This is a genomic window from Bradyrhizobium sp. (assembly GCF_052389815.1).
Taxonomy (GTDB): Bacteria; Pseudomonadota; Alphaproteobacteria; order Rhizobiales; family Xanthobacteraceae; genus Bradyrhizobium.
In genome coordinates, this window is the sequence record NZ_JBQTHN010000021.1 from 1 (window position 1) to 44,847 (window position 44,847).

Genomic DNA, 44,847 nt, shown 5'->3' on the forward strand with positions numbered 1-44,847 from the left:
AGCGGCGCACCAGGAAGATCGACATGCCGGCGAGCGCAATCACCATGCTGGAGCCCGCGATGGTGACGCTGGAGGCGAGCACCTGGCTGCGGTCGGCATTGACGATGCGCATCGCCAGCAGCCGCTCCTCCTCCGCCCGCATGGCGGCACCCACCTCGCGAATGGTGAGGCTGGTGCCGCCGGCGGCGGCTTCGCTCACCAGCGCGGCGGCGGCCGGCAGGTCGTTCTGCCTGACGAAATTCATCTCGCGAGCGAACTGATCGAGCCGCGTTTCGATCGCCGCGTTCAGCTTCCTCAGATTGTCGGCCTGCACCGGATTGTCACCGATCAATTGCACGAGCTTGGCGGCGTAGGGCGCGATGCTGGCGACCGCGGCGTCGTGCTCCCGCCGGAACTCCGGGCCCCGCGTCAGCAGGAAGCCGCGCGCCGAGCTTTCGGCGCGGCGAACCTCCAACAGCAGCGCGTTGATCTGGTTCTGGGCCTCGATCGTGTGGGTCACGCGACTGGAATCGTCTCGCGCCTTGTTGACCAGCAGGACCGAGGCGATGCTGATGGCAACCAGCACGAGGAATCCGGCCGTCAGAAGCAGAATCTGTCCGATTGCGCGCCGGCGCGACGCATCAGGCATGGCGAGATGCACAGGCAAGGGAGGTCGTTGCCCCTGAATGAAAAGTCCCCGACCGGAAACGCGCCAGCCCGGTTCCGGTTCCATCGACCGGGAACTTTTAATCGAGGCGTTCAGCCGACCGGCGGCTCGCCGGCCAGATAATGCTCGAGCCAGTGGATGTGGTAATCGCCGTCGATGATCGACTTCTCGCGCACCAGGGCGCGGAACAGCGGCAGCGTGGTCTCGATACCGTCGACCACCATCTCGTCGAGCGCGCGGCGCAGCCGCATCAGGCATTCCTGCCGGGTCTTGCCGTGCACGATCAGCTTGCCGACGAGCGAATCGTAATAGGGCGGTATCACGTAGCCCTGATAGACGGCCGAATCGATCCGCACGCCCAGGCCCCCCGGTGGGTGGAACTGGTTGATGCGGCCCGGCGAGGGGCGGAAGGTCTGCGGGTTCTCCGCATTGATGCGGCATTCGATGGCGTGGCCGATGATGGCCACCTCGTCTTGCCTGACCGGCAGGTCGCCGCCGGCGGCAATGCGGATCTGCTCCAGCACGAGGTCGATGTCGGTGATGCTCTCAGTGACGGGATGCTCGACCTGGATGCGGGTGTTCATCTCGATGAAATAGAACTCGCCGTCCTCGTACAGGAATTCGATGGTGCCGACGCCGAGATACTTCATGTCCTGCATCGCCTTGGCGCAGGTCTCGCCGATTTTTGCGCGCGCAGCAGCAGAGAGCACCGGCGAGGGGCCTTCCTCCCAGACCTTCTGGTGGCGGCGCTGCAGCGAGCAGTCGCGCTCGCCGAGATGGATAGCGCCGCCGCGGCCGTCGCCGAGGATCTGGATTTCGATGTGCCGCGGCCTGGTCAGGTATTTTTCGAGATAGACCGAGGCGTCGCCGAACGCCGACCTGGCCTCGTTGGCGGCGGTGGTGATCGCCAGCGCCAGATCCTCCGCGGTGTGCGCCACCTTCATGCCGCGCCCGCCGCCGCCGGCCGCCGCCTTCACCAGCACGGGAAAGCCGATCTCTTTGGCGATCGCCATCGCGTCTTCTTCGGCGGTGACGGCGCCATCGGAGCCGGGCACCACGGGAATGCCGAGGCGTTTGGCGGTCTTCTTGGCCTCGATCTTGTCGCCCATCAGGCGGATGTGCTCGGCCTTTGGACCGATGAAGTCGAGATTGTGCTCGGCGAGGATTTCGGCGAAGCGGGCGTTCTCCGAAAGAAAGCCGTAGCCGGGATGCACGGCTTCGGCGCCGGTGATCTCGCAGGCCGCCAGCAGCGCCGGGACGTTGAGATAGCTGTCCTTCGACGGGGGCGGGCCGATGCAAACGCTCTCGTCGGCGAGGCGCACATGCATGGCGTCGGCGTCGGCCGTGGAATGCACCGCGACCGTGGAGATGCCGAGCTCCTTGCAGGCCCGCAAGACGCGAAGCGCGATCTCGCCGCGATTGGCTATGAGAATTTTATCGAACATGGCGCCTCAAAGGGCGAGTGGCGAGTAGCGAATGGCGAATGGGGAAGAGGCGGTCCATTCGCTATTCGCCATTCGCCATTCGCTCATTCAATGATCATCAGCGGCTCGCCGAACTCGACCGGCTGGCCGTCCTCGACGAGAATCTGCGTCACCGTGCCGGCGCGCGGCGACGGAATCTGGTTCATCGTCTTCATGGCTTCGATGATGAGCAGCGTCTGTCCGGCCGTCACGCGGGTGCCGACCTCGACGAACGGCTTTGCGCCGGGCTCCGGCGCCCAATAGGCGGTGCCGACCATCGGCGAGGGGACCGCGCCCGGGTGCTTGGCGGGATCGGCAGCTGCGGATGCGGTAGCCGCCGCAGCGACCGCCACGGGAGTTGGCGCGGCAGCCGGCATGTAGGCCGACGGCATCGCTGCGGCGACGCTGATATTGCGCGCAACCCGCACGCGAAGCCCGGCGCGCTCGATCTCGATCTCGGTGAGGCTGGTCTCATCCAGCAGCAGCGCGAGCTCGCGGATGAGCGCGCTGTCGTCGTTCTTGGAGGATTTGTCGGCAGGCTGGCGCGCCATGATCTTGATCCGAAACTTTCTGTCTGGTGACGGCGGGGTGCGTCAAATCTTGGAAGTCAGTTGGCTCTCTTGGCGCCGATCCTGGCGGCAAGACCGGATATCGCGAGCCGGTAGCCTTCGATGCCGAAGCCGGTCAGGCTGGCAAAGGCGGCCATGGCGGTGAAGGAATGATGCCGGAAACTCTCGCGGGCATGAACGTTGGTGATGTGAACCTCGACCGTCGGAATGTTTGTGCCCTTGATTGCGTCGTGGAGTGCAATCGAGGTGTGCGAATAGGCGGCGGCGTTGATGACGAGGCCGGCGGCTTTCTTCGCATGGGCTTCGTGGATGATGTCGACGAGCTCGCCCTCGTGGTTGGACTGCCGGCAATCGGCCTTCAGTCCGAACTGCGCGGCGGTCTCGACGCAGAGCCTTTCGACGTCGGCCAGCGTGAAGTTGCCATACTTCTCGGGCTCGCGGATTCCCAGCAGGTTGAGGTTGGGACCGTTGAGCACGTAAATGGTTTCGGCAGAGGCCTCGGCCATGAAATTCCCGGCAAGGTGGCTGTGTAGGTGGGGCGCGTTATAGGTAACAACGCGGCCAAGGGGAAGCCTTTAGGCCCCTGGGATGGCATCCCGGCCACTTCATCCACTTGCCGAAAAACCCGGCAAAAGCTGTGGAAATCCTTCAATTAACCAATGCCCGAGGATGGTTCCGGCGGCGCCCCCGGTCATGCAAAAGGGGCGGGCATTGCTGCCCGCCCCCGATGCCGTCCGCTTTCGTTGGTCAGCCCTCGATGATGTAGACGATCTCATGCGTCTTCGGGCGCACGATCACGTAGCGTCCCTTGATCAGCACCACCTGATAGCCGCGCCACTCCGGATAGATTTCCACGATACGCGGCGGAAGCGGATGGAAGCGGATCGTGGCCGGCAGGCGGGTGCCAACCACGACGTTGACGTTCACATTGGCGCCGACATCCTGGAATTTCTCCGACTTGATGGCGGTCGTGATCTGGCTGCGCTTCTCGGGCGGAGGCGCTGCGGGCGCCATGCCTGTGGTGGTCTGCGAGCCGGTTTGCGCGCCCTGAGGACGGTTGCTATCCGTCGTGCCTTCCTTCTGTTGCATCCGGTTGGTGTCGGTCGCGCCTTTCTGGCCCGGGTCCTTCATCCGGTCCTCGCGGCCCATCGTTGCGCCGCCCTTGTCCTCGCGGCCCTTCGTGGCTGCGCCGCCCTTGTCGGGCGCCTGGCCGACCGTCCCGCCTTTCTCGCGGCCCTCGCCCTTCATGCCGCCCTTCATGTCCTCACGGCGTTGGGCCTTCATGTCCTTGCTGCCCTTGTCGGGAGCCTGACCGACCGTGCCGCCCTTGTCGGACTGGCCGGACTTGGACTTCATGCCGGAATCGTCACGCTGCTGGGTAGCCGCGCCGCCACCGGACGAAGGCGCCTGCTGGTAGCTGGAACCTGCGCCACCCTCGCTCTTCATGCCGCCACCGGCGCCCTGCGCATTGGCAAATCCGGTGCCGGCGATCAGCGCCGCGGCTGCGACGGAAATCAGAAAACGGTTAGTCATACGTCTCTCTCCTCCACACTTCATTGCCCGGGCCGACAACGAAGCGCGCAAGTCGATGTTCCGGAGCGAATGCGGTTCCTGCCGATTTTCTTTGGTGAACGCGCAATGAACCGCAATGCCCGGAAAGCGGCGCAAAGAAAAAGGGCGCAAAAGAAAAAGGCCGGCGAGCGCCGGCCTTCGAACGAACTGCGGACGATCTCGTCGTGCGCCTCAGCAGGTGGCCTTACCACAGCGGGCGTTGCTGATCTTCTCGCGCAGGGCAGCGACGCCGACCGCACCGATCACGATCTGCTTGCCGATCACGTAGCTGGGCGTGCCGTTCATGCCGAGCGAGTCGGCGATCCTGAGATTCTCTTCCAGCGTGGCGCGCACCTCGGGGCTGGAGATATCCTTTTCCAGCCTGCCCATGTCGAGCCCGGCGTCCTTGGCGGCGGCCATCGCGCGCGCCTTGTCGGCCTGGCCGCGGCCGTTGAGCAGCTTCTGGTGGAAGTCGAGATACTTCTTGCCGGTCGGATCCTGCATGCGCACGGCGACCGCGACCTGCGCGGCCTCGATCGAGCCCTGGCCCAGCACCGGGAATTCCTTCAGCACGACCTTGAGCTTCGGATCGCTCTTCATCAGCTCCATCATGTCGTTCATGGCGCGCTTGCAGAAGCCGCAATTGTAATCGAAGAACTCCACGAAAGTGACGTCGCCGTCCTTGTTGCCGACGGTGACGCCGCGCGGCGAGTTGAAGATGGTGTCGGCGTTCTTGGCGATGGTGGCCTGCTGCTTCTCGCTCTCGGCCGCGGCCTGGCGCTTGGTCAATTCGGCCATCGCCTCTTCCAGCACCTCGGGGTGCGCGATCAGGTATTCGCGGACGATCTTCTCGATCTCGCCGCGCTGGGCGCCGGAAATCTGCGCGGATGCTGCCTGCGGCGCAGCGAAAAGCGCGAGGGCGAGCAGGGCGGGGGCGAGCAGGCGGAACGAAGGCATTTGCTATTCCTTTTCGAGCAATCGGCGAGGGGATATTGCCGGAAAATCCCCGCCACCCAATAACGTACTAACCCAGGCGAAGTTTACGGCTAGTTGTTTCTTTGCCCCGGAAGCGGCTTGGCGCTCACAATGTCGTCAGCCTTGACCCAGCCCGGAGTGCCGACGGCGAACCGCGTCTTGGCGCGCGAGGCCAGTTCGCGCGCGGTCTTGCGGTCGCCGCGCAGAAAAGCGGCCTGGGCGGAGGCGAGATCGGCCTGTGCGTAATCCCCCTTGCGGCCATAGGCCATGGCGAGCTGGGAATAGCCGAGCGGCGCCTCGGTCTCCCGCGATACCGCCGCACGCAGGATCGTGATCGCCTCGTCCGTGTAGGCGTTGTTGTTGGAGGCGACCAGCGCCTGTCCGAGCAGCATCGCGATCAGCGGAGCGTTGTGGGAGAGCTGCACTGCCTTGCGCAGCGGTGCGATCGCCTCCGCAGGCCGGCCGCCCTCCAGCAACGCCTGGCCGCGCAGCTCGTAGAAGTAAGGGTTGTTCGGATGCTCCTGGATCAGGGCGTCGATCTGGCCGACCGCCGAGCGCAGATCGCCGTGACGGTAGGTCACGATGGCGCGGGCATAACGCGACGGCAGGCCGTTGTTGGATGCAAGATAGCGGCGAGAGACTGTATCCGGCCGCTCCATGAAAGCGGAGATCTTGGCGCGCACCATGTCGTGGCGCAGCTGCAGCGCCGGATCGTCCTTCTTGTCCCAATAGGGGCTGGAGCGCGCCAGTCCCTCGAGCGCCGCAACGCGTTCGGCCGGCATCGGGTGCGACTGCAGATAGGGATCGGCGCCGCGCGCGGCGAACAGGCCTTCGCTGGTGAAGCGCTTGAACGTCTCGTACATGCCGCGCGGCGACTGGCCGGTCGCGGTGAGGTATTTCACGCCGGCGCGGTCGGCGTTTTCCTCGTGCTGGCGCTGGTAGGAGAGCAGGCTGCGCCGGATCATTTCCTGCGGCGCCTGCATGGCGGCGGCGCCCGCTTGCGACATTCCGCTGCCCGGACCGGAGCGGGCGCCGGCAACCATTGCGCCGGCGCCGAGCAGCATGGCGATGATCATCTGGGTCTGCGCGTTGGCGAGCTGCTCGCGGAGCTTGGCGAGATGGCCGCCGGCGAGGTGGCCGGTCTCGTGCGCCAGCACGCCGATGATCTGGTTCGGCGTCTCGGACTGCGTGATCGCGCCGGAGTTGACGAAGATGCGGCGACCGTCGGCAACGAAAGCGTTGAAGCTTGCGTTGTTGATGATCACCATCTGGATGTTCTGCTTCTCCAGACCCGCGGTGCGCAGGATGGGGCGGGTATAGTCGCGCAAGAGCTGCTCGGTCTCGGTGTCCTGGATCAGCGGGATACCGCCCTGTGCCGTGGCGGCCGTCGGCGCAGCCGCGGTCGCCAAAGCGGCGGCGAACGCGATGGCCCTGGCGGTCCGGCTATGGGGCGCGATGGCTGGCATGGAACGGTTGACAGTGATTGGCGGCAGCCTCTAGAGGCGATATGTCCTTAAGTACCGCCGAATAAGGCCAGTTCGGGGCACCGACACCCCACTTTCGGCATATGCCGGGGTCAGATAGCAGATAACCATGCTCGATGCGACACTTAGAGAGCGCGCTGGACGCCTGTTGAAGGCGTCGGGACGCAGCGAAGTTCCGCCCTTCATGGTGATGGACGTGATGGCGGCGGCGGCGCGGATCGAGGCCGCGGGCGGCCATGTCATCCACATGGAAGTCGGCCAGCCGGCGGCGCCCGCGCCGAAGACGGCGATTGCGGCCGCGCATGCCGCGCTGGAGCAGGCGCGGATCGATTACACGTCCGCGCTCGGCATCCCCTCGCTGCGCGCGCGTATTGCGCGGCACTATCGCGAGACCTATGGCTGCGACGTCGATCCCGAGCGAATCGTGGTGACGACCGGCTCTTCCGGCGGATTCATCCTGGCGTTCCTTGTGATGTTCGAGCCCGGCGACCGCGTCGCGGTGACGGTTCCCGGCTATCCGCCCTATCGCCACATCCTCACGGCGCTCGGCTGCGAGCCGGTGCTGATCGAGACCACCAGCGAGACGCGCCATGCGCTGACGGGCGAGGCGCTGCTTGCCGCCCACCGCAAGACGCCGCTGAAGGGCGTGCTGGTCGCCAGCCCGGCCAATCCGACCGGCACCATGATGTCGCGTGAGGCGCTGACCAGCCTGATGCAGGCCGCGGGCAGCGCCGGCATCCGCTTCATCTCCGACGAGATCTATCACGGGCTCGACTATGCCTTTCCCGCGGTGACGGCGGCAGCGCTCCCGGGCGATGCGCTCGTCATCAATTCCTTCTCGAAATATTTCTGCATGACCGGCTGGCGCGTCGGCTGGATGGTGGCGCCGGAGGTGCTGGTGCGCCCCATCGAGCGGCTGCAGCAAAATCTCTCGATCTCGGTGCCGACGCTGTCGCAGATCGCAGCGGAAGCCGCCTTCGACGGCCGCGAGGAGATGGATGCGATCAAGCACGGCTATGAAGAGAACCGCCGCATCCTGATCGAAGGCCTGCCGCGCGCGGGCCTGACCAAGTTCCTGCCGGCAGACGGGGCATTTTACCTCTATGCCGACGTATCCGACTTCACCGCCGACAGTTTCGAGTTCGCCAAGGCCATGCTGGAGAAGGCCGGCGTCGCAACAACGCCCGGAGTCGATTTCGATCCCGTCCACGGCCGCTCCTTCATCCGCTTCTCCTATGCGCGTTCTGCCGAGGACATGCGGGAGGCGGTGAGGCGGATCGCGCGCTGGCTTGGCCGGTAAGATCGCCGGACGGAGGATCGCACGCTCGATCCATGAACGAAAATCGCCCGGTCTTGCCGGGCGATTTCCTGTTGTCCTCGCTTGCCTGGCCTATCCGCCGCCGAAGCGGCGTGACCACCAGCCGGCCTTGCGCGGCTGGTCGCTTTCGGGCGGGGCAGCTTCCTCGGGAGCCGGTGCCGGCTGGCTGACGGCAGCCGGGGCGGCAGGTGCGGCGTCCGGCGCGGGGGCGGATACGAAGCTGACCTTTTCGCGCACCGTCGAGCGGCGCCGTGTCGATTTCTCATCGGCGGCGGTTTCATCCGGCGCTGGAGCGACTGGTTCAGGCGGCTGCGGCGGCTCTGCCGGCTCGGCCTGGAATGTCTGCGCAACGGGCTCGGGTTGCTGTGCAATCGAGGGCGCGGTTTCGGGGCCACCATCGAAATCGGCGACCGCCGTGGCCGCCTCCAGGGCGGAGGGCGGCGCGAGCTCGTCGCTGATCGAGCCGGCGAGGCCATCCTCGCGTCCGCCGCTGCGACGGCGGCGACCGCCACGGCGTCCGCGGCGGCGCGGCCGCCGATCGCCGTCCTGACCTTGCTCGGCGCCGGCGACGGCCGGCTGCTCGTCGGAATCTTCTTCGTCGGAGAAGGCATCGCCGGTGACGCCGCCTTCGGTCGCTTCGGCCATGGCGGCCTGCACCGTTTCGGCATCGTCGCGCGGCTGAGCGCCTTCACGCGCCTCGCTCTCGCGACCGCCGCGGCCACGCCGGCGGCGGCGGCGCTTGCGCCGCTGGCCGTCGCCTTCGCCGTCCTCGGCCGTCCGCTGTTCGTCGGCAAGGCCCTCGGTCTCGTCGGTCTCGATCTCCGATTCCGTCTCGATGTCGAAGCCGTCGTCCTCGTCCTCGGCTTCCTCTTCCCGCACCGGGCCGCCTGCCGCCTGCGCCGCCAGCAGTGCCTTGGCCGCCTCCAGCGTATGCACCTGTTCGGCGCGATCGATGATGAAGGACTGCTGGCCGCTGACCGTGGGGTCGGCGACGACGGCAAGCGAAACCTTGAAGCTGTTCTCGAGGTCGCGCAGGTGGCCGCGCTTGTGGTTGAGGACGTAGAGCGCGACGTCGGTACGGGTGCGCACCGTCAGATTATGGGTGGCGCCCTTCATCAGGATTTCTTCGATGCCGCGCAGCAGCTGCAGCGCCACCGAGGAGACGGAGCGGACGTGACCGGTGCCGCCGCATTGCGCGCAGGGCTCGGTCGAGGATTCCAGCACGCTGGCGCGGATGCGCTGACGGGACATTTCCAACAGGCCGAAATGCGAGATACGGCCGACCTGGATGCGCGCGCGGTCCTGCCGCAGGCAGTCGGAGAGCTTGCGCTCCACCGCGCGGTTGTTGCGCTTCTCGTCCATGTCGATGAAGTCGATGACGATCAGGCCGGCGAGGTCGCGCAGCCTGAGCTGCCGCGCGACTTCCTCGGCGGCTTCCAGGTTGGTCTTCAGCGCGGTATCCTCGATGTGATGCTCGCGCGTCGAGCGGCCGGAGTTGACGTCGATCGAGACCAGCGCCTCGGTCTGGTTGATGACGATGTAGCCGCCGGAGCGCAGCTGCACGGTCGGTGAGAACATCGCATCGAGCTGGCTCTCGACGCCCATTCGCGAGAACAGCGGCTGGCCGTCGCGATACTGCTTCACCGACTTCACGTTGGACGGCATCAGCATCTTCATGAAGTCGCGCGCTTCGCGGTAGCCGCCTTCGCCGGCCACCATGATGTCGTCGATCTCTTTGTTGTAGAGGTCGCGCAGCGAACGCTTGATCAGCGAGCCTTCCTCGTAGACGAGGGTGGGGGCCTGCGACTTCAGCGTCATGTCGCGCACGGTTTCCCACATGCGGATCAGGTATTCGAAGTCGCGCTTGATCTCCGGCTTGGTGCGGGAGGCGCCGGCGGTGCGCAGGATGATCCCCATGCCCTCGGGCACGTCGAGATCCTGCACCACTTCCTTCAGGCGCGAGCGGTCCTGGGCGGAGGTGATCTTGCGGCTGATGCCGCCGCCCCGCGCGGTGTTCGGCATCAGGACGGCATAGCGGCCGGCGAGCGACAGATAGGTCGTCAGCGCCGCGCCCTTGTTGCCGCGCTCTTCCTTGACCACCTGCACCAGCATCACCTGGCGCCGCTTGATGACTTCCTGGATCTTGTACTGTCGGCGCGGACGGAACGGCCGCTCCGGAACTTCCTCCAGCACGTCGTCGCCGCCGACGGACTCGACGACTTCCTCTTCGGCGTCCTCGCCGTCGTCCTCGTCATCCTCACCGAGCTCACCATCTGCGGCTGCCGATGCGACTTCGCCATAGGATTCGACTTGGGATTCGACTTGGGCTTCGGCCGGGCCTTCGCCGGCGTGCGCGGCCTCGTCGGCATGCGCGACGATCTCCTCCGCCCGCTCCTCGGCGGCGCGCTCGGCCTCGACGCCGACCTCGGTGCCGGCGGGTGCCTCGGGTGCGGTGGAAGCGACGGATTCCTCGACCGCGGCAACGACCGGATCGGGCTGCGCGACCGGCGCTTCCTGCGCAACGGCCTCGCGCCCGTATCCATGATGACGGTCATCATGGTCGTGCGCTTCATGCTCGTGGTATTCGCCGTGAGCTTCGTGGGCTTGGGTCCCGAATTCGGGCGGCTCGCCGTAGGGCACGTAACCCTCGAAGGGCTGCGCTTCGGGCGCGGCATCGGCAGCGGCGGCCTCCACGATCTCGCTGCGGACGCGGTCGCCGCCTCCGCGGCGGCGCGCATTGCGGTGGCGCGAGCGGCGACGGTGGGAACGGTTCTCGCTCTCCTCCTCGGCCTCGCGATGGGCGCGCTCGTCGGCCTCGATCAGCGCCTGACGGTCGGCGACCGGGATCTGGTAATAGTCGGGATGGATTTCGCTGAAGGCGAGGAAGCCGTGCCGGTTGCCGCCATATTCGATGAAGGCGGCCTGCAGCGACGGCTCTACGCGGGTGACTTTGGCGAGATAGATGTTGCCGCGCAGTTGTTTGCGCTGGGCGGTCTCGAAATCAAACTCTTCGACTCGATTGCCGCGAACCACGACGACCCGGGTCTCCTCCGGGTGGGTGGCATCGATCAACATTTTGTTGGGCATCTTGGAACTCATGACGGCGGCGGGCGCGTTTCATGGCGTGCGCAAGCTGCGCTGGCCTTTCACGCGACGGTCCACCTGATTCGGGGGTGAGGGGAAGGCCAAATCGCAAGGTGGGGCGCCGCGCCGAACGGGATCGCACGAAAGCATGCCGCGGCTTCGCGTTTGCTTCGTGGATCAGGGTCGGCAACACAGTCTGGCGCATCAAGCGTCGGCCCGTCTAAAAATGGGGCGGCAAGGGTGCCGCCTGGTAGCTTTCGCTGTCGGCCCGGCCTGGCGCAAGGCGCGCCGTGCCGGCGAATCAAGCATCCGACCCCGAGGGGTGCCGGATGTTCGGCTGCGCCGTATCAAAAACCGTCCCTGGAGCAGAAAAGTGGCCTTGGGACGGGCCGCCGCTCGGGCTCGAAACCGCCGCTCCTTGTCAGCCGCGCGCGGCGCGGGCTCTGGAGGGATCGGAAAAACGCTGGAAATCTCCGAAATCGGAGCTTCCGGCGCGGCACCGGGAGGCTGAACGCGACACAACCGGGAAATAGCCGTCAGCGGCCTTTACATACGTGGATTGGACGTTAGGCGCAAGGAGCGTCACGGGGCTGCAACACTCGCTGCTTTTGTCAGCGGGAACATTAAGGTTCGATTAACCCTGTGGTTTTATTGCGGTAAGGAAGGCTCCTCGGAGGCAGAGGAATCGTTGGCGAGCCGAACAAATCACCTCGTTTTGCTGGGGTCCGCGCTCTTGTGCGCCGCAGCATTTACGTGCGGCCAGCTGCCCGCCCTTGCCGCAGAAGGGCAGCCGGTCGCCGTCTCCAATTTTCCGATCGCATCCGATGCGCGGTTGGCGGGCGATGCCAGACAGACCCGCTTCGTGCTCGATCTCGACAAACCGATTCAGCACCGTGCCTTCACGCTCGCCGATCCCTATCGGGTGGTGATCGACATTCCCCAGGTCAGCTTTCAGCTGCCGGCCGGCGTCGGCATTGCAGGGCGAGGGCTGATCAGGGCTTTCCGCTACGGGCTCGTGATGCCCGGCGGCTCGCGCATCGTCTTCGACCTGACGGGACCGGCAAAGATCGCCAACTCCTATCTGCTGGAGGCCGCCAATGGCCAGCCGCCGCGGCTGGTACTGGAACTCGCCGAGGTCGACCGCACCGCCTTCCTGCAATCGCTCACCCCGGATGCGCGCCCCGAATTGCGCCCCGCCATGGCCGATGCCAATGCGGCTGTCGCACCCGCCAAGCCGGCAGGGCCGCCCGACACGCGCCCGGTGATCGTCATCGATCCAGGCCATGGCGGCCCGGACAACGGCACTCAGGCCGGCGGCAGCGAGTTCATGGAGAAGAACCTCGTCCTCACCTTCGGACTTGCGCTGCGCGACCGTATCCAGAAGTCGGGCAAATACCGCGTGGTGATGACCCGCGACGACGATACCTTCGTTCCGCTCGACGAGCGTGTCCGCGTTGCGCGCAGCCAGTCCGCGGCGCTGATGGTGTCAATTCATGCCGACGCGCTGCCCCGCGGCGAGGGCGATGCCCGGGGCGCGACCATCTACACGCTGTCCGAAAAGGCCTCCGACTCGGAAGCAGAGCGGCTGGCGGAGGCCGAGAATCGCTCGGACGCGATCGCGGGCGTTTCGATAAGCGCCGAACCCGTCGTTGCCGACATCCTGATCGACCTCGCTCAGCGCGAAACCCGAACCTTTTCCAACCGCTTCGCCCGCATCCTGATGGGCGAGATGAAGACCACGGTCAGGATGCACAAGCATCCCTTGAAGTCGGCCGGCTTCCGGGTGCTGAAGGCGCCCGACGTGCCTTCCGTGCTGGTCGAACTGGGCTATGTCTCCAACAAGGGCGACCGCGAGCACCTGGTGTCGGAGAGCTGGCGCAACCGCACCGCCGGCGCAATGGCCCAGGCGATCGATGCGTTTCTGGCCAAACGGCTGGCAACGGCGGGATCGGGCGATTGAGAAGCAAAAGTTCCGGCCGCACCAAGCCCTAGTTTGGCCACAGCGGCAGCCAATAAAAAACGACTGAGGGGCTTGCGGAATCGGTCAAATTTCCCCGCCGGACCATGTATTATCCGCCCGCGAACCAGGCTGGACGTCGCGCGGGCTCGAAGATTAACGAAAAGCGCCGGGACGGCGGCGCCGATGGTAGGAACGGAACATCGACAATGCGCTTGCTGGTGCGGTTTTTGGGTTTCCTGTTCGCTGCCGGGACCGTGGTGTTCCTCGTCGGCGTTGCTGCCGCCGCCGGCTTGATCTGGCATTTCTCCCGCGACCTGCCGGACTATTCCCAGCTTCAGGACTATGAGCCGCCGGTCATGACGCGCATCCACGCGTCCGACGGCTCGCTGCTTGGCGAATACTCCAAGGAACGCCGGCTTTATCTGCCGATCCAGGCAGTGCCGAAGATGGTCATCAACGCGTTCCTCGCGGCTGAAGACAAGAATTTCTATGAGCATGGCGGCCTCGACTTCACGGGCTTGGCGCGCGCGGCCGTGCTCTACGCGCAGAACTTCGGCTCCAACAAGCGCCCGCAGGGCGCCTCGACGATCACGCAACAGGTCGCCAAGAACTTCCTCCTGACCAACGAGGTGTCGTTCACCCGCAAGATCAAGGAAGCGCTGCTGGCGATGCGCATCGAGCGGACCTATTCCAAGGACCGCATCCTCGAGCTCTATCTCAACGAGATCTATCTCGGCCTCGGCGCCTACGGCATCGCCGCGGCCTCGCTGGTCTATTTCGACAAATCGGTGAACGAGCTCACGGTCGCGGAAGCCTCCTATCTCGCTGCCTTGCCGAAGGCGCCGGCCGCACTGCATCCGGTGCGCAACCGCGACCGCGCCATCGAGCGGCGCAACTACGTGGTCGATCGCCTGGTCGAGAATGGCTGGATCAAGCAGGCCGACGCCGAGAAGGCGCGCAAGGAAGGCCTCAACGTCGCCTCGCGCTCCAACGCCGCGCATGTCTTCGCCGGCGAATATTTCGCCGAGGAAGTCCGCCGCGACATCTTCGAGCGCTATGGTGAGAAGAAGCTCTATGAAGGCGGCCTCTCGGTCCGCACCACGCTCGATCCCAAGCTTCAGGTGATGGCGCGCAAGACCATGGTCGCCGGTCTCGTCCATTTCGACGAGGCGAGCGGCTATCGCGGCGCGATCCAGAAGCTCGACATTTCCGGCGACTGGGGCGTCAAGCTCGCCGACATCAAGTCGCTGTCCGATATCTCGCCGTGGCGCATGGCGGTGGTGCTGGAGACCAGCGACCAGTCGGCGCGCGTCGGCTTCCAGCCCGGCCGCGAGCTCGGCGGCGCCGTCAGCAAGGTCCGGCAGACCGGCATCGTCACGCTCGAAGGCGTCAAATGGGCCAAGCCCGCATCCGGGCCGAACCGCAAGGCTCCGACGACGGTTTCCTACGTGCTGCAGCCGGGCGACGTGATCTACGTCGACCCGCTGTTCGGCAAGGATGGCAAGGAGATCGAAGGGCAATACCGGTTGCGCCAGCTGCCGGAAGTCTCCGGCGCGATGGTGGTGATGGATCCCTGGACCGGCCGCGTGCTGGCGATGGTCGGCGGCTTCTCGTTCGACCAGAGCCAGTTCAACCGCGCCACCCAGGCCTACCGGCAGCCGGGTTCTTCCTTCAAGCCGCTGGTCTATTCCACGGCGCTGGACAATGGCTATACGCCGTCCACGGTCGTGGTCGATGGTCCCATCGAAATCGACCAGGGGCAGGGTTCCGGCGTGTGGCGACCGGAAAACTATTCGACTGGCAAGTATTACGGTCCGGTGACGCTGCGCTACGCGCTGCAGCGCTCGCTCAACACGGTGACAGTGCGCCTCGCGCAAGACATCGGCATGCCCTTGATCGGCGAATACGCCAAGCGCTTCGGCGTCTATGACGAATTGCCGAACTATCTGTCCTACGCGCTCGGCGCCGGCGAGACGACCGTGATGCGCATGGTCACGGCCTATTCGATGTTCGCCAATGGCGGCCGCCGCGTGAAGTCGACGCTGATCGACCGCATCCAGGACCGTTACGGCCACACCATCTTCAAGCATGACCAGCGCGAATGCCGCGGTTGCGACGCGCCGGGCGGCTGGAAGAACCAGCCGGAGCCGGCGCTGGTCGACCGCCGCGAGCAGGTGCTCGACGCCATGACCGCCTACCAGATCACCTCCATGATGGAGGGCGTGGTGCAGGGCGGCACGGCGACCATCCTCAGGGAAGTCGGCAAGCCCATCGCCGGCAAGACCGGCACCACCAACGACGAAAAGGACGCCTGGTTCATCGGCTTCTCGCCGGACATCGCGGTCGGCGTCTATATCGGCTACGACAAGCCGCGCCACCTCGGCAGGGGCGCGACCGGCGGCCATCTCGCTGCTCCGGTCGTGAAGGACTTCCTCAAGCTCGCGCTTGCCGACAAGCAGCCGATCCCGTTCAAGGTTCCGGCCGGCATCAAGCTGGTACGCGTCGACTCCAAGAGCGGCATGCGCGCCGGCTCCTACGAAGGACGCGGCACCCTGCTGGAAGCCTTCAAGCCCGGCACGGCGCCGCCGGATAATTACAGCGTGATTGGCGTCGCCGATGCCGATGCCCAACGGCCGCTGTTTGCGCCGCCGGATGCCGGTAGCATCATGCGTCCGGGTACCGGCGGATTGTGGTAGCCGGTTGCGTCAGGCGGTATCAGCCGCTACATCCCCGCCAACCTTGCTGTAAGCGGCTGGAAGAATCATGCGCGCCGAAATCGAACGCCTTGTCGAAGAGATCAAGCAGTCAGTCGGGCTGCTGAGGAGGCATCTTTGACGTCGAGAAATCGACGGCCCGGCTTGCCGAGCTGAACAAGCTCGCCGAAGACCCCAATCTCTGGAACGACCCGCAGAAGGCCCAGAAGCTGATGCAGGAGCGCACCTCGCTGGAGGATGCGCTGTCCGGCATCGGCAAGGTCGAGCGCGACCTGCAGGACAATATCGACATGATCGCGCTCGGCGAGGACGAGAACGATGCGGGCGTCGTCACCGAAGCCGAGAACGTACTGAAGGAGCTGAAGAAGGAAGTCGCCCGCCGCGAGCTGGAAGCGCTGCTGTCGGGCGAGGCCGACAGGTTCGATTCCTATCTGGAGGTTCACGCCGGTGCCGGCGGCACCGAGAGCCAGGACTGGGCGCAGATGCTCTTGCGCATGTACACGCGCTGGGCCGAGAAGCACGGCTTCAAGATCGAGTATCTCGAGGAACAGCAGGGCGAAGAAGCCGGCATCAAGTCCGCCACCATCCAGATCTCCGGCCACAACGCCTATGGCTGGCTGAAGACGGAGGCCGGCGTGCATCGCCTGGTGCGCATCTCGCCGTTCGATTCCAACGCGCGGCGGCACACCTCGTTTTCCTCGGTGCAGATTTTCCCTGTCATCGACGACAGCATCAAGATCGAGATCAAGGAATCCGACGTTCGCACCGACACCATGCGCTCGGGCGGCGCCGGCGGCCAGCACGTCAACAAGACCGAATCGGCGGTGCGCCTGACCCACATCCCGACCGGGATAGCCGTGGTCTGCCAGGCCGGCCGCTCCCAGCACAAGAACCGCGCGCAGGCCTGGGACATGCTGCGTGCGCGGCTGTACGAGATCGAGCTGAAAAAGCGCGAGGAGCAGGCCGCCGCCGACCAGGCCGCCAAGACCGATATCGGCTGGGGCCACCAGATCCGCTCCTACGTGCTGCAGCCCTATCAGATGGTGAAGGACCTGCGGACGGGCGTGCAGACCTCCGACACTTCGGGCGTGCTCGACGGCGACCTCGACGAGTTCATGGCCGCGACGCTGGCGCAGCGCGCCTTCGGCACCGAACCCGGCGCGGTCGAGGACGTGGATTAGAGGATGCCGCGCGTCGCCTTCCTCGGTCTGGGGCGGATGGGCCATGGCATGGCCGGCCGCTACCTCGATGCGGGCTTCGAGGTAGCGGTGTGGAACCGCAGCAAGGCCAAGGCGGACGGCCTGATCGCGCGCGGTGCGCAATGGGCGGCCTCGCCAAAGGACGCCGCTTTCGACGCTGACGCCGTCGTCACGATGGTAGCCGACGATGACGCTTCGCGTGCAGTTTGGCTCGGCAAGCACGGCGCTGCCGCCAATATGAAGACGGGCGCGCTTGCGATCGAATGCTCGACCGTATCGCACCGCCACGCCCTCGACATGGCGCGCGAGTTGCGCTCCCGCGGCCTGATCTACATCGATTGTCCCGTCACCGGGCTGCCGGAAGCCGCGGCCGCGGGCAAGCTGACGCTCTTGGTCGGTGCCGATGCGGCCGATCTGGAGAGGGCGCGGCCCTATCTGGTTCCACTCGGCAGCACCATCCGCCATTTCGGCGCGGTCGGCACCGGCACCGTGTTCAAGCTGATCAACAACCTGATGGGCGCGGTGCAGATCGCAAGCCTCGCCGAGGGCGTGGCGATCGCCGAGCGCGCCGGGCCCGACATGAACCTGGTGGCGGATGCGCTCTCGACCGGCGCGGTGGCAAGCCCGCAGGTGATCCGCCACTCCAGGCGCATGGTGGCGCGCGATTTCTCCGGCGCTTCATTCACCGCAGCGCTGCGCCACAAGGATGCCGCCTATGCGGTGCAGCTTGCGGAAACGCTGCTGCCCGGCGTGCCGGTCAGTCGCGCCGCACTCGCGGCCTATGAGACGGCGAAGGCGAGTGCGCCTGACGACGATGAAGGCAAGATGATCGAAATCGTCTCGCGGCCGAAATAGCTCTCGGAAATCGGGTGGATGCCGGCCTTCGGTCAGTCCATCGTTTGCGCGATCTCATCAGGTACATGCGAGAATGACAGCCAGCGACGGCCGGATCGATGCGCGCGACTGGGCGCTGCTCGCGGCGCTGTCCGTGCTGTGGGGCGGCTCGTTCTTCTTCAACGGCGTGGTGCTGCTCGAATTGCCGCCGTTCACGCTGGTGTTTTTGCGCGTGGCGCTCGCCGCGGCCATCCTCTTGCCGGTGCTTTTCGCGCATCGGCTGCCGTTTCCAAAAGCGTGGTCGGAATGGCGGCCGTTCTTCCTCGTGGCCTTGTTCAACAACGTGCTGCCGTTCTCGCTGATCGTCACCGGGCAGACCCACATTCCAAGCGGGCTGGCCGCGATCCTCAATGCCACCACGCCGCTGTTCACAGTGTTGGTGATGGCGGCGGCCGGTGAGGAGAAGCTCATTGTCAGGCGCGTTGCCGGCGTCATCGTCGGCCTCGCCGGCGTCGTGATCCTTCGCGGCGGCGGGCTCGGCTTCGAGAGCGGGCAGGGGCTCGGCGTCCTGCTCTGCCTTGCCGCGGCGCTCAGCTACGGCGTTTCGGCGCTGATCGCGCGGCGCGCGCTGTCGGATTCACCGCCGCTGGCGACCGCGACGTTCCAGCTGATGGCGTCGAGCCTGATGATGGCGATCGTCGCCGCCATTTTCGAGCGGCCCTGGCATTTGCCTGTTCCGGGCGCGGTGACGTGGCTTGCCGTGCTCGGCCTTGCGGCGTTATCGACGGCGCTGGCCTACATCGTGTTCTTCCAGGTGTTGCGGCGTTCCGGCCCCACCAACGTCATGCTGGTGACGTTGCTCGTGCCGGTCACGGCCATCCTGCTCGGCGCGTTCGTGCTGGGCGAGCGGATCTCGCTGCGCGAGATCGCCGGCGCGCTGGTGATCGGCAGTGCGCTGCTGCTGATCGACGGACGCGTGCTTAAGCATTTCGGGCGTTAGCCGGCTGTGCGCAGCCGTGACTTGACATTTGCCTATTTGGCAATACGATTTGCCTTATAAGCAAATGGAGGAGCCAGTCGTGGTCTCGGCGGAAGCAGGCCGGCGCGCGCGCGAAGCGTCACGCCTTGCCGGGATCGGAGCCGTCATCCGCAGGGCCCGGTCGGCACGCGGTCTGACGCTCGACGAACTCGCCGGAATGGTCGGCCTGTCCGTGACATTTCTGTCGCGGATCGAGCGCGGGCTGGTCGCATGCTCGATCGGCAATCTCCTGGAAATCGCCGGCGCGCTTCAGCTGCCGCCGGCCGAGTTGTTTGCCGACATCGAAACGGAGGATCGCACGCGCGCCTATCGCGTGGTGCGGGCCATCGATGCGGTCCCATCGAAAGGCGCCGATGCGAGCTATGCCTGGTGCAAGCTCGCCTCGGGCATGGGGGAGCAGCGGCTCGAGGCTTTCATGCTCGAACTCTCGGCCAAGCCGCGCAAGCCGACGCTGGTCGCCCATCCCGGCGAAGAAATGTGTTTCGTCCTCGAGGGCAGCGTCGAATTCCAGGTTGGGGACGAAACCATCGCGCTCGCGCGCGGGGATTCGATTCATCTGCGGTCGGACGTGCCGCACATGGCGTGGGCGCGCGGTAACGGCGGTGCGCGCCTCCTGATGGTAACGGCAATCGAGAATCAGTCGGCCATCGCCGTCGAGTGGTGGAGCAATTTTGCGGGCAGGAAAGCCGAACGAGAGAAACCTGCAAAAGGGAGAGGAAAATGACTGCTGTGAGGAGCAAGGACATTCCCGATACGGCGAACGCGAATGCGGGGTTGACGACCGCACGCGAAGCATCGCGCAAGGATCACAAGCCTTACGAGGTGCGCCACTTCGACGATGTCGAGTGGGAGACGATCCGCTGGCCGGGCGAAACAGGCAAGATGCTGTTTCACCCGAGGCCCGAGCGTCCGACCGAGCCGAACGCAGGCATTTTGCGGCTGGAGCCGGGAGCCTATCACCCCGAGCACTATCACGGCTTCGCGCAGGTCTGGCACATCCTGCAAGGTGAGTTTTCCATCGACGGCAGCATGTACGGTCCGGGAACCGTGCTGTTCCATCCCGATCCTCACTTTGAAGGTGAATTCCGCACCGAAACGGGTGGAGAGATCTTCATCGTCCAGTACCCGGGCCCGACGACCGGTGAGCGCCCGATCTATAGCGGCCGCTTCAATATGGCCGAGCGCAAGGCGGTTGCGAGCGAACGCGTCGATCTTTGAGCGCGCGGTCCCGATCGCAGGGCAACAGCGAATTATCGAGGGGGCTGACTGGAGGCCGAAGTCGCCTTCCAGTCGGCCAACCACTTTCTGAACCTTCCGCTGTCGCGCTCGCCGCCATGCCAGGCGGCGTGCACGGTGCCGTCGTCGGCGACCATGATGACGGCATCGAGGCCCTTCGAACGCCGCAGCGTGTCGATCGCCTGCTGCGGTGTCTGCGCGATGGGGCCGGCGACGTTGAAGGACGTATTGACCGACATCTCCACGCCGACGCGTCGGCCCATCGCCTTCAGATAGGCGTAGGTGAGGGGATCGTCCGCTTCGTGCACGATCTGGAGGCGGCCGGTGCCGTCGGCATGGATCACCGCCGGAATTTTGTCGCGTGCGCCGGGCTTCGAGCGCGCCGTCAGCACCATGTAGTTATAGGCGTTGTAGTCCGCGTCCGACGCGCCGGGCAGCAGCTCGAAATATTGATGGGCCGCCTCCAGCGTTGCCATCGGCGCCAGCGGCCGGATCGCCTCGCGATATTTCACGCGCTCGTTCAGGCGTTCGCGCGCCGCGCCATCGCAGGGATTGGCCAGGATCGAACGGTGGCCGAGTGCGCGCGGGCCGGTTTCGGCCGCGCCTTGGTAGATCGCGATGACGCCGCTCTGCGCCACCGCATCGGCCATCAGACCGGCGATGGCGTTCCGGCCCTCCGCGGTCGAGACGTCGCCGATGCGTTCGGACGCTACGTCGTCCGCCGCGAGGGCCGCCGCGATATCGGCCGCCGTCGGCGGCGTGCCGCAATAGAAGGCATGCGTCATCGGCGCGCCGCGCGGGCTGCCGGCAAGATGGGCGAAGTGCCAGGCCGCGCCGATGACGACGCCGGGGTCGCCGGGCACCGGCGGCACCCACAGATGCAGCCTTGCTTTCCGGCCCTGATTCTTCTCGAACCACCCCTCGTCGAAATGTTCGAGCAGCCGCATGTTGCCGACCGCGTTCAGCGCGACGCCGCCGGTCAGCACCAGCCGGTGCGCGCCGGTGGTGCGCAGCAGATGATCGACGACGTGGATCATCGCATCTTCCAGCACCAGCTGCGTGGCGGCGGCCTTGTCGAGGCGGTCCTTTGTGTCCGGGCGGTGCTTGATGTCCTCGACGCGCAGCACCGCATCGGGATTCCACAATTGCTCGGGCTTGAGCGGCTCCCCGAGGATCTCGATCAGGGCCGGCTTGTACGGATTGACCGAGGGATCGTAGTACCAGTTTGCCATGGCGCGGTTGAGCTGGATTTCGCCGTTGCCGCCGAGATGCAGCACGTGCTTCAGCCGCGAGTAATACGGATTGCTGGCGCGATTCATGTCGCCCCACGCGGCGGCGCCCATGTAGCGGCCCTCGCTGGAAAGCCAGGTCCAGCCGCCCTGCGTCGACGAGATCACGCTGTAGAACATGCCCAGTGAATCGAACATGCTGCCGTTGCAGTAGAGCTGCTGCATCTCGCCGTTCTTCACGGCATAGAGCGAGACCGAGCCCGCATCGCCCGTGCCGTCGAGGACTGCGACCGCAACCGGCTCGCCGTCGTCGGCGAAGGGCGATGCCGCATACGAGAACCAGGCGTGGTTGCCGTGATGCGGCATGCAGATCAGCGGCACCGGATCGGCAAGGCCGAGTCGCTTGGCGAGAATGCGCGGCGAGCGCGTCATCTGGTCGAGCCGGCGGCGGTCGAACGCGGTCGCATCGGCAACGCCGATCAGCGCGAGGCCTTGCGGCGCCTCCTCGAGCACGCTGCGTGCCAGTGTGCCGGCCAGCGCAAAATAATCCCAGCTGGTCAGCCATGCCTCGATGTCGGCGACATCCCGTCCCCTGCCGCGCAAGGTGGCGACCATCGCGTCGATCGATTGCGCCGGATATTCCGTCGTGTGCTTGTTGCCGGAGAAGCGCTCTTCCTCGTTGTTGATGATCAGCCGCGGACCGTGCGCCTTCGTCACCTCCACCAGGGCGACGCCGGAATTATGCGTGCCGGGCAGGCCTAGACCGGCGAGATACACCGTCTCGCCGCGCGCGAGCTTGCCGCGAACCCGTCCAATCCGCTCGTTGGCGAAGTCGGAGCCAAGCTCGTGGAAGCCGGCCCTGCTCATCGTCTTTCGCGTCAGCCAGCGCGCGACGCGAAAGCCTGCAGCGCCAAGCCGGGGATGACGCGGTCCGACGCGTAGCTTCTGCCCTTCCAACCGATCTGCCTCAATATGAGATGCGGGATATCGGGCATACTCACCACATCTGGCTGTCCGCAACAACTCGTTTCGGCAGACCGAATCTGCCCGTTCTTGCCGGTCCGCAATGCGTCGGCGACCTCAAGCTTGAGAACGTCAAAGGCGGGAGAGAACTATCCCGGAATGTCGGGCTCCACCACCAGCGCCAGCTGCGCCAGCGATTGCTGCCAACCGAGATAGCAGGCTTCGACCGGGATTACCGTCGGCAGGTTTGTCTGCTCGATGTTGATCTCCGTTCCGCAGGAGACTGCCTTCAGCGTCACCGTGACCTCGATGACGCCGGGCAAGTTCGGGTCGTCGAAGCGGTCGGTGTAGCGGATGCGCTCGTTCGGCACGATCTCCAGATATTCGCCGCCGAACGAATGACCGTTGCCCGTGGAGAAATTCGTGAACGACATCCTGAACGTACCGCCGACCTTGGCGTCGAGGTGATGGACCTTGCAGGTGAAGCCATAAGGCGGCAGCCATTTGGCCATGGCATCGGCATCGAGGAAGGCACGAAACACCTTCTCCGGCTTGGTGGCGAGGACGCGATGCAGACGGACGGTGTTTCCTTGCGACATGACGAGGCTTTCTCCATGACCGAGCGGAGTGTATGGCACGACTAACTGGGTTGGCTCAGTCTCTGCTGCAAGGACGGCCGACCTTCGGGCAGCCCGACACGAGACTGGAAAAAATCTGCCGCCGGACTCGCGGCGGTTTGCGTCTGACGACGAAGAAATGATGCGGAGTTCCTGCGGAGCTGGCGGGACTAGCCGGAGCTGAGCCGCACGCCCGCGCGCAGGAATTTTTGCGGATCGACGGCGTCGCCGTCGATTCTGGTTTCGTAATGCAGGTGCGGACCCGTGGAGCGGCCGGTGGAGCCGACCGCGCCGATCACCTGGCCGATTCTGACGATTTCGCCGACCTTGACGTTGATCTCGGAGAGATGGCCGTAGCGGGTGGAAAGCCCGTTGCCGTGGTCGATCTCGACCATGCGGCCATAGCCGCCCTGCCAGCCTGATGTTACGACCTTGCCGTTGGCGGTGGCGCGCACGGGATCGCCGGTGGCGGCGCGGAAATCGAGGCCGGTGTGCATCGCGGGCCGGCCGAGGAAGGGATCGCTGCGCACGCCGAAGCCGGAGGTGAACTCGACTGCTCCGATGACGGGCTTGCGGTAGGGCACCAGCGCCAGCGTGCGGTTCAGCTTCTCGACCTGCACGCGGGTGACGTTGATGCGGTAGAGCTGGCGATCGAAGGCGGTGGCGTCGGAAGGGAGCCTTACGGGAACGAAGGGCCCGCCGACGGCGCTGCGGGGCGTCGCCGCTTCGAGCTGCGCCATGTCGAGGCCGAGGTCGCCGATGACGCCGCGCATGCGTCGCGCCCGCGATTCCAGACTATCTTCAACGGCAGAGAGCGCCGCCATTTGCTTCCGCTCGACCTGGTCGAGCGAGTTCTGCAGCTTGACCACAACATTGTCGAATCCCCGGACCTTGGCGAACTGGTTGGGTTGCGGTGCCGCCCGCGGCGCGCGCGATTCGAGGCGCGCTTCACGATCGGGCGGAGCGACGAAGATGACGGTGTCGCTGATCGGCGAGGGCTTTGGCGTACCCGCCGGCGGCTCGGCGGATGCGCCGCGGCCGGTGGGGCGAACCGACCCGGTGACCGAGCCATCCGGAATGGCGCCGAGTGCGGTGGCGCGCGATTCGAGCGCGGTCTGCCGGCGCATGATCTGGTCGAGTTTCTGGTCGAACTGTTCCTGGTCGAGCAACTGGCGGCTTGCGGTGCGATCGACGCGCGCGCGCAGCTCCGCGATGCGATCCTCATAGGCGTATTGCATCTCGGCCTGGCGCGCGATCAGCCGGGTCAGGACGTCGTCGCGGAACGCGAAATAGGTCGCGGTCGCCGCCGACCACATGCCGAGCAAGGTGACGGTGCCGACCCCGATCCAGAAGACCACCGGCCCGAAACGAACCTGCCTTCCCGCATGGGTGATGGTGTAGCCGGCCTGCTTTTTCGCCGGGTGCTGCGGCGTGGCGCGGCGAGGGGAAGTCCTGCCGTGATCCTGCGAATGGTGGCGCAGCTGGTACTCGGAATGATGACCGGATCGATGCGACATCGGCACTCCCGCGCCGGTCGGACAAAATTCCGTAACGGCTCAAATGGCGTGCCGATTTGAACCCGGTCATGGTTAATTTTCAGGAAATGGGAACCCGCAAGGGCCCCCGTCCGGCTCCGGGGCTCAGAGCGCTCGCGCGGCCTCCAGCACCGCCCCGGCGTGTCCATCGACCCGGACATTGCGCCAGATTCGGGCCACGTGGCCGTCCGCACCGATCAGAACCGTCGTGCGAATGATCCCCATGAAGGTCCTGCCGTACAAGGACTTTTCGCCCCACGCTCCATGCGCCGCCAGCATCTCATGCCGCTCATCCGAGATCAGAGGAACGGCAAGCTGGTGCTTGTTCCGGAACGCCTCCTGCGCCTTCACGGGGTCGGCGGAGACGCCGAGCACCGCCGTATCGGCCGCGTCGAAGTCGCGCTTCAACCCGGTGAAGTCGATCGCCTCCTTGGTGCAGCCGGGCGTGTCGGCGCGCGGATAGAAGAAGAGAACGAGCTTCCGGCCGGCGAAATCGGACAACGAGACGGAATCGCCGCCGTCGCGCGGCAGGCGGAAGGAAGGCGCCTTGGCGCCCTCGGTCAGGACCGGCTTGGCGACCGCCGGCTTTAACGGTTTGGACGCTGCTGTCTGCGATGCTTTGCCCGGAGCTCGTTTGCGGGAGGGGGCAGCGGCTTTCTGCGCTTTGGCCGCTCTGGTCCCGCCCGATTTTGCGGCGCGCGCTTTCGCCGCCTTTGGTGAGCGAACACTCGCCTGTGTGGCAGCGGCGGATTTGCCGGAAGGCCTGGAGGATTTCTTGCGCGTTTTCTTGGACATACGCCTTCCTTTCGACGCTTTCGGCGGCTCAACCAATGGGGTATTGCGGGTCTTGTTCGGCGGATGCGGATTCGCGCCACCTGCTGGGCAATTCTGATGACCTCGGAGTATGGTTACAAGGATTTCGAAGCATCGCCCGTCCGCTCGTTGAAGGACTCGTTGGGGCCGGCAACGGCTCATAGTAAAAACCGGGGATTGGCAGCGATGCCGGCACAGGAGCGCTCGATGGGGATCGACGGGCGCGCCCTTGGCGGCGAACCAACCCGCAAGCAGCGCCAGCACCGAGAGGCAATGGCAAGGAATTCGTCGCCCCAAGGGCCGGTCGGAGCTTCCCAGGCTGGAGGAGCTCAAGCCGGACCGTATCCCGGACCGCGCCAGGGCTCGCTGGGTCAGGGCTCGCTGGGTCAGGGCTCGCTGGAGCAGCCGACTCCACAGGCGAGGACGCGCGCCGGTGCGCAGCATCCGCAGTGGGACGAGGCCGGCTGGGACGAGCCGGACGAGGCGGCGGGCCATCGCGCGCGAAAGCTGCTGTCGGGTTCGGGCTCGGGCATTCACCGGATCGGCGACCGCGTCGGCGCAATGCGGCGCTGGATGATCGGCGAACGCTGGGTGAAGCGGCTAGCGGTCGCAGCGGCCGCACTCGCCGTCATCTTCGTGGTCTGCTTCGGCGGCTTGTGGTGGCGGCTCGGCGCCGGGCCGATCAATCTCGACATCGCCACACCCTGGCTTGCTTCGGCGATCGAGCAAAACATCGGTCACGGCAACACGGTCGAGATCGGCGGCACCCAGATCGAGCGCGCCGGACGCATCCGCATCGCCGTGCGCATTCGCGACATTGTCGTACGCGACCGCGACCAGGCGATTGTCGCTACCGCCCCGAAGGCGGAAGTGAAGCTTTCCGGCACCGCGCTGCTGATGGGCCGGCTGCGCGCCGAGAGCCTCAATCTGGTGGATGCCGAGCTCGCCATCCGCATCACGCCGGACGGCCGGGTCACGGTGTCGGCGGGCGATACCGCAAAACCGCTGGCCACCGGCGTTGCCTCCAAGAAGGAGGCTGGCCTGCCGGCCACATTCCCGCGCCAGATCCCTATGACGCCGCCGACGGCCGGGGCGGCTCAGCCGGCAACGACGGATTCCACGCAGGCCGGAATTCTGGCCGGCCTCGACTGGCTCGATAGCCTGAGCCTCACCGGCCTCGACGGACAGAACCTCAACGAGATCGGCCTGAAGAACGGCAATCTGCTGGTCGACGACCAGCAGCGCGGCAACAAATGGTCGCTTGAGAATATCAGCCTGAGCCTGCGCCGCCCGAGCAGCGGCGGCGTTGCGCTCAGCCTCGGCGAGCAGGGCGCCAAGCCGTGGTCGCTGAAGGTGACGGTCGGACCGCCCGCCAACGGCGTCCGCTCGGTCGACATCAAGGCCGACAAGCTGCCGACCGCCAACATCTTCCGGGCGATGCGGGTCAAGGATCTCACCTACAGCGCCGATCTGCCGTTGTCGGGAGAAATGAAGGGCGAGCTTGGCCGCGACGGCGTGCCGACCTATTTCCGCGGCAAGATCGTCGCGGGTAGCGGCTACATCATCGACAGCGACACGCCGGACTATCCGATGGCAGTCGATTCGGCGGAAATGAACGTCGAGTGGGATTCCAGCCGCCGCGTGCTGGTGGCCCCCTTCAAGGTCGTTTCCGGCCCGAACCGGGTGACGCTGCTGGCGCATCTCGAGCCGCCGAACGGCAACGTCAACGACTGGCAGGCCGGACTATCCGGCGGCACCATCGTGCTGCCGGGCGTCGAAGGCGAGCAGCCGCTGATCTTCAACCGCATCAACATCGGCTTCCGCTTCGATACCGACCGAAAGCGCGTGCTGCTGACCCAGGCCGATCTCTCCAATGGCGAGATCAGCGTCGCCGGCACCGGCGTGGTGGACTATTCCGGCGAGCCGCGGCTGCAACTCGGGTTTGCCGGCACGCCGATGTCGGCTTCCCAGCTGAAGCGCGTGTGGCCGATCCTGATCGCCCCGGAAGTGCGCGAATGGGTAATCGAGCGGATCGAGAAAGGCCAGTTGCAGCGTATCGACGTCGCCATCAATTCGCCGGTGCGCAATCTCTCGCGCAAGGGTCCGCCGATCCCCGACGAAGGACTTGCCGTCAACATCGTCGCCTCGGGCGTGACGGTTCGTCCCGTCGATCAGATGCCGGCCGTGCGCGATGCCGATCTCAAGGCGAAGGTCACCGGGCGCACCGTGCTCGTCACCATCGGCCGCGGCGTTGCCGACACGCCGGCCGGGCGCAACATCAATTTTACCGACTTCAGCTTCGAGGTGCCGGACATGGCGCCGAAGCCGTCGCCGGCCAAAGTCCGCGTCCGCGTCGATGGTCCCATTCCTGCGGCGGCCGAGATCCTCGCTTCGGACCGCTTAAGCGATCTCGCGGGCACGCTGGTCGATCCCAATGCGAGCAAGGGCAATTTCTCCGCCGTCATCAACATGGGCCTGCCGGTCAAGAATGCGATCACCAAGGCCGATACGACCTACAGCGTCACCGCCGATCTCACCGGCTTTGCCGCCGACAAGCTGGTGATGAACCAGAAGCTGGAGGCCAGCACGCTGAAGATCGCCGCCAGCAACGCCGGCTACCAGGTCAGGGGCGACGTCAAGATCAACGGGCAGGCGGCCGTGCTCGACTACCGCAAAGTGGCCGATGGCGACGCCGACGTCAGGCTCTCGGCGACGCTCGACGATGCGAGCCGCGCCCGGCTCGGCCTCGATCTCGGGTCGGCCGTGACCGGTGCGTTGCCGGTGAAGCTGATCGGCAAGATCGGCAGCGGCGATCACGACAGCCGGATCGGCGTCGAGGCCGACCTCACCGCGCTCAGGCTCGACAACATCCTGCCCGGCTGGGTGAAGGTGCCCGGAAGGTCGGGCAAGGCCACCTTCAACGTCGTGCAGAAGCAGCAGTCGACCCGCTTCGAGGACATCGTGGTGGAGGGCGGCGGCGTCTCCATCAAGGGATCGCTGGAAGTCGACCAGAACGGCGATCTCATCAGCGCAAACTTCCCGGTCTATTCGCCGACCGATGGCGACCGCACAACGCTGCGCGCCGAGCGAAACGCCGACGGCGTGGTGAAGGTGACGATGCGCGGCGACGTGTTCGACGGCCGCGGCTTCCTCAAATCGGCCGTGTCGGGGCGGGAAGCCGAAGCCAAGAGCAAGTCCAAGGCCATCGATTTCGACGTCGATCTCAAGCTCGGCGCGATGCAGGGCTTCAACGGCGAGGCGGTACGCAGCATCGATTGCAAGTTCTCGCGCCGCAACGGCACGATCCGCAGCTTCTCGCTCAGCGGCAAGCTCGGGCGTGACACGCCGGTCACCGCCGACCTGCGCGGCCGTGCGCAGGGACGCGAGGTGATCTATCTCGAGACCAGCGACGCCGGCGCCTTCTTCCGCTTCACCGACACCTATTCGAAGATGGTTGGCGGCCAGCTCTCGCTGGCGCTGGAGCCGCCGACATCGGAGCCCGGCCCCAGGGAAGGGCTGATGAATGTCATGAACTTCGCGGTCAAGGGCGAGGCGGCGCTGGAGCGCGTCGCGGCGGGCGGGGCGCCCGGCACGCCGGGCGGCGTGTCGTTCTCGCGGCTGCGCGCGGAATTCACCCGCAACAGCGGCCAGCTCACCGTTCGCGAGGGCGTCGTGAAAGGGCCGGCCATCGGCGCCACCATCGAAGGCAGCATCGATTATGTCGGCAACCAGGTGCGCATGAGCGGCACCTTCATTCCGATGTACGGGCTCAACAATATGTTCGGCCAGATCCCGATCGTCGGCATCTTCCTCGGTGCCGGCAGCAACGAAGGCCTGATCGGCGTGACCTATGAAGTCGTCGGCACGCCGGCCCAACCGGTGCTGCGCGTCAATCCGATCTCGGCCATGTTCCCGGGCGTGACGCGAAAGATCATGGAATTCAACACCGGCAAGCAGAACAACCCGGTGGAATTCCCGCCGAACAATTGAGCCGCGCGGCCCGCGCTAACGCCGCAGCGCCGGCACCACCAGGAACGGAATCATCCCGAGGATCACGTTGACCAGCGCGAAGGCGAGCAGCGCGTTGTAGCCGTGGGTGTAGTCGTGGATGACGCCGCCGAACCAGGCGCCGAAGCCGGAGCCGAGGCCGCTGCCGATCGCGATGGTGCCGAAGATCGTCCCGACCCGCTTGCCCTGGAAAAATTTCAGCGCGGTCGCCGTGATCAGCGGCCCGCGCGAGCCGATCATGCTGCCGAAGCAGACGACGAAGGCGGTGAGCAGCAGATAGTTCGGATACCACTGCAGCAGCCACAGGAAGAAGATGCCGAGAATTGAAACGGCGTAGCTGAGCAGCACCGACGGCCGGCGCCCGATGATGCCGTCGAGGGTGGAAACGCCGATCATGCCGAATACCAGCACGACGCCGGAAAAGCCCCAGGCGGTCGCGGCCTGCAGCGGCGGAAAGCCGGCGTCGATCAGGAAAGCGACGATCTGCGCCGAGATGGCGTACATGCCGGCCGCGGTGAAGAAGAAGGTCGAGAGCAACGCCCAGAAGACGTGATGGCGCATCGCGCTGCCGAGCGTCCACCCGCTGTCGGTCACCTCGGCCTGCGCCTTCTGCACGAGGTTCGGCGAGCCCCGCGCAAACAGCCGCCAGGGCAGCAGCAGCAGCAGCGGCACCACGAGGCAGAGCACGACGATGCCGAACCACTGGTAGGAGGACCGCCAGCCGATGTGGTCGATCAGGAGCTGCGAGGCCGGCAGCAGAACCAGCACGCCGCCGCCCATGGCGGAATAGACCACCGCCATCGCCGTCGGCAGCCGCGGCCCGAACCAGCGGCCGAGCAGGATCGAGTTCGGCACATTGCCGACCAGAGCGATGCCAAGTCCTACACAAAGACCAACGGTGAGCTGGAACTGCCACAGCGATTGCGCGTGCGAGGCGGCGAGGAATGCGCCGCCGAGCAGCATGAGGCCGAGCGCATAGACCGTGCGCGGCCCGGAGCGGTCGAACAGGCGGCCGACCAGCGGCGCGGCGAGCCCGCTCATCAGCCAGGACAGCGAATAGACCGAAACGACCTGCGCGCGGTCCCAGCCGAAATTTTCCGAGATCGGTTTGAGGAAGACCGTGAAGCTTTCGCCGAGGCCGCGGCCCAGCACCGACAGCGCAAAACACAGCGCCAGCACGTTCAGCGCCACGCGCGCCGGCTTCGGCGGCCTGGCCGTCACGTCCTCCGGCGGCGTATTCCGATCCATTGGGCGCAAAAGAGCGCTCTTTCCCGACAAAAGAGCAGGGGCCTTTTTCGAATGCGCCTATGCGCCGCCGGTCAGGCAGCGCGGAGCAGAACGTGACGCTTCTTGCCGAGCGACAGCTTGATCACGCCTTCAGCGGTCAGATTGGCCGGCGAGAGTGTCATCTTCTCGTCGGTGACCGCAACGTCGTTGACGCGCAGGCCACCGCCCTTGATCTGCCGCCGCGCTTCGCCGTTGGAGGCGACGAGCCCTGCCTTCACGAAAGCTGCGAGCACGCCGACCCCGGTATCGAGCTCGCCGCGCGCGATCTCCACCGTCGGCAGGTTTTCCGCGATCGCGCCTTCCTCGAACGTCTGCCGCGCGGTCTCGGCGGCCTGGTTGGCGGGGTCGCGGCCGTGGAGCAGGGCGGTTGCTTCGGTCGCCAGCACCTTCTTGGCCTCGTTGATCTCGCCGCCCTGCAGCGCCGCGAGCTTTGCGATCTCGGCCATCGGCAGGATGGTGAACAGCTTGAGGAACTTGACGACGTCGGCGTCCTCGGTGTTGCGCCAGTACTGCCAGAAGTCGTAGGGCGAGAACTCGTCGGCGTTGAGCCACACCGCGCCCTTGGCAGTCTTGCCCATCTTGTCGCCGGAGGCGGTGGTGAGCAGCGGCGTCGTCAGCGCGAACAGCTGCGGCGTGCCCATGCGGCGGCCGAGATCGACGCCGTTGACGATGTTGCCCCACTGGTCGGAGCCGCCCATCTGCAGCCGGCAGCCGGCGCGGCGCGACAGCTCGACGAAGTCGTAGGCCTGGCAGACCATGTAGTTGAACTCGATGAAGCTCATCTCCTGCTCGCGCTCCAGGCGCAGCCGCACGGAGTCCATGGTCAGCATGCGGTTGACCGAGAAATGCCGGCCGATGTCGCGCAGCATCTCGATCCAGTTCAGTTTCGTCAGCCACTCCGCATTGTCGAGCATGATGGCATCGCTATGCCCGTCGCCATAGCGCAGCACCTTGGAGAATACGCCGCGGATCGAGGCCTTGTTGGCCTCGATCTCCGCGATCGAGCGCAACGCGCGCGTCTCGTCCTTGCCGGAGGGGTCGCCCACCATGGTGGTGCCGCCGCCCATCAGCGTGATCGGCCGGTTGCCGCTCTGCTGCAGCCAGTACAGCATCATCATCGTGAGGTAGTTGCCGATATGCAGCGATCGGGCGGTGCAGTCGTAGCCGACATAGGCGGTGGCCTCGCCCCTGGCGGCGAGCGCGTCCAGCCCCTCGAAATCGGAGCATTGATGGATGAAGCCCCGCTCCTGTAAAATGTTCAGGAAATCCGATTTAAATGCGCTCATGTGTCGGCGACTCTGATCACTCTATTTTCACGGTTTTTCTTCACGTTAATTGTAACGAATTGCGGAACCCAATGCGAACGGGCTGCCGAGTCATCGTCCGCTGTGGCATTATAAGATGTGCTCCTTTGGCACAAGCAGGGCGTCCCGGGGTAGGCTCGTGAGGCCAATACGATGATGTTGACGGCACTCGGTTTGATGAGCGGCACCTCGCTGGACGGGGTGGACGTCGCTCTGATCGAAACCGACGGCAAGCGGGTCCAGGCTTTCGGCCCCAGCGGCTATCGCCCCTATACCGAGCGCGAGCGCGGCCTCCTGCGCCAGGCTCTGACTGAGGCGGTGCACCTGCCGTGCCGCGACGCCCGGCCGGGCATTTTGCGCGAGGCCGAGGAGGCCGTCACCAAGGCGCATGCCGAGGCCGTTGCCAGCTTCACCGCGCAGAACCGCATCAGCCCGGGAGAAATCGACATCGTCGGCTTCCACGGCCAGACCGTGCTGCACCGGCCCGAAAAGCGGATGACGGTGCAGATCGGCGATGCCGCTGCTCTCGCCAAGGCGATCCATATCCCCGTGATGCACGATTTCCGCGCCGCCGACGTCGCCGCCGGCGGGCAGGGCGCGCCGTTCGTGCCTGTCTATCACCGCGCGCTGGCGCAATCGCTGGCGCGCGAGGGGCCGATCGCGGTGCTCAACATCGGCGGCGTCTCCAACATCACCTTTATCGACGGCACGGACACGCTGATCGCCTGCGACACCGGCCCCGGCAATGCGCTGATCGACGATCACATGTTCCGCTCCATGAACCAGCGCTTCGACAAGGATGGCGAGCTTGCCGCCAAGGGGCGCGTGAACCAGGCCTGGGTGTCCCGTGCGCTGCAACTACCGTTCTTCGGCCTGAAGCCGCCGAAGTCGCTCGACCGCAACGATTTTGCGGCGCTGAAGGTCGCCGACATGGCGCCGGCCGATGGCGCGGCGACGTTGACGGCGTTCACGGCCGCCGCGATCGCCCGGATCGTGCCGCTGCTGCCGAAATGGCCGAACAGCTGGATCGTCTGCGGCGGCGGCGCGCGCAACCGCACCCTGATGCGGATGCTCCGCGAGCGGCTCGAGCCGGCCACCGTGGACGCTGCCGAGGTGCTCGGCTGGTCCTCGGATGCGCTGGAGGCGCAGGCCTTCGGCTTCCTGGCGGCCCGCGGTCTGAAGGGCCTGCCGCTGAGCTATCCCGCCACTACCGGCGTACCGATGCCGATGACCGGCGGGGTGATCGCGCGACCGTGAACTCGATGCAAATGCATCGACCTTGACGATTGTATGCAGACGCATGTAATTTGCATGCAGATGCATTGACCGTCGAGGATTCGCCATGGCCGCCCTGAAACTGATCAGCCACAAGCTCTGTCCCTACGTGCAGCGCGCGGTGATCGCGCTCACCGAAAAGGGTGTGCCATTCGAGCGGATCGACATCGATCTTGCGAGCAAGCCGGATTGGTTCCTGAAGCTGTCCCCGCTCGGGAAGGTGCCCGTCCTCGTTGTCGAGCGCGACGGCCGCGAAGTGGCGCTGTTCGAGAGCAACGTGATCTGCGAATACATCGAGGAGACGTTTGCGGGCATCAAGTTGCACCCGCAGGATCCGCTGACGCGCGCCGAGCACCGCGCCTGGATGGAATTCGGCTCCGCCATCCTCGGCGAATTGTGGGGACTGGAGACCACGACCGACCCGAAGGTCTTTGAAGGCAAGCGGCAGGCGATCGCGGCAAAGTTCGCGCGCGTCGAGGCGGCGCTCGGTGCCGGTCCCTTCTTCGCAGGCGACCGCTTCAGCCTGGTCGATGCGGTGTTCGCGCCGATCTTCCGCTACTTCGATGTATTCGACGAGGTCGCCGATCTCGCCGTCTTCGCCGATACGCCGAAGGTGCGGGCCTGGCGCGCCCAGCTTGCCAGACGGCAGAGCGTGCGCAGCGCCGTCTCGCCCGACTATGCCGATCTGCTGCGCGCGTTCCTCATTCGCCACGACGCGCACCTGCTCAAGCTCGCCGCGTGAGCACCACATCGCCGACGAAAGCCGCGGGGTTCAGCGCACGTTGGCGAGGCGCATGTCCAGGTAGCCGGTGACCGCTTCCATCAGCGGCTCCAGCTTGCCGTCGAAGAAGTGGTTGGCGCCGGGGATGACCTGCTGGTCGATCACGATGCCCTTCTGCGTCTTAAGCTTCTCGACCAGCGTGTTGACGTCCTTCGGCGGCACCACGGCATCCTTCTCGCCATGCACGATCAAACCCGAAGACGGGCAGGGCGCGAGGAACGAGAAGTCGTAGAGATTGGCCGGCGGCGCGATCGAGATGAAGCCCTCGACCTCAGGGCGGCGCATCAGAAGCTGCATGCCGATCCAGGCGCCGAAGGAGAAGCCGGCGACCCAGCAGGCGCGCGCCTCGGGATTGATCGCCTGCGCCCAGTCGAGCGCGGAAGCCGCATCCGACAATTCGCCGGTGCCGTGGTCGAACGAGCCCTGACTGCGGCCGACGCCGCGGAAATTGAAGCGCAGCACCGAGAAGCCGCGATGCGCGAAGGCGTAGTAGCACTGGTAGACGATCTGGTGGTTCATTGTGCCGTGAAACTGCGGGTGCGGATGCAGGATCATGGCGATGGGCGCGTTCTTCTGCTTCGCCGGATGGTAGCGGCCTTCGAGGCGGCCGGCAGGGCCGGTGAAAATCACTTCAGGCATTGCGATCCCTTGATGAACGCCGATCGATCAACCGGTCGGAGCGGACTTTTTTCGCAAGTAGCGCGAAGCAAGCGGCTCGTGAATTGGATAGCAGAGGCGCCGCCGGGCGGAAGCGGTGGAGCGCGTTCTAACATGACGCAAGGGGCAAAAAGCAAGGAAATTGTGCAGTCCGGCGGTCGGGAAGCCGCTTTATGAATTGTCCGTAAGGCACTGGAAATTCGTGGAAATTTCTTGAGGTCCGGAGCGACGGAGCTCAGGCGGATGCGTCGTTGCGCTCCAGCGAAGCAACCGCATTTCGGTAGCGCCGGCTGCCGCCAACCGTATGCCCGGAATCGAAGGTGAGGTCGAAATCGCCCGAGGGCTTCGACTGCACGCCGGTGACGCGGCCGAGATTGGCGAGCCGCGTGCGGTGGATGCGGGCGAGGTTGAAGCGGGACAGTTCGCTTTCCGCCGATGCCAGCGTGCCGCGGATCAGATGGCTGGAGCCGTCGGCGAGACTGTATTCGATGTAATTGCCGGCCGAGGAGATCCACAGGATGTCGCGCGGCTCGATGCGGATACTCTTCGTGCCGTCGCGCAGCCAGATCGTCTGCGCCGTGGAGGGCGGGCTGGCGGCCGGCGGCGGCGGTGCCACCTGCAACGCGCGCTGCGCCTCGCGCCTCGCATCCATCAGCCACATGCCGCCGCCGATCAGCACGCAGGTCACCACGTCCTTCCGGAACTCGTACAGCACGGTTGCGAGCGAAAAGCGGAAGTCATAGGCGCTGCCCGCCAGGAACATGATGAACTTGCGGAGCCACACCATTCCGGTGATGTGCACGGCCGAAAAGACGATGATGGTGGCGACGGCCAGCGCGATACGCATCGCCAGGACGGGTTCCCGGCGAATGCGCCGCACGATCGCCAGCAGCGCCGGCGTCAGCAGGATGATGACGGCAATGCTGGTCATGTCCCAGAGCAGGGGCGTCCTAGGGTCGTAGACCCCGCCGCGGCGGGCGATGTCGTCGGCGGTCGAAAGCGCGCCGACGACCCCGATGACAACGGCGACCGCGCTGACCGCCGCATAGATCAGCCAGTCCTCGCCGATCGTCCCGCGCAGCCAGCCGTTCGTCCCGGCAGACCTCGCTTCATCCCGCGCTTGCCCGTTTTGATCCCAAACCGGCTTCGCAGCGGGCCGATTGGGCGCATCCTTGACGTCGGTCATGAGAGTTCAGCGCAATTTTCGGAAGCACACCATGATGCAGCAAACCATAGCGATGCAGCAAACCATAGCACAGCCATCTGATGTGGCGCCCGTGCGGCGCGTCGACCTCGATTGGGTGCGGATCGGCGCCTTCGGGCTCCTGATCCTCTACCACGTCGGGATGTTCTATGTGTCCTGGAACTGGCACATCAAGAGCGCGCAGCCGGTCACGATGCTGGAGCCGCTGATGCTGGCGCTCAACCCATGGCGGCTGGCGCTGCTGTTCCTCGTTTCCGGCGTCGCTACCCGCTTCCTGCTGCGCAAAACCGCCGTTGGTACACTGCTCCGCTCGCGTTCGTCGCGGCTGCTGATCCCGCTGGTCTTCGGCATGCTCGTGATCGTGCCGCCGCAAGCCTGGATCCAGATCGTCGAGGCGCTCGGATATCCCGATGGCTTCGTCGAGTTCTACCTGAAATACTACTTTGCCTTCGGCACGCAGTTCTGCCCAAAGCCCTGCATCATCCTGCCGACCTGGAACCATCTGTGGTTTGTGGCCTATCTTTGGGTCTACACCATGGCGCTCGGCCTGGTCGTGCTGCTGATCCCCGGCGTCGTCGGCGCGATCGAGCGATGGCTGGCGCCACTGCTGTCGGGCATGCTGCTGCTGATCGTGCCGTCGCTTCTCTTCGGCATTTTCCGCCTTACCTTGCTGCCGCACTTCCCCTCGACGCACGCGCTGTTCGGCGACTGGTACAATCACGCTCTGTTTGCCGGCGTGTTCCTGCTCGGCTTCCTGCTGGCGCATGCCGACTCGTTCTGGGATGCGGTCGAGCGCCAGCGCTGGATCGCTCTCATCCTCGCGATTGCCTGCTATGCGCTCTGGCTGTCGCTGCGTTCGCTGCGCGACGGCGGCATGCCGATCCGGCTCGGCATCGGCTTCGCCTATGGATTCTACCAATGGCTCGTCATCGTCATGGTGCTGGGCCTCGCGCGGCGCTGGCTGAACAGGGACTCCGCCACGCGGCGCTATCTCACCGACGCGATCTTCCCCTATTACATCGTGCACCAGACCGCGATCATCGTCATCGCGCATGCGCTTCGTGGCAGCGGGATATCGGCGGGCGTCGAAGCGGCCATTGTCATCGGCGGCACGGCGGCCACTTGCGTGGCAACTTACGAGATCGTGCGGCGCCTTTCCTGGCTGCGGCCGTTGTTCGGGCTGAAGTCCGAAGCGCCTGGGTTGGCCATGCCGATGCGGGCGAGCGGGCAGGCGGCGAATTAACGATTTCGCCGCGCAAGCCCGTATCGCCGCCGCCGGAAAGCGCTATATGGCTGGCATGGCGATGCGCATCTATCTCGACTGGAACGCGACCACGCCGCTTCGCCCCGAGGCGAAGGCGGCGATGGCGCATGCCTGGGAGATCGGCGGCAATCCATCCTCCGTTCATGCCGAGGGACGGCAGGCGCGCCGGCTGGTGGAGGAGGCCCGCGCCGCGGTGGCATCCGCCGTCAGCGCAGAGGCGCCCAACGTGATCTTCACCTCAGGCGGCACGGAGGCCAATTCGCTGGCGCTGACGCCAGGCCTGCGGCGTGGCAAGGGGCCGGCGATGGAGCGGCTGCTGACTTCCGCGATCGAGCACACCTCCGTGCTGGCGGGCGGTCGCTTTGCGCAGGACGCGATCCGCACCATCGGCGTCACCCGTTCCGGCATCGTCGATCTCGACCGCTTGCGTAGGATGCTCGACGGCCCGCCCGCGCTGGTGTCGATCATGCTCGCCAACAACGAGACCGGCGCGATCCAGCCGGTGGCGGAGGCGGCACGGCTCGTCCACGAGGCGGGAGGGCTGCTCCACGTCGATGCGATCCAGGCGCTCGGCAAGATCCCCTTTGACCTCGCCTCTGCGGGTGCCGACCTGTTGTCGCTCTCGGCCCACAAGATCGGCGGGCCCAAGGGCGTGGGTGCGCTGGTGCTGGCGGAGGGGCTGGAAGGCCTGGTGCCGTTGCTGCGCGGCGGCGGACAGGAGAAGGGCCGCCGGGCGGGCACGGAGGACGTCGCCGGGATCGCCGGCTTCGGAGCGGCCGCCAAGTCGGCCCTGGTTGGATGCGGGCAAGAGGCGTGCCGCGAGGAGGGCTTGCGGGCGCGGCTGGAGGCCGGTCTGGTTCAGACGCCCGGCGCGCTGGTGTTCGCCAGCGAGGCGGAACGGTTGCCAAATACCGTTCTGTTCGCGGTTCCCGGCGTACGGGCCGAAACGGCCGTTATCGGCTTCGACCTCGCCGGCGTGGCGGTCTCGGCCGGCTCGGCCTGCTCGTCGGGCAAGGTCCAGCCCTCGCACGTGGTCGAGGCGATGGGCTACGGTTCCGAGCTGGCCCAGGGAGCGGTGCGGCTCAGTCTGGGCTGGTCCACGACTGAGGCAGACATTGATTTGGCTCTTCAGGCTTGGCGAAAGCTCGCCGATGGCTTACTTAGAGGGCGACGAAACACGGCTTGAACTGTTCTAAGCCGGTTTCGTTGATGCATCGCATCAGACATAAGCCCTTGTCCACCGCGGTCCTTGAAACCGCGAGCGGAGGATGGAATGCCAGCCGTACAAGAGACGGTCGACCGGGTACGCCGGATCGACGTCGACCAGTATCGATATGGGTTCGAGACGCTCATCGAATCCGAGAAGGCCCCGAAGGGCCTCTCCGAAGATACGGTCCGCTTCATCTCAGCCAAGAAGAACGAGCCGGCCTGGATGCTGGAATGGCGTCTCGAGGCCTATCGCCGCTGGCTGACCATGACCGAGCCGACCTGGGCGCGCGTCAACTATCCGAAGATCGACTATCAGGATCTGTATTACTACGCGGCGCCGAAGCCGAAGAAGCAGCTCTCCTCGATCGACGAGATCGATCCGGAGATTCTCAAGACCTATGAGAAGCTGGGCATCCCCCTGCGCGAAGTCGCGGTGCTGGAAGGCGTCGTCAAGCCGGAAGCCGATGGCGAGGAGGGCGCGCCTGCGCGCTCCAGGATCGCCGTCGACGCCGTGTTCGACTCCGTCTCGGTCGCCACCACCTTCAAGGAAGAGCTGAAGAAGGCCGGCGTGATCTTCATGCCGATCTCGGAGGCCATTCGCGAGCATCCGGAGCTCGTAAAGAAGTACCTGGGCTCGGTGGTGCCGACCTCGGACAATTTCTTCGCCACCCTGAACTCGGCGGTGTTCTCCGACGGCTCGTTCGTCTACGTGCCGCCGGGCGTGCGCTGCCCGATGGAACTGTCCACTTACTTCCGTATCAACGAGCGCAACACCGGCCAGTTCGAGCGCACGCTGATCATCGCCGACAAGGGCTCCTATGTCAGCTACCTCGAAGGCTGCACGGCGCCGCAGCGCGACGAGAACCAGCTGCATGCCGCCGTGGTCGAGCTCGTCGCGCTCGACGAGGCCGAGATCAAGTATTCGACGGTGCAGAACTGGTACCCCGGCAACTCCGAAGGTGTCGGCGGCATCTACAATTTCGTCACCAAGCGTGGCGACTGCCGCGGTCATCACTCGAAGATTTCCTGGACCCAGGTCGAGACCGGCTCTGCGATCACCTGGAAATATCCGAGCTGCATCCTGCGCGGCGATAACTCGCGCGGCGAGTTCTACTCGATCGCGATTTCGAACGGCTTCCAGCAGGTCGATTCCGGCACCAAGATGCTTCATCTGGGCAAGAACACGACCAGCCGGATCATCTCCAAGGGTATCGCCGCCGGCAGGTCGCAGAACACCTATCGCGGACTGGTCACGGCGCATCGGAAAGCCACCGGCGCGCGCAACTACACCGCCTGCGACTCGCTCTTGATCGGGGATAAGTGCGGCGCGCACACCGTGCCCTATGTTGAGGCGAAGAACTCGTCGGCCACCTTCGAGCACGAGGCGACGACGTCGAAGATCTCCGAGGACGTGTTGTTCTACTGCATCCAGCGCGGCCTCTCCCAGGAAGAAGCCGTCGGCCTCGTGGTCAACGGGTTCGTCAAGGACGTGCTGCAGCAGCTGCCGATGGAATTCGCCGTCGAGGCGCAGAAGCTGATCTCGATCTCGCTGGAAGGTTCGGTCGGATAAGCCCCATCCTGAGGAGGCCGCGCGAGCGGCCGTCTCGAAGGATGAGTGGAAAAATTGTGGGCCCACGTCCTTCGAGACGCGCCTTCGGCGCTCCTCAGGACGAGGAAAACGGAAGAAGATGATGTCATTGCTTGAAGTCAAGGATCTGAAAGTACGTGTCGACGATCGCGAGATCCTCCACGGGCTGTCGCTCACGGTCAATCCGGGTGAGGTGCACGCGATTATGGGGCCGAACGGCTCTGGCAAGTCGACGCTGTCGCATGTGATAGCCGGCAAGCCCGGCTACGAGGTCACCGGCGGCGAGATCCTGTTCAGGGGTGAAGACCTGCTGGAGATGGCGCCGGACGAGCGCGCCGCCAAGGGCGTGTTCCTGGCGTTCCAGTATCCGGTGGAAATCCCCGGTGTCGCCACCATGAACTTCCTGCGCACCGCGCTGAATGCGCAGCGCAAGGCGCGCGGCGAGAATGAATTCTCGACGCCGGACTTCCTCAAGAAGGTCCGGGAAGTCACCAAGTCGCTCAACATCCCGCAGGACATGCTCAAGCGCGGCGTCAATGTCGGCTTCTCCGGCGGCGAGAAGAAGCGCAACGAGATTTTGCAGATGGCGCTGTTCGAGCCCAGCCTGTGCATCCTCGACGAGATGGATTCGGGTCTCGACATCGACGCGCTGCGCATCGCGGCCGACGGCGTCAACGCGCTGCGGACGCCGGATCGCGGCATGGTCGTCATCACGCACTATCAGCGGCTGCTCAACTACATCGTCCCCGACTTCGTCCACGTGATGTCGCGCGGCAGGGTGGTGAAGAGCGGCGGCAAGGAACTGGCGCTGGAACTGGAAGAGTCCGGCTACGCCCAGTTCGAGGACGCGGCCTAAGGGCCGGATGGACCAACGATGAACGTAGCTTTGGCAAAGACCGATACCGGACGCACGCTTGACGCGGCCTTTGCGGACGCGCGCGAACGGCTGCCGGCCGCGGGCAGGGTCGGCGAGTTCCGGCGCCAGGCGCTCGAGGCCTACGAGCGCTCCGGCCTGCCGCACCGCCGCATCGAGGACTGGAAGTACACCGATCTGCGCGTGCTGATGCGCGAGGTGCTGCCGCTGGCGGCCGCGCCGGATGCCGCGGCGCTGAAGCGTGCCGAGATCGCGCTGAAGGCAGGAGCCATCGAGGGGATGCGCCGGCTGGTGCTGGTGGACGGCGCGTTCGCGCCGAAGCTTTCCGATCTCAGTGGTCTGGAGAAGGGACTCGGCATCCGCTCGCTACGCGAGGCGATCGATGACGGCGCGCTGCTGGCGCAGCTGTTCTCGTTCGACAACGCCAATCCGATGGTGGCGCTGAACAGCGCCATGCTGACCGATGGCGTCGTGATCGAGATCGCCGACGGCACGGTGTTGTCGCAGCCGCTTCACATCGTCCATATCGCTGCGGGCGCGACGGCATCGTCGATGTTCACCCGTTCGCTGCTGCGTCTCGGCAAAAACGTATCGGCCACGCTGGTCGAGAGCTATGTCGCCGCCGACGGCACGAAGAACTACCAGGCGCACGATTCGCTGGTGATCGCGATCGGCGACAATTCCCGGCTCGACCATGTTCGTCTCGTCGAGGACGCCGCCGATGCCGTCAACATTTCCTCCGCCGTCGTCACCCTCGGTGCGCACGCACATCTCAACACCTTTGGCCTGACCTCGGGCGCGGCCGTCAGCCGCTACCAGGCAAACATCGTGTTCGCCGGCGAGGGCTCGAAAGTCGAGACCAACGGCGTCAACCTGCTCAAGGGCCGGCAGCACGCCGACACCACGCTGTTCATGGACCACGCGGTGCCTGATTGCGGCAGCCGTGAGGTGTTCCGCGCCGTGATCGACGACCGCGGCCATTCGGTGTTCCAGGGCCGCATCGTCGTGCGTCCCGATGCGCAGAAGACCGACGCCAAGATGATGACGCGGGCGCTGCTGCTGTCCGACGACGCAGAGGCCGACAACAAGCCGGAGCTGGAAATCTTCGCCGACGACGTCACCTGCGGCCATGGCGCCACCTCAGGCGCGCTGGACGAGAGCCTGCTGTTCTACCTGCGGGCTCGCGGCCTGCCAGAGAAGGACGCCCAGGCGCTGCTGATCCAGGCCTTCGTCGGCGAGGCCATCGAGTCCATTGCGAGCGACGTCTTGCGCGATCTGGCGACGTCCACCGCGGAGCGCTGGCTGGAGGCACGATCATGACCTTGCATCCGGCGGTCGCCAACGGTTCCTACGACGTCGCCCGCGTCCGCGAGGACTTTCCGGCGCTGGCGCTGAAGGTCTATGGCAAGCAGCTGGTCTATCTCGACAACGCCGCCTCCGCGCAGAAGCCGACCGCCGTGCTCCAGCGCATGACGGATGCCTATCACAGCGAATACGCCAACGTGCATCGCGGCCTGCATTACCTCGCCAATGCGGCGACGGAGGCCTATGAGGGCGCGCGCGCCAAGGTCGCGAAGTTCGTCAATGCCCGTCGCAACGAAGAGATCATCTTCACCCGCAACGTCACCGAGGCGATCAACCTCGTCGCTTCTTCGTGGGGCGAGCCCAATATCAAGGAGGGCGACGAGATCGTCCTCTCGATCATGGAGCATCACTCCAACATCGTGCCCTGGCATTTCCTGAGGGAACGCCATGGCGCGGTGATCAAGTGGGCGCCGGTGGACGACGACGGCAATTTCCTGATCGACGAGTTCGAGAAGCTGCTGACGAAGCGGACCAAGCTGGTTGCGATCACCCAGATGTCGAATGCGCTCGGCACCTTCGTTCCGGTCAAGCAGGTCATCAAGCTCGCCCACGACCGCGGCATCCCAGTGCTGGTCGACGGCGCGCAGGGCGCGGTGCATCTGCCCATCGACGTGCAGGACCTCGACTGCGATTTCTACGCCTTCACCGGCCACAAGGTTTACGGCCCGACCGGCATCGGCGCGCTCTACGCCAAGCACGAGCATCTTGTCGCCATGCGTCCCTTCAACGGCGGGGGCGAGATGATCCGCGAGGTGGCAAAGGACTGGGTCACCTATGGCGATCCGCCGCACAAGTTCGAGGCCGGGACGCCGCCGATCGTCGAGGCGATTGGACTGGGGGCTGCGATCGACTACGTCAATTCGATCGGCAAGGAACGCATTGCCGCCCATGAGCACGGCCTGCTCAGCTATGCCCAGGAGCGGATGCGCGAGATCAACTCGCTGCGGCTGATCGGCACCGCCCGCGACAAGGGGCCGGTGATCTCCTTCGAGCTGAAGGGCGCGCATGCCCACGACGTCGCCACCGTGATCGACCGTCAGGGCGTTGCCGTGCGCGCCGGGACCCATTGCGTGATGCCGCTTTTAGAGCGGTTCAACGTCACCGCCACGTGCCGCGCTTCCTTCGGCATGTATAATACGAAGGAAGAAGTCGACCACCTGGTGCAGGCGCTGATCAAGGCGCGGGAACTGTTCGCATGACCGACACTGCCGAAGTCAAGATCGCTTCCATGGAAACCCAGTCGGCGCTGCCGCCGGAGGAGACCGAGCGGCTCTCCGGCGAGATCGTCGCCGCGCTGAAGACGGTATTCGACCCCGAGATTCCGGCCGACATCTACGAGCTCGGCCTGATCTACAAGGTCGACCTGAAGGAAGACCGCAGCGTCGACATCATGATGACGCTGACCACGCCGAACTGCCCGGCCGCGGGCGAATTGCCGACCATGGTGGAGAACGCGGTCGCCAGCGTTCCCGGCATCGGTATCGTCAACGTGAACCTGGTGTGGGATCCGGCCTGGACGCCGGACCGGATGAGCGACGAGGCCCGGCTCGTGCTGAACATGTGGTGAGGTTTCGATTGCAGACCGGTTCGCGCGAAACGAAAGCGCGAAGCGGGTTATGAACTCTAGGGAACAGAGCGGCATTGAATAGCCGCCGGGACTGACCAAATGAACGATATGACACAAGCAGCGCCCGCCAAGCCGAAACCGCGCCCGCGTCCGCAGGTGATGAAACTGACGGATGCTGCGGCCACGCGCATCAACGAGCTGACCAGGCGCGCCGATTCCGAGATCGTGGGCCTGCGCGTCGGCGTCAAGAATGGCGGCTGCGCCGGCCAGTCCTACACCGTGGAATATGCCCACGAGATCCGCCCGACCGACGAGGTGGTCGAGGACAAGGGCGTCCAGATCCTGGTCGACCCCAAGGCCGTGCTGTTCCTGCTCGGCACTGAGATGGACTACAAGGCCGACAAGATGCAGGCGCAGTTCGTCTTCAACAATCCGAACCAGGTCTCGGCCTGCGGCTGCGGCGAGTCCGTGCAGCTGAAGCCGGCGAAGGTGTAGTCTCTCAGCGCTCACAGCCCTCATCCCGGGCGGAATCGTAGGGTGGGCAAAGGCGCGCTTGCGCCGTGCCCACCTTCGCGTGCACTAATTCAAGGAAGGTGGGCACGCTTTCCGCTTTGCCCACCCTACGGTTTTGTTGCGCGCCTCCTCACCATGAGGGGATAGTGCTATGCGTGTGGCACCATGGACCGCGAATTCCTCATCGACCTCTTTGCCGATTTCGGCCCGGTGACGATTCGCCGGATGTTTTCCGGCTACGGCATTTCCTCAGACGGCACCAATTTCGCGCTGGCGCTGCGCGCCGGGCTCTATTTCCGCGCCGATGAGGCGACCATTCCGCAATATGAGGCGGAAGGCTCGAAGCCGTTCCAGTACCAGACCCGCGCCAGGACGGTGACGGTCAATTCCTACTGGCAATTGCCCGCGCGGCTGTTCGACGACACCGAGGAGCTCGGCGCCTGGGCGAGGGCGGCGCTCGCCGCCGCCCAGCGCGCGGCGCTGAAGAAGCGACCGAAGGCGCGGAAAGTCGCGAAAGCTCCACCAACGAAAAAGGCCGCACCCAAAAAGGCTGCGGCCAAGAAGAAGGTTGCGAAGAGGGCCAAGCGAAGGCGCTAGGCCACCTGGCTCTGGTCCCGCGCCTCTGCGGCGTATTCCGGATCGAGCTCGCAGATCACGCGGTTGCGGCCGTTTCGCTTGGCGGCGTAGAGGCAGGCATCGGCGCGCTCGATCAGCGAGTCCGT

General features: G+C 65.5%; 36 protein-coding genes and 1 pseudogene. 20 read left to right on the forward strand and 17 right to left on the reverse strand.

Going from position 1 to position 44,847, the window contains the following annotated elements:
- The 7 genes from ACT4OC_RS05310 to ACT4OC_RS05340 all read right to left on the reverse strand — a co-directional run.
- Nucleotides 1-628, reverse strand: a 628-nt coding sequence (locus ACT4OC_RS05310; RefSeq protein ID WP_444837925.1) for a CHASE3 domain-containing protein, incomplete at its 3' end; no start/stop codon positions are given.
- 110 nt (nt 629-738) lie between these two features.
- Nucleotides 739-2,091 carry an acetyl-CoA carboxylase biotin carboxylase subunit gene (gene accC / locus ACT4OC_RS05315; RefSeq protein ID WP_444837926.1) on the reverse strand — a complete coding sequence of 451 codons (1,353 nt, stop codon included), beginning with the start codon at nt 2,089-2,091 and terminating at the stop codon, nt 739-741.
- 83 nt (nt 2,092-2,174) lie between these two features.
- Nucleotides 2,175-2,660, reverse strand: a complete 486-nt coding sequence (gene accB, locus ACT4OC_RS05320; protein ID WP_444837927.1) for an acetyl-CoA carboxylase biotin carboxyl carrier protein — start codon at nt 2,658-2,660, stop codon at nt 2,175-2,177.
- A 56-nt stretch (nt 2,661-2,716) separates the two neighbouring features.
- Complete coding sequence (gene aroQ, locus ACT4OC_RS05325) at nt 2,717-3,184, reverse strand: type II 3-dehydroquinate dehydratase (protein ID WP_444837928.1); 468 nt, start codon at nt 3,182-3,184, stop codon at nt 2,717-2,719.
- Between the two features lie 241 nt (nt 3,185-3,425).
- A complete protein-coding gene (locus ACT4OC_RS05330) occupies nt 3,426-4,211 on the reverse strand; it encodes a DUF1236 domain-containing protein (protein ID WP_444837929.1) in 786 nt (261 codons plus the stop codon).
- Nucleotides 4,212-4,421: 210 nt separating this feature from the next.
- A complete protein-coding gene (locus tag ACT4OC_RS05335; protein ID WP_444837930.1) occupies nt 4,422-5,186 on the reverse strand; it encodes a DsbA family protein in 765 nt (254 codons plus the stop codon).
- A gap of 89 nt (nt 5,187-5,275) precedes the next feature.
- Nucleotides 5,276-6,670: a M48 family metalloprotease gene (locus ACT4OC_RS05340; RefSeq protein WP_444837931.1), complete on the reverse strand. Its 1,395-nt coding sequence runs from the start codon at nt 6,668-6,670 to the stop codon at nt 5,276-5,278.
- Between the two features lie 127 nt (nt 6,671-6,797).
- On the opposite strand from ACT4OC_RS05340, the gene ACT4OC_RS05345 reads away from it, so the two are divergent.
- The gene (locus tag ACT4OC_RS05345; RefSeq protein WP_444837932.1) at nt 6,798-7,988 is read left to right on the forward strand and encodes a pyridoxal phosphate-dependent aminotransferase; all 1,191 of its coding nucleotides are present in this window, start codon (nt 6,798-6,800) and stop codon (nt 7,986-7,988) included.
- A gap of 90 nt (nt 7,989-8,078) precedes the next feature.
- Here the strand turns inward: ACT4OC_RS05345 and ACT4OC_RS05350 are convergent, their stop codons facing one another.
- A complete protein-coding gene (locus ACT4OC_RS05350; protein WP_444837933.1) occupies nt 8,079-11,093 on the reverse strand; it encodes an Rne/Rng family ribonuclease in 3,015 nt (1,004 codons plus the stop codon).
- A 685-nt stretch (nt 11,094-11,778) separates the two neighbouring features.
- Here ACT4OC_RS05350 and ACT4OC_RS05355 point away from each other — a divergent pair.
- The 7 genes from ACT4OC_RS05355 (at nt 11,779) to ACT4OC_RS05385 (ending at nt 20,054) form a co-directional block, all read left to right on the forward strand.
- The gene (locus tag ACT4OC_RS05355) at nt 11,779-13,050 is read left to right on the forward strand and encodes an N-acetylmuramoyl-L-alanine amidase (RefSeq protein ID WP_444837934.1); all 1,272 of its coding nucleotides are present in this window, start codon (nt 11,779-11,781) and stop codon (nt 13,048-13,050) included.
- A 206-nt stretch (nt 13,051-13,256) separates the two neighbouring features.
- Nucleotides 13,257-15,746: a penicillin-binding protein 1A gene (locus ACT4OC_RS05360; RefSeq protein ID WP_444837935.1), complete on the forward strand. Its 2,490-nt coding sequence runs from the start codon at nt 13,257-13,259 to the stop codon at nt 15,744-15,746.
- A 67-nt stretch (nt 15,747-15,813) separates the two neighbouring features.
- Nucleotides 15,814-16,945, forward strand: a protein-coding gene (prfB, locus tag ACT4OC_RS05365; RefSeq protein WP_444837936.1) for a peptide chain release factor 2 whose coding sequence is annotated in 2 segments (ribosomal slippage) — nt 15,814-15,882 and nt 15,884-16,945 — 1,131 coding nt in all. Because the reading frame shifts where the segments join, the coding sequence is not laid out codon by codon here.
- A gap of 3 nt (nt 16,946-16,948) precedes the next feature.
- The gene (locus tag ACT4OC_RS05370; protein WP_444837937.1) at nt 16,949-17,818 is read left to right on the forward strand and encodes an NAD(P)-dependent oxidoreductase; all 870 of its coding nucleotides are present in this window, start codon (nt 16,949-16,951) and stop codon (nt 17,816-17,818) included.
- Between the two features lie 73 nt (nt 17,819-17,891).
- A complete protein-coding gene (locus ACT4OC_RS05375) occupies nt 17,892-18,797 on the forward strand; it encodes a DMT family transporter (RefSeq protein WP_444837938.1) in 906 nt (301 codons plus the stop codon).
- Between the two features lie 79 nt (nt 18,798-18,876).
- Nucleotides 18,877-19,560: a helix-turn-helix domain-containing protein gene (locus tag ACT4OC_RS05380; RefSeq protein WP_444837939.1), complete on the forward strand. Its 684-nt coding sequence runs from the start codon at nt 18,877-18,879 to the stop codon at nt 19,558-19,560.
- Complete coding sequence (locus ACT4OC_RS05385) at nt 19,557-20,054, forward strand: cupin domain-containing protein (protein WP_444837940.1); 498 nt, start codon at nt 19,557-19,559, stop codon at nt 20,052-20,054. Before ACT4OC_RS05380 ends, ACT4OC_RS05385 begins: the two co-directional genes overlap by 4 nt.
- Nucleotides 20,055-20,086: 32 nt before the next feature.
- Here ACT4OC_RS05385 and ACT4OC_RS05390 read toward each other — a convergent pair whose 3' ends face one another.
- From ACT4OC_RS05390 to ACT4OC_RS05405, 4 genes are all read right to left on the reverse strand, one after another.
- Nucleotides 20,087-22,168, reverse strand: coding sequence for a carbamoyltransferase C-terminal domain-containing protein (locus ACT4OC_RS05390; RefSeq protein ID WP_444837941.1), 2,082 nt, complete (start codon nt 22,166-22,168; stop codon nt 20,087-20,089).
- 245 nt (nt 22,169-22,413) lie between these two features.
- The gene (locus ACT4OC_RS05395) at nt 22,414-22,863 is read right to left on the reverse strand and encodes an SRPBCC family protein (protein ID WP_444837942.1); all 450 of its coding nucleotides are present in this window, start codon (nt 22,861-22,863) and stop codon (nt 22,414-22,416) included.
- A 188-nt stretch (nt 22,864-23,051) separates the two neighbouring features.
- Nucleotides 23,052-24,398 (reverse strand): peptidoglycan DD-metalloendopeptidase family protein, encoded by a 1,347-nt coding sequence (locus tag ACT4OC_RS05400; protein WP_444837943.1) that lies wholly within the window; start codon nt 24,396-24,398, stop codon nt 23,052-23,054.
- A gap of 123 nt (nt 24,399-24,521) precedes the next feature.
- Nucleotides 24,522-25,211, reverse strand: a complete 690-nt coding sequence (locus tag ACT4OC_RS05405; RefSeq protein ID WP_444837956.1) for a peroxiredoxin — start codon at nt 25,209-25,211, stop codon at nt 24,522-24,524.
- A 204-nt stretch (nt 25,212-25,415) separates the two neighbouring features.
- Between ACT4OC_RS05405 and ACT4OC_RS05410 the strand changes: the two genes are divergently transcribed.
- Nucleotides 25,416-29,219, forward strand: coding sequence for a hypothetical protein (locus ACT4OC_RS05410; RefSeq protein WP_444837944.1), 3,804 nt, complete (start codon nt 25,416-25,418; stop codon nt 29,217-29,219).
- 15 nt (nt 29,220-29,234) lie between these two features.
- On the opposite strand, the gene ACT4OC_RS05415 is transcribed toward ACT4OC_RS05410, so the two are convergent.
- Nucleotides 29,235-30,485: an MFS transporter gene (locus tag ACT4OC_RS05415; RefSeq protein ID WP_444837945.1), complete on the reverse strand. Its 1,251-nt coding sequence runs from the start codon at nt 30,483-30,485 to the stop codon at nt 29,235-29,237.
- A 71-nt stretch (nt 30,486-30,556) separates the two neighbouring features.
- Entirely contained in the window at nt 30,557-31,810 is a 1,254-nt protein-coding gene (tyrS, locus tag ACT4OC_RS05420; RefSeq protein WP_444837946.1) for a tyrosine--tRNA ligase, read from the reverse strand.
- A gap of 171 nt (nt 31,811-31,981) precedes the next feature.
- Between tyrS and ACT4OC_RS05425 the strand changes: the two genes are divergently transcribed.
- Nucleotides 31,982-33,085, forward strand: a complete 1,104-nt coding sequence (locus tag ACT4OC_RS05425) for an anhydro-N-acetylmuramic acid kinase (RefSeq protein ID WP_444837947.1) — start codon at nt 31,982-31,984, stop codon at nt 33,083-33,085.
- Between the two features lie 85 nt (nt 33,086-33,170).
- Nucleotides 33,171-33,845 (forward strand): glutathione S-transferase family protein, encoded by a 675-nt coding sequence (locus tag ACT4OC_RS05430; RefSeq protein WP_444837948.1) that lies wholly within the window; start codon nt 33,171-33,173, stop codon nt 33,843-33,845.
- A 30-nt stretch (nt 33,846-33,875) separates the two neighbouring features.
- On the opposite strand, the gene ACT4OC_RS05435 is transcribed toward ACT4OC_RS05430, so the two are convergent.
- Both ACT4OC_RS05435 and ACT4OC_RS05440 read right to left on the reverse strand, forming a co-directional pair.
- Nucleotides 33,876-34,523, reverse strand: a complete 648-nt coding sequence (locus ACT4OC_RS05435; protein ID WP_291609983.1) for an alpha/beta hydrolase — start codon at nt 34,521-34,523, stop codon at nt 33,876-33,878.
- A 253-nt stretch (nt 34,524-34,776) separates the two neighbouring features.
- A complete protein-coding gene (locus ACT4OC_RS05440; protein WP_444837949.1) occupies nt 34,777-35,727 on the reverse strand; it encodes a LytTR family DNA-binding domain-containing protein in 951 nt (316 codons plus the stop codon).
- A gap of 31 nt (nt 35,728-35,758) precedes the next feature.
- On the opposite strand from ACT4OC_RS05440, the gene ACT4OC_RS05445 reads away from it, so the two are divergent.
- The 9 genes from ACT4OC_RS05445 to ACT4OC_RS05485 all read left to right on the forward strand — a co-directional run bounded on the left by ACT4OC_RS05445 (nt 35,759) and on the right by ACT4OC_RS05485 (nt 44,722).
- Entirely contained in the window at nt 35,759-36,988 is a 1,230-nt protein-coding gene (locus ACT4OC_RS05445; RefSeq protein ID WP_444837950.1) for an acyltransferase family protein, read from the forward strand.
- 55 nt (nt 36,989-37,043) lie between these two features.
- Nucleotides 37,044-38,195 carry a cysteine desulfurase family protein gene (locus ACT4OC_RS05450; RefSeq protein ID WP_444837957.1) on the forward strand — a complete coding sequence of 384 codons (1,152 nt, stop codon included), beginning with the start codon at nt 37,044-37,046 and terminating at the stop codon, nt 38,193-38,195.
- A gap of 87 nt (nt 38,196-38,282) precedes the next feature.
- Nucleotides 38,283-39,788: a Fe-S cluster assembly protein SufB gene (gene sufB / locus ACT4OC_RS05455; protein ID WP_444837951.1), complete on the forward strand. Its 1,506-nt coding sequence runs from the start codon at nt 38,283-38,285 to the stop codon at nt 39,786-39,788.
- A gap of 121 nt (nt 39,789-39,909) precedes the next feature.
- A complete protein-coding gene (gene sufC, locus ACT4OC_RS05460; RefSeq protein ID WP_444837958.1) occupies nt 39,910-40,662 on the forward strand; it encodes a Fe-S cluster assembly ATPase SufC in 753 nt (250 codons plus the stop codon).
- 18 nt (nt 40,663-40,680) lie between these two features.
- Nucleotides 40,681-42,000: a Fe-S cluster assembly protein SufD gene (sufD, locus tag ACT4OC_RS05465; protein WP_444837952.1), complete on the forward strand. Its 1,320-nt coding sequence runs from the start codon at nt 40,681-40,683 to the stop codon at nt 41,998-42,000.
- The gene (locus ACT4OC_RS05470; RefSeq protein ID WP_444837953.1) at nt 41,997-43,244 is read left to right on the forward strand and encodes a cysteine desulfurase; all 1,248 of its coding nucleotides are present in this window, start codon (nt 41,997-41,999) and stop codon (nt 43,242-43,244) included. Before sufD ends, ACT4OC_RS05470 begins: the two co-directional genes overlap by 4 nt.
- Entirely contained in the window at nt 43,241-43,612 is a 372-nt protein-coding gene (locus ACT4OC_RS05475) for an SUF system Fe-S cluster assembly protein (protein WP_444837954.1), read from the forward strand. The genes ACT4OC_RS05470 and ACT4OC_RS05475 overlap by 4 nt, the downstream gene beginning before the upstream one ends.
- A 108-nt stretch (nt 43,613-43,720) precedes the next feature.
- The gene (locus ACT4OC_RS05480; protein ID WP_444837959.1) at nt 43,721-44,107 is read left to right on the forward strand and encodes a HesB/IscA family protein; all 387 of its coding nucleotides are present in this window, start codon (nt 43,721-43,723) and stop codon (nt 44,105-44,107) included.
- 183 nt (nt 44,108-44,290) lie between these two features.
- Nucleotides 44,291-44,722: a TfoX/Sxy family protein gene (locus ACT4OC_RS05485; protein WP_444837955.1), complete on the forward strand. Its 432-nt coding sequence runs from the start codon at nt 44,291-44,293 to the stop codon at nt 44,720-44,722.
- Here ACT4OC_RS05485 and ACT4OC_RS05490 read toward each other — a convergent pair.
- Nucleotides 44,719-44,847, reverse strand: a pseudogene (locus tag ACT4OC_RS05490) (GGDEF domain-containing protein); the annotation flags it as partial. The gene ACT4OC_RS05485 and the pseudogene ACT4OC_RS05490 sit on opposite strands and share 4 nt — an antisense overlap.

Bases quoted from the DNA above. Each gene is read 5' to 3' on its own strand.
- accC (WP_444837926.1), bottom strand. From the start codon at position 2,091: ATGTTCGATAAAATTCTCATAGCCAATCGCGGCGAGATCGCGCTTCGC.
- accB (WP_444837927.1), bottom strand. From the start codon at position 2,660: ATGGCGCGCCAGCCTGCCGACAAATCCTCCAAGAACGACGACAGCGCG.
- aroQ (WP_444837928.1), bottom strand. From the start codon at position 3,184: ATGGCCGAGGCCTCTGCCGAAACCATTTACGTGCTCAACGGTCCCAAC.
- ACT4OC_RS05330 (WP_444837929.1), bottom strand. From the start codon at position 4,211: ATGACTAACCGTTTTCTGATTTCCGTCGCAGCCGCGGCGCTGATCGCC.
- ACT4OC_RS05335 (WP_444837930.1), bottom strand. From the start codon at position 5,186: ATGCCTTCGTTCCGCCTGCTCGCCCCCGCCCTGCTCGCCCTCGCGCTT.
- ACT4OC_RS05340 (WP_444837931.1), bottom strand. From the start codon at position 6,670: ATGCCAGCCATCGCGCCCCATAGCCGGACCGCCAGGGCCATCGCGTTC.
- ACT4OC_RS05345 (WP_444837932.1), top strand. From the start codon at position 6,798: ATGCTCGATGCGACACTTAGAGAGCGCGCTGGACGCCTGTTGAAGGCG.
- ACT4OC_RS05350 (WP_444837933.1), bottom strand. From the start codon at position 11,093: ATGCCCAACAAAATGTTGATCGATGCCACCCACCCGGAGGAGACCCGG.
- ACT4OC_RS05360 (WP_444837935.1), top strand. From the start codon at position 13,257: ATGCGCTTGCTGGTGCGGTTTTTGGGTTTCCTGTTCGCTGCCGGGACC.
- ACT4OC_RS05370 (WP_444837937.1), top strand. From the start codon at position 16,949: ATGCCGCGCGTCGCCTTCCTCGGTCTGGGGCGGATGGGCCATGGCATG.
- ACT4OC_RS05375 (WP_444837938.1), top strand. From the start codon at position 17,892: ATGACAGCCAGCGACGGCCGGATCGATGCGCGCGACTGGGCGCTGCTC.
- ACT4OC_RS05385 (WP_444837940.1), top strand. From the start codon at position 19,557: ATGACTGCTGTGAGGAGCAAGGACATTCCCGATACGGCGAACGCGAAT.
- ACT4OC_RS05390 (WP_444837941.1), bottom strand. From the start codon at position 22,168: ATGAGCAGGGCCGGCTTCCACGAGCTTGGCTCCGACTTCGCCAACGAG.
- ACT4OC_RS05395 (WP_444837942.1), bottom strand. From the start codon at position 22,863: ATGTCGCAAGGAAACACCGTCCGTCTGCATCGCGTCCTCGCCACCAAG.
- ACT4OC_RS05400 (WP_444837943.1), bottom strand. From the start codon at position 24,398: ATGTCGCATCGATCCGGTCATCATTCCGAGTACCAGCTGCGCCACCAT.
- ACT4OC_RS05405 (WP_444837956.1), bottom strand. From the start codon at position 25,211: ATGTCCAAGAAAACGCGCAAGAAATCCTCCAGGCCTTCCGGCAAATCC.
- ACT4OC_RS05410 (WP_444837944.1), top strand. From the start codon at position 25,416: ATGCCGGCACAGGAGCGCTCGATGGGGATCGACGGGCGCGCCCTTGGC.
- ACT4OC_RS05415 (WP_444837945.1), bottom strand. From the start codon at position 30,485: ATGGATCGGAATACGCCGCCGGAGGACGTGACGGCCAGGCCGCCGAAG.
- tyrS (WP_444837946.1), bottom strand. From the start codon at position 31,810: ATGAGCGCATTTAAATCGGATTTCCTGAACATTTTACAGGAGCGGGGC.
- ACT4OC_RS05425 (WP_444837947.1), top strand. From the start codon at position 31,982: ATGATGTTGACGGCACTCGGTTTGATGAGCGGCACCTCGCTGGACGGG.
- ACT4OC_RS05430 (WP_444837948.1), top strand. From the start codon at position 33,171: ATGGCCGCCCTGAAACTGATCAGCCACAAGCTCTGTCCCTACGTGCAG.
- ACT4OC_RS05435 (WP_291609983.1), bottom strand. From the start codon at position 34,523: ATGCCTGAAGTGATTTTCACCGGCCCTGCCGGCCGCCTCGAAGGCCGC.
- ACT4OC_RS05440 (WP_444837949.1), bottom strand. From the start codon at position 35,727: ATGACCGACGTCAAGGATGCGCCCAATCGGCCCGCTGCGAAGCCGGTT.
- ACT4OC_RS05445 (WP_444837950.1), top strand. From the start codon at position 35,759: ATGATGCAGCAAACCATAGCGATGCAGCAAACCATAGCACAGCCATCT.
- ACT4OC_RS05450 (WP_444837957.1), top strand. From the start codon at position 37,044: ATGGCGATGCGCATCTATCTCGACTGGAACGCGACCACGCCGCTTCGC.
- sufB (WP_444837951.1), top strand. From the start codon at position 38,283: ATGCCAGCCGTACAAGAGACGGTCGACCGGGTACGCCGGATCGACGTC.
- sufC (WP_444837958.1), top strand. From the start codon at position 39,910: ATGTCATTGCTTGAAGTCAAGGATCTGAAAGTACGTGTCGACGATCGC.
- sufD (WP_444837952.1), top strand. From the start codon at position 40,681: ATGAACGTAGCTTTGGCAAAGACCGATACCGGACGCACGCTTGACGCG.
- ACT4OC_RS05470 (WP_444837953.1), top strand. From the start codon at position 41,997: ATGACCTTGCATCCGGCGGTCGCCAACGGTTCCTACGACGTCGCCCGC.
- ACT4OC_RS05475 (WP_444837954.1), top strand. From the start codon at position 43,241: ATGACCGACACTGCCGAAGTCAAGATCGCTTCCATGGAAACCCAGTCG.
- ACT4OC_RS05480 (WP_444837959.1), top strand. From the start codon at position 43,721: ATGACACAAGCAGCGCCCGCCAAGCCGAAACCGCGCCCGCGTCCGCAG.
- ACT4OC_RS05485 (WP_444837955.1), top strand. From the start codon at position 44,291: ATGGACCGCGAATTCCTCATCGACCTCTTTGCCGATTTCGGCCCGGTG.